We start from the raw sequence: 56,279 nt of genomic DNA on the forward strand, positions 1-56,279 counted from the left end.
TTCATCGCCCCGCAGACCATGTTCGCGGTGCCGACCGAGACATGCACCATCGCCGCCTGCGGCGTGCCGGTGATCAGGGCGTGGCCGTGGGCCATGGCGACGGCAAGGTTCTCATGCGGGCAGATCAGGGGCCGCGGCAGGTCGGGCGAGTCCTCGCCCGCGCGGCCGTAGGCCTCGACGATCGAGGGGAAGTCGGTGCCCGAGACCGAGTAGAGCGCGTCGACCCCGTAGCGCTTCATCGCGCGCAGATAGGCCTCCGCCGCCAGCATTCCCGTCCGCTCGGCCATCCTCGTCTCCCTGGATCGTGTCTTCGTCGGATCCGCGTCGAAGCGCGGGGTGGAAATGTGTCGCCCATGCCGGTGCAGTTGTCCAGACAAACAGGTGCCGGGTGAAATCAATTCGTCCCGCGGCCGTGGGCATGTGAGGGTCGGGGGGTCGACGTCGAGGGCGGAGCTTCCGGGGGGCGGCGGGGCCTTCCATGGCGCGGCGCCGGCGCCCGCGGGCCGCGTCGTTCGGCCCCGTTCCGGCCGGGGGCCTTGCGTAAACAGGGGTCTCCCCTCACAACACCGCCCCGGGAGGGCGCACATGCCGCGTTGGGTCTCCATGTTCTGGTCCGAGGTGCTCCGGCCGATGCTGCGGCGACCGCCGCGCCGGCAGGTGGCGGCGCTGTGCTGGCGCGACGGCGAGGCGGGGCCCGAGGTGCTGCTGATCTCGAGCCGCGGCACCGGGCGCTGGATCCTGCCCAAGGGCTGGCCGATGCGCGGCAAGGGCCTGGCCGCCGCCGCCCAGCAGGAGGCGTGGGAGGAGGCGGGCGTGATCTTCGAGACGGGGGCCCCCGTCTCGGCCGGGGTCTTCGCCAGCCGCAAGGTCTCGGACAGCGGCCTGGCGGAGCCGGCGGAGGTCGAGGTCTTCGCGGCCCGGGTGCGGGCGCTGGCGGACGAGTACCCCGAGCTCGGCCAGCGCACGCGCCGCTGGGCGAGCCCGGCCGAGGCGGCCGGGCTGGTCGAGGAGGAAGGGCTGGCCCGGATCCTGCGCGCGTTCGGCGCGGCGCAGGGAGACGGGCGGCCCGGCCCGGCGCGATAGGCCCCGCCGCCGGACGGGCGGCGAGATGAGCCCTGCCGCCGGTTGGCGGCGAGATGAGCCCCGCCGCCGGATGGGCGGCGAGACGAGCCCTTCCGCCGGACGGGCGGCGAGACGAGGGCGGCCGCCGGACGGGCGGCGCGGCGAGGAGAGGCCGAAAGGGCGCGCGTGGACGAGGAACCCGACAGCAACCAGTGGCGCACGCTGGACAAGGATCTGAAGCGGTTCGGTCGGCTGGAGCTGAGCGGGCAGCTGATCTCGCGTCCGCTGATCGCGCCGGGGGCGGCGCTGGTGTTCATCGCGCTGGCCTGCGCGGCGGCGGCGGCGGTGCTGACGCCCAGCGGCTCGTCCTGGACGCTGATCGCCGCCGCCGGCGTGGGCGCCTACATGGCGCTCAACATCGGGGCCAACGACGTGGCCAACAACGTGGGCCCGGCGGTCGGCGCGCGGGTGCTGACCATGGGCGGCGCCCTGCTGATCGCCGCCGCGTTCGAGAGCCTGGGCGCCGTGATCGCGGGCGGCGACGTGGTGGCCACGATCTCGGGCGGGATCGTGGGGCTGGAGGGGTTCGACCGCCCGCAGGTGTTCATGCACGCGATGATCGCGGCGATGATCGGGGCCGCGATCTGGGTGAACCTGTCGACCTGGCTGGGCGCGCCCGTGTCGACCACCCACGCCATCGTGGGGGGCGTGCTGGGCGCGGGCCTCGCGGGCGGGGGCCTCGGCGTGGTGAACTGGGCGGCGGTCGCGACCATCGCGCTGGGCTGGGTCGCCTCGCCGGTCATGGGGGGCGCAGTGGCCGCGGCGCTGCTGTGGTTCCTGCAGACCCGCATCAAGTCGGCCGAGGATCCGCTGGACGCGGGCCGGCGCTGGACGCCGGCGCTGGTGGCGATGATGGCGGGCGTCTTCGCGGCCTACCTGTCGCTGAAGGCGGTCTCGCATCTCGTGCCCGTTCGGGGCTGGCAGGCGCTGGCGGTCGGGCTGGGCGTGGGCCTCGCGACCTGGCTGGTCCTGCGCCCGCTGGTCGCGCGCCGCAGCGCGGGGATGGAGAACCGGCCCCGCTCGATGAAGGCGCTGTTCCGGCTGCCGCTGGCGGTCTCGGCCGCGCTGTTGTCCTTCGCGCACGGGGCCAACGACGTGGCGAACGTGGTGGGGCCGCTGGCGGCCATCGCGCGCGCGGCGCAGGAGGGGGCGGTCGACGGCTCGGTCGCGCCGCCGGCCTGGGTGATGGCGATCGGGGCGCTGGGGATCAGCCTGGGGTTGCTGCTGTTCGGCCCGCGGCTGGTGCGCATGGTGGGCGACGAGATCACCAAGCTGAGTCCGCCGCGCGCCTGGTGCGTGGCGATGTCGGCGGCCACGACGGTGATCCTCGCCTCCTGGATGGGGCTGCCGGTGAGCTCGACCCACGTGGCCATCGGCGGGGTCTTCGGCGTGGGCTTCCTGCGCGAGCACCAGGAGGCCCGCCGCGCGCGGGAGGCCGCGCAGGGCAAGCAGGCGCTGGGCCACCCGCCCGAGGAGCGCAGCCGCCGCAAGCTGGTGCGCCGCTCCCACTTCCTGACCATCCTGGCGGCCTGGGTGGTGACGGCGCCCGCGGCGGGGCTGATCTCGGCGGGGGTGCTGCTCGCCTCCGGCCCGCTGCTGCGCTGACCGGAGGCGGGCGGGGTCGTCCGGCCGCTCAGGGGCGCACGTAGGCCCAGCCGTCGGCCTGGAGCTCCACCAGGCGCACCACGCCCGAGGGGGTCAGGGTCGCCTCGTCGATCAGGGCGACGGGGCCGCCGGACTTCTTCTCCATCCCCCGCAGGGTGTTCTCGCAGGCCGAGAAGGTCAGCGAGTCCATCGACAGGGCCATCTGCGAGATGCGGTCCTTCACCGGGCTCGAATCCGCGCGGTACATGTTCAGGCCGGGGCCGTAGGCGACGACCTCGATCTGCACCGGGCGGTTCTGCGCGGCGTAGTGGGCGGAGAGGTTCTGGACGTTGTTCAGGACCATGTTCATCAGCTGGGGATCGTTCTCGTCGACGTGGAAGGCCACGCGGACGGGGTCCTGCGCCTGGGCGGCGGGGGGCGCGGCGAAGACGGCGAGGGCGAGGAGAAGGACGGCGAGCGCGAGACGCGGCGCGGACATGGGGACCTCCCTTTCTGTATATTCATGCATTCCTCTATGCGGAAATGCCGATGAAACCCTAGCCGAGACCTTTGCGGCCGCCAAGGATTCCGATGCGGGCGGGAGGCGCGAGGGTTGATCCCGGTCAAGGCGCGGGCGGGCGCGCGGGTGTGGGATGGGCGCGAAGGCAGGCGCCGCCGTCGCGGCCGCCGCCCCGATGCGCAAGGGAGGCAGGATGCACGATCACGGCGCGCCCCCGGATCCATACCAGGTGCTGGGCGTCGCGAAGACCGCGACCGAGAAGGAGATCCGCGCGGCCTGGCGCAAGCTCGCCAAGGCCACGCACCCCGACCTCAACCCCGGCGACGCCGAGGCGGAGGCCCGTTTCAAGCGCATCGGCGCCGCCTGGGATATCCTGGGCGACCCGCAGACGCGCGCCCGCTTTGACCGCGGCGAGATCGACGGCGCGGGCGCCGAGACCCCGCGCGAAGAGTACTGGCGCCATCACGCCGGCGGCCCGGGGGGCGAGCGCTACGACGCCTCGGGCGGCTACGACGATTTCGCGGACATGTCCGAGGTCTTCGCCGAGATGTTCCGCAGGCGGGGCCAGCAGGCCGGGGGCCAGGGCCCCCATGGCGGTCCCTACGGCGGTCCCCACGGGGAGGGGCGCGCGCGAAGCGGGCCGCGGATGCGCGGCGGCGACCTGCGGCTGGCGCTGGAGGTCGAGTTCCTCGACGCCGTCTACGGCGCGACCCGACGCCTGCGCCTGCCCGACGGCCAGGCCTTCGAGGTGACGATCCCGGCCGGCGTGCGCGAAGGGGAGGTGGTCCACCTGCCCGGCCAGGGCCTGCCCGGCTTCAACGGCGGGCCCAACGGCGACGCGCTGGTCGAGGTCTCGATCCGCCCGCATCCGGTGTTCTCGCGCGACGGCGACGACATCCTGCTGGAGCTGCCCATCACCCTCGACGAGGCGGTGCTGGGCGCGAAGGTGGAGGTGCCGACCGTCACCGGCAAGGTGACGATGACCCTGCCGGCGGGCACGTCCTCGGGCAAGACGCTGCGGCTGCGGGGCAAGGGGGTGAAGCCCGCGGGCCGCCCGGCGGGCGACCAGAAGGTGAGCGTGAAGATCGTGATGCCCGAGACGATCGACCCCGAGCTCGCCGAGTTCATGGGCCGCTGGAAGGCGTCCCACGCCTACGACCCGCGCGCCGAGCTGAGGAGGCGGACATGAGCATCGACGAGACCGAGGCCGCCGCCCGCGCGGGCGTGGCCGTCGCCCGGGTGCGGATCTGGGCGGCCGAGGGCTGGGTGCGCCCGGCGCAGGGGGCGCGGGGGCCGGTGTTCGACGCGCTCGACGTCGAGCGGCTGCGCCTGCTGACCCGGCTGAGCGACGAGCTGGAGATCGGGGAGGAGGCCCTGCCCGTGGTGCTGTCGCTGCTCGACCAGCTCCACGGCCTGCGCCGCGAGATGCGCCGGCTGGGCCGGGCGCTCGACCGCCTGCCGCCGGAGCTGCGCGCCCAGGTGGCCGCCGACTGCGCGGCCGAGGCGGAGGCCGAGGGCGAGGGCGGGCGGGACTGAGACCCGCCCCCCTGCCCCGCGTCGCCGCGCCGGAGGATCAGGCCGGCGCGCGCCCGGCCTCCGCCTCCGCGACCAGGCGTTTCACGTTCAGGAAGCTGTCGGGGGAGACCGACAGGCCGTCGATCCCCGCCTCGACCAGCAGGCGGGCGTAGGCGGGATCGTCGCTGGGGGCCTGGCCGCAGAAGCTGACCTCGACGCCCGCGGCGTGGGCCTTGGCGATCACGGTGCGGATCATCCAGGTCACCGCCGGGTCGCGGGCGTCGAAGAGCCCGGCGAGGCGGTCGGAGTCCCGGTCCACGCCCAGGGTCAGCTGGGTGAGGTCGTTGGAGCCGATGGAGAAGCCGTCGAAGCGGGTCGCGAAGTCCTCCGCCAGGATCACGTTCGAGGGGATCTCGCACATCATCCACACCTTCAGCCCCGCCCGGCCGCGCCGCAGGCCGTTCGCGGCCATCTCGGCCAGCACCCGGTCGGCCTCGGGGACCGTGCGGCAGAAGGGGATCATCACCACGACGTTGTCGAAGCCGATCTCCTCGCGCAGGAGGCGGATGGCGCGGCATTCGAGGGCGAAGCCCTCCCGGTAGTCGGCGGAGTAGTAGCGCGAGGCGCCGCGGAACCCGATCATCGGGTTCTCCTCCTCCGGCTCGAAGTCGGCGCCGCCGAGGAGGTGGGCGTATTCGTTGGTCTTGAAGTCGCTCATCCGGATCACGACCGGGCGCGGGTGCAGGACGGCCGCGATGCGCGCGAGGCCGCCGGCCAGCGTCTCGATGAAATAGTCGCGCGGATCGTCGAAGCCGCGCGTGAGCTCGGCGAGCTTCTCGCGGGTCTCCGGGTCGCTCACCTTCTCGGGGCGGCACAGCGCCATGGGGTGGACGCGCACGTGGTTGGAGATCACGAACTCCATGCGCGCGAGGCCCACGCCGTCGGCCGGCAGGCGCCACCAGCGGAAGGCGGCGGAGGGGTCGGCGAGGTTGAGCATCACGTGGCTGCGGGTCTTCGGCAGGTCCTCGACGCTCAGGTCGCGGGCCTCGAACTCGGCGACGCCCTCGTAGACGAAGCCCTGGTCGCCCTCGGCGCAGGAGACGGTGACGGGCTCCCCCTCCTGGAGGATCTCGGTGGCGTAGCCGGCGCCGACGACGGCGGGCAGGCCCAGCTCCCGGCTGACGATGGCGGCGTGGCTGGTGCGCCCGCCGTGGTCGGTGACGATGGCCGCGGCGCGCTTCATCACCGGCACCCAGTCGGGATCGGTGGTGGAGGTGACGAGGACCGAGCCGTCGCGGAAGCGCGCGATGTCGCGCGGATCGTCGATGCGCTGAACGGGGCCCGCGGCCACGCCCTCGCCCACGCCCAGGCCAGTCAGCAGGCGCGGCCCCTTGCGGCCGATCTTCCAGGTGCGCAGGGCGCCGGCGGCGGCGCGCGACTGCACCGTCTCGGGCCGGGCCTGCACGATGAAGAGCGCGCCGTCGCGCCCGTCGCGGGCCCATTCGATGTCCATCGGCACGCCGTAGTGAGCCTCGATGGTCACGGCGGTGCGCGCAAGCTCCAGCGCCTCGGCGTCCGAGAGGACGAAGCGGGCGCGGTCCCCGGGCGGAGTCGGGCCGGTCTGAGGCGTGCCATCGGGGCGCAGGCTCATGCGCCGCTCCTTCGCGCCGAGGCGGCGGGAGACGATGGGCGAGAGGTCCGCGCGGTCCAGCAGGGGCTTGAAGACCTGGTGCTCGTCAGGGGTGGAGGCGCCCTGCACGATGGTCTCGCCCAGGCCCCAGACCGCGTCGACCAGCACCACCCGGTCGAAGCCGGATTCGGTGTCCAGCGTGAACATCACGCCCGAGCCGCCCTCGTCCGCGCGCACCATGCGCTGCACCCCGACCGAGAGCGCGACCTCGACCCGGTCGAAGCCCTTCATGCGCCGGTAGGCGATGGCGCGGTCGGTGTAGAGGGAGGCGTAGCAGCGCCGGCAGGCGTCGAGCACCGCGGCCTCGCCGCAGACGTTGAGGAAGGTCTCCTGCTGGCCGGCGAAGGAGGCGTCGGGCAGGTCCTCGGCGGTGGCCGAGGAGCGCACGGCGACGGGGAGGTCGGGCACGCCCTCGCGCGCGCAGAGGTCGGCGTAGGCGGCGCGGATCGCCTCGGCGAGCGCGGGGGGCGGGTCGGCGGCGAGGAAGGCCGCGCGGATCGCGGCGCCGGTCCGCTCGAGCGTCTCCTCCCCCCGCTCCAGCTTGGCGAGGGCCTCGGCTGCGAGCCGGTCGAGGCCGTTGGTGCGAGTGAAGAGGCGGAAGGCGTCGGCGGTGGTGGCGAAGCCGCCGGGCACGCGCACCCCGGCCCCGCCGAGCGCGCCCAGCATCTCGCCCAGCGAGGCGTTCTTGCCCCCCACCCGGCCGACGTCGCGGCGCGAGAAGGTCTCCAGCGGTGCGGCGAGCGCGGGATCGGCGGTCATGGGTTCGGTCCTTGCGGAGGGAGGGGAGAGGGATCGCGCCGCCCCTCCGGTTCGGCGTCGGGGGCCGAGGGGGCCTCGGTCGAGGCGGCGACGGCCCCCGGGGTTTCGGCGGGGTCGGCGGGCGGCGGCGCGTCGAGAAGGGCGAGGAGGTCGGCCTCCTCCAGCGTCTCGTGGGCCAGCAGGGCTGCGGAGACGCGGTCGAGCTCGGCGCGGCGACGCTCCAGCACCGTGCGGGCGGTGGCGTAGGCGCGGGTCAGGATCTCGGTCACCGCTGCGTCGAGGCGCTCGGCCTGGGCCTGGCTGACGGGGGCGCGGCCCGAGGGCTCGCCCGGCAGGCCCAGCAGGTTGGGGGCGTCGGTCTCCCAGGCGACGGGGCCCAGCTCCTCGGCCATGGCATAGCGGGCGGCCATGGCGCGGGCGACGTCGGTGGCCTTGCCCAGGTCGTCGGCGGCGCCGGTGGAGCGGTGGCCGAAGACCACCTCCTCGGCCGCGCGCCCGCCCAGCAGGACCGCCAGCTTGCGCTCCAGCTCCGCGCGGGTCATCAGCCAGCGGTCCTCGGTCGGGCGCTGGATCGTGTAGCCAAGCGCGCCGACGCCCCGCGGAATGATCGAGATCTTGTGGACCCGGTCCGCTCCCGGCAACGACAGGGCGACCAGCGCGTGCCCCGTCTCGTGCACCGCGACGATGCCGCGCTCCTTCGGGCTCATCAGCCGGCTGCGCTTCTCGAGGCCCGCCACGATGCGCTCGATGGCGCGGGTGAAGTCGGACATCTCCACCGCCTGCGCCCGACGGCGGGTGGCGAGCAACGCGGCCTCGTTCACAAGGTTCGCGAGGTCCGCGCCGGTGAAGCCGGTGGTCAGGCCCGCGAGCGCGGCGGGATCCACGTCGGCCCCGAGCTTCGCCTTGCCCAGGTGGACCGTCAGGATCGCCTCGCGCCCGGTGCGGTCGGGGCGGTCGATCAGGATCTGGCGGTCGAAGCGGCCCGCGCGCAGGAGGGCGGGGTCGAGGATCTCGGGCCGGTTGGTGGCGGCCAGCAGCACCACGCCGGCGGAGGCGTCGAAGCCGTCGAGCTCGGTCAGCAGCTGGTTGAGGGTCTGCTCGCGCTCGTCATGGCCGCCGAAGGCGGGGCCGGCGCCGCGGGCGCGGCCGAGCGCGTCGAGCTCGTCGATGAAGATGATCGCGGGGGCCTTGGCGCGGGCCTGCTCGAAGAGGTCGCGCACCCGGGCGGCGCCGACGCCCACGAACATCTCGACGAACTCGGAGCCGGAGATGGAGAAGAACGGGCAGCCCGCCTCGCCGGCGACGGCGCGGGCGAGCAGCGTCTTTCCGGTGCCGGGCGGGCCCAGCAGCAGCACGCCCTTGGGGGCGCGGGCGCCGAGGACGGCATGCTCCTGCGGGGCGCGCAGGAACTCGACCAGCTCCTGCAGCTCCTCCTTCGCCTCGTCGACGCCGGCGACGTCGGCGAAGGTGACCGAGGTCTCGGTCTCGACGTAGACCTTGGCGCGGCTGCGGCCCACGGACATCAGCCCGCCCAGGCCCCCGCCCGCGCCGCCCCCCGCCGCCATGCGGCGCAGGACCAGCCACCACAGGCCCACGAAGATCGCCGCGGGCGCCACCCAGGAGACGAGCGCGGCGAGCCAGGAGGCGTCGGGGGCGGCGCGGTAGCTCGCCCCCGCGGCGTCGAGCTCCGCGGCGAACGCGTCGTCCACCCGGCGGGTGCGGAAGCCCGTGGCGCCGTCGCGCGGCGTGCGCCAGCTGCCGCGGATGTCGTCGCCCGCGACCACGAGGTCGGTCACCTCGCCCGCGGCGAGGGCGGCGCGGAAATCGCTGTAGGGGATCGGCTCGACCTCGCGGGAGCCGGCGACGAAGGCCTGCACCGCGACGACGAAGGCCAGCGCGAAGACGAGCTGGAGGACGAGGGTCGGGTTCCACCGGGTCAAGACGTCCGCTCCCACCGCGCCCGGCGCCGGGCGCTTTCGGCCGCGCCTCGGGTCGGGCGCGTTGGGGGCAGGATCGCGCCCCGGGCGGGCGGGCGCCTTGATGCGGGTCAAGTGCGCGGCGGGGGCGCGGAAGGCGGGGCGTCGGGCGCGCGCGATGACATGGGTCAAACCGATCGGGGCGCCGCGGTGGTAGTCTGGCGGCGTCTCGGCACAACGCATCCGGGAGGATCCGATGCACCCCGCCCCGCCCCTGGCGATCCCCGCCCTGCCCGCGACGCGGCGCGCGCGGCGATGAGCGCGCGCGCCGCCGCCGCTCCGGGCGTGGAGGCCGGGGCCTCGATCCTCTCGCCCGCGGGGCTCGACGCGCTGCTGGCGACTCTGGCGGCGGACGGGTTCCGGGTGATCGGCCCGACCCTGGGCGAGGGGGCGGTGGTCTACGACGACGTCGCCTCGACCGCCGATCTGCCGCGGGGCTGGGGCGACGACCAGGCGCCCGGCCGCTATCGCCTGGCGCCGCGGGGCGACGGGGCGCTGTTCGGCTACGCCGTGGGCCCGCAGTCGTGGAAGCGCTTCCTGCATCCGCCGCGGGAGCGTCTGTGGACCGCGACTTTGGGGCAGGAGGACGGGCGGGAGACGGCGGAGGTTCGCCCCGAGCCCCTGCCCGACGCCCGCTTCGCCTTCATCGGCGTGCGGGCCTGCGAGCTGGCCGCCATCGCCGTGCAGGACCGGGTGCTGACCGGGGGCGAGTTCGTCGATCCCCGCTACGCCGCGCGGCGCGAGGGGGCGTTCCTCGTCGCCGTGACCTGCGCCGATCCGGCCGCCACCTGCTTCTGCACCTCGATGGGCGGCGGGCCCGAGCCGCGGGGCGGCCACGACCTGGCGCTGACCGAGCTGGATCCGGCGGGCGACCACCGCTTCCTTGTCCGGGCGGCGTCGGAGGCGGGGCGCGCGATGCTGGCCCGCCTGCCCGCCCGTCCGGCGCGCGCGGACGAGATCGCGGCGGCCGAGCAGGTCGGCGTGCAGGCCGCCGCCCGCATGGGCCGCGCGATGCCCCCGGGCGATCCGCGCCTGCTGCTGGGCGACCCCGAGCATCCGCGGTGGGAGGCGGTGGCGGAGCGCTGCCTCTCCTGCGGGGCCTGCACGATGGTTTGCCCCACCTGCTTCTGCACCACCACCGAGGAGGTCGGCGACCTCGCCGGGCGGGAGACGGGGCGCGACCAACGCTGGGACAGCTGCTTCGCGACCGAGTTCTCCTTCCTGCACGGGGGGGCGGTGCGGACCTCGGGGCGGGCGCGCTATCGCCAGTGGCTGACCCACAAGCTGGCGACCTGGATCGACCAGTTCGGAATCTCGGGCTGCGTGGGCTGCGGACGCTGCATCGCCTGGTGCCCGGCGGGCATCGACCTGACCGAGGAGATGGCGGCCTTCGCCGCGACTCGGGAGGGCGCGGCCTGCGCCGAGACGCGGGAGGACGCAGGATGATGGAGGAACCGACGGCGGCCGAGCTCGCGGCGCATCCGCTGCTGGCGGGGCTGCCGGGGGAGATGCTGGACGAGATCGCGGCCTGCGCCGCCTGGGCGGAATTCGCCCCCGGCGCGGCGCTGCTGCGCGAGGGGGAGGCGGCCGACGTCGTCCACCTGCTCCAGAGCGGGCGCGCGGCGCTGTCGGTCGCCTCGCCCGGGCGGGCGCCGACGGTGTTCCAGACGGTGGGCGGGGGGGAGGTGGTCGGCGTCTCCTGGCTCGCCCCGCCCGCGCGTTGGCGCTGGGACGCGACGGCGACCGAGCCGGTGACGGCGATCGCGCTCGACGCCGCGCGGCTGCGGGCGCTGTGCGACGCGGACCCCGCGCTGGGCCATGCGCTGATGAAGCGGATGGTGCCGGTGCTGCTCTCCCGGCTGCACGCGGCGCGGATGCAGGCGCTGGACCTCTATGGCGATGCGGACTGAGCCGCGCCCCGCGGACCCCATGGCGCCCCGCGTCGCCCGGGTCCTGGCCCGGCGGCGGGAGGCGGCGGACGTCTGGACGCTGAAGGTCGAGGCGCCCGGTGGCGCCGCCCCGCCCCGCCCCGGCCAGTTCGCGATGCTGACCGCCTTCGGCGTGGGCGAGATCCCGGTCAGCTTCAGCGGCGATCCGGGCGACGCGGGGCGCTGGACGCATACGATCCGGGCGGTCGGCGCGGTCTCGGCCGCGCTGGCGGGGCTGCGGCGGGGACAGGTCCTGGGGCTGCGGGGGCCGTTCGGCTCGGGCTGGCCCATCGAGGCGGCGGAGGGTCGCGAGGCGCTGGTGGTTGCCGGGGGTCTCGGCCTCGCGCCCGTGCGGCCCGCGATCCTCGCCCTGCTGGCGCGGCCGCGGCGGGCGGCGCGCGTGGCGCTGGCGCTGGGCGCGCGCTCGCCCGCGCAGGCGCTGTTCGCGCGCGACCGCGCGGCCTGGGCCAGGCGGGGCGTGGAGGTGGAGACGACGGTCGACCACGCCGGGCCGGACTGGCGCGGGCACGTGGGGGCCGCGACCGCGCTGATCCCGCGGCTGGTCCGCGCGCCGGAGCGCACGCTCGCCTTCGTCTGCGGCCCGGAGATCATGATGCGCTTCGCCGCCGACGCCCTGCGCGAGGCGGGCGTGGCGGCCGACGCGATCCACCTGTCGATGGAGCGGAACATGAAATGCGCCGTGGGCCTGTGCGGCCATTGCCAGTTCGGGGGCGACCTGCTGTGCCGCGACGGGCCGGTGGCGCCGCTCTCGCGCCTCGGGCCGCGGCTGCGGGTGCGGGAGCTGTGAGATGAGCGGAACCTCCCCCCTGCCCGCCTCGCGGACCCGCCGGCGTCGTCGGCCGCGGGTGGCTGTGTGGAAGTTCGCCTCCTGCGACGGCTGCCAGCTGACGCTGCTGAACTGCGAGGACCGGCTGGCTGAGATCTTCGCCGCCCTCGACGTCGCCTGGTTCCCCGAGGCGATGCGGCGCGGCGCGGGGGGCGCGCCGCGGGGGAGGTTCGACCTGTCGCTGGTCGAGGGCTCGATCGCCACCGCGGCGGACGCCGCGCGCATCCGCGACGTGCGCGCCCGCTCACGCACCCTCGTCACGCTGGGGGCCTGCGCGACCGCGGGCGGCATCCAGGCGCTGCGCAACTTCGCCGAACCGGGAAGCTTCGCGCCGATGGTCTATCCGCAGCCGGAGCTTCTGGACGCGCTCGCGACCTCCACCCCCATCGCCGCGCATGTGGCGGTGGATTTCGAGCTGCACGGCTGCCCGATCTCGAAGGCGCAGCTGGTCGAGGCGATCTCGGCTTTCCTCGCCGGGCGGCGGCCGGGGCTGCCGGGGCACGCGGTCTGCGTGGACTGCAAGGCGCGGGGGACGACCTGCGTGACGGTGGCGCGCGGCACGCCCTGCCTGGGCCCGGTCACGCGTGCGGGCTGCGGGGCGATCTGCCCGGCCTACGGGCGCGGCTGCTACGGCTGCTTCGGCCCGGCGGAGGGGGCGAACGTCGGCGCGCTGAGAACCCAGCTCGCGGCCATGGGCCTGCCGCCGGCGGAGGTCGAGCGGCTGTTCCGGGGCGTGACCGCCTGGGCGCCCGAGTTCCGGGAGGCGGACGCGCCATGACCTCCCGCACGATCAAGGTCGACCTGCTGGCCCGGGTCGAGGGCGAGGGCGCCTTCAAGGTGGTGCTGCGCGACGGGGCCGTGCGCTCGGCCGAGCTCTCGATCTTCGAGCCGCCGCGGTTCTTCGAGGCGCTGCTGCGCGGGCGCGGCTTCGAGGAGGCGCACGACCTCACCTCGCGGATCTGCGGGATCTGCCCGGTCGCCTACCAGATGAGCGCCGTGCACGCGATGGAGCGGGCGCTGGGCCTGCGGGTGGAGGGGCCGCTGCGCGATCTGCGGCGGCTGCTCTATTGCGGGGAGTGGATCGGGAGTCACGCGCTGCACGTCCACCTGCTTCACGCCCCCGACTTCCTGGGCCTGGACGGGCCGGTGGAGATGGCCCGCGCCCACCCCGAGGCCTTCCGCCGGGGGCTGGCGCTGAAGGCCGCGGGCAACCGCATCGTGGCCCTGCTGGGCGGGCGCGAGGTGCATCCGGTCAACGTGCGCGTCGGCGGCTTCCACCGCGCCCCGAAGCGGCGGGAGCTGGCGGAGCTGGCCGACGATCTGAAGCGCGCCCGCGACGATGCGCTGGAAAGCGTGCGCTGGACCGCGGGCTTCGCCGCGCCGGAGCTGGAGCGGGACTTCCTGTTCGTGGCCCTGCGCCATCCCGGGGAATACCCGATGAACGAGGGGCGCATCGCCTCCTCCGGCGGGCTCGACATCGAGGCGGGCGCCTTTCACGAACGGTTCCGCGAAAGCCAGACGGCCCGCTCGACCGCGCTGCACTCGCGCACCGCCGAGGGGGAGGCCTACCTGGTCGGGCCGCTCGCGCGCTATGCGCTGAACGCGGCGCGCCTGCGGCCGGTGGCGCGGGAGGCGGCGCGCGAGGCGGGGCTGGGCGAGGTCTGCCGCAACCCGTTCCGCGCCATCGTGGTGCGCGCGGTCGAGACGCTGCATGCGGTCGACGAGGCCCTGAGGATCGTCGAGGACTATCGCGAGCCGGAGGTCTCGGCCCTGCCCCTGCCGCCGCTCGATCCCCTGGCCGGGCCCGTGGTCGGCGCGGCGGCGACCGAGGCGCCGCGGGGGCTGCTGCACCATCGCTACGAGGTCGGGGGCGACGGGCTGATCCGGGCGGCGACCATCGTGCCGCCGACCTCCCAGAACCAGGCGAGCATCGAGGCGGACCTGGTGCAGGTGGTGGAGGCGGCGCCGGACCTCGCGACCGAGGCGCTGCGCAGGCGCTGCGAGCAGGCGATCCGCAACCACGATCCCTGCATCTCCTGCGCCACGCATTTCCTGAGGCTCGACGTCGTGCGGGAGGGGTCGGATGGCTGAGGCGCCCGCCCCCGTCCGGGTGATCGGCCTGGGCGAGCCCCTGCGCGGGGACGACGGCGCGGGCCGCGCGGTCGCGGCCCGGCTGCGCGGGCGGCTGCCGGCCGGCGTCTCGCTGCACGAGGCGGCGGGCGAGGCGACGGGGCTGCTGGCGCTGCTGGCGGGGGCGCGGGCGGCGGTGCTGGCGGACGCCTGCCGCTCGGGCGCCCCGGCGGGCACGGTGCAGCGCCTCGATCCGGGCGAGGGGCCGCTGCCCGCCGCGGTCGGCTCGGTCTCGACCCACGGGCTGGGGCTCGCCGAGGCGCTGGAGATCGCGCGGGCGCTGGACGGGCTGCCGCCGGTCTGCCGGGTCTATGCGATCGAGGCGGGGGACGTCTCCGCCGGCGCCGGGCTCGGCGCGGAGGTCGCGCGGGCGGTCGACGCGGTCGCGGAGGCGATCCTCGAGGAGGTCGCCTCGCTCTTCGCGGACGGAGGTCGCCCGCCCCATGCATGACATCGCCCCCCAGACCGACGAACGCTCCCCGGGGCCGGCGGAGACGCCCCTCCACGCCCTGCCCATCGAGGCGGCGCTGGCGGCGCTGGATGCGCCCGCCGGGGGATTGAGCGAGGCGGAGGCGGCGCGGCGGCTGGCCCGGCACGGGCCCAACCGGCTGCCCGAGGCGCGCGGGCCCGGTCCGCTGCGGCGCTTCCTCGCCCAGTTCCAGAACGTGCTGATCTACGTGCTGCTGGCCTCGGCCGCGGTGACGGCGGCGTTGCAGCATTGGGTGGACGCGGGCGTGATCTTGGCGGTGGTGCTGGCCAACGCCGCCATCGGCTTCGTGCAGGAGGGCCGCGCCGAGCAGGCGATGGCGGCGATCCGGGTGATGCTGGCGCCGCGGGCCTCGGCGATCCGCGACGGACGGCGGCGGAGCCTGGACGCGGGCGAGCTGGTCCCCGGCGACCTGGTGCTGGTCGAGGCCGGCGACCGCATCCCCGCCGACCTGCGCCTGGTCGAGGCGCGGGACCTCAAGGTCGAGGAGGCGATCCTGACGGGCGAGTCCCTGCCCGTGCGCAAGTCCCCCGAGCCGGTCGCGCCCGACGCGCCGCTGGGGGACCGGACCTCGATGCTGTTCAGCGGCACGCTGGCGGCGACGGGGACCGGGCGCGGCGTGGTGACCGCCACGGGGGCCGACACCCAGATCGGGCGGATCAGCGGGATGCTCTCCTCGGTCGAGGAGCTGGCCACGCCGCTGCTGCGCCAGATGGACGTGTTCGCCCGCTGGCTGACCGCCGTCATCCTCGCGGTCGCGGCCTGCGTGCTCGCCTGGGGGCTGGCGGCGGGGCGGCTCTCGTTCGGGGAGCTGTTCATGGCGGTCGTCGGCCTCTCGGTCGCGGCGATCCCCGAGGGGCTGCCGGCGGTGCTGACCATCACGCTCGCGGTGGGGGTGCAGGCGATGGCCCGGCGCAACGCCATCGTGCGCCGCCTGCCCGCGATCGAGACGCTGGGCTCGGTCTCGGTGATCTGCGCGGACAAGACCGGGACGCTGACGCGCAACGAGATGGCGGCGGTCGCGGTGGTCTCGACCGGCGGCGCCGTCGAGGCCGAGGGCGAGGGCTATGCGCCGGAGGGCGCGATCCGGGGCGACGGCGCCGATCCCGCGACGCTGGAGGCGTTCGCCCGGGTGGCGGCGCTGTGCAACGACGCGGCGCTGCATGGGCCCGAGGATGCGGCCGGGGACGGCTCCGGGGACGGGGCGGAGCACGGCTGGCGCATCGAGGGCGACCCGATGGAGGGGGCGCTGCTGACGCTGGCCGCCCGCATCGCGGGCGAGGGGCCGGCGCCTTTCCGCCGCTGGCGGCGCACCGACGCGATCCCCTTCGACGCGGCGCATCGCTGGATGGCGACGCTCGACCATGACCACGAGGGGCGCGCGGCGATCCACGTGAAGGGCGCGCCCGAGGCGGTGCTGGCGCTGTGCGCCGACCAGCGCGCGCCGGACGGGGGGAGCGAGGCGCTGGACCCCGCCCGCTGGCACGCCGAGGTCGCCGCGATGGCCGCGAAGGGCCAGCGGGTGATCGCGGCGGCCGTGCGCGCCATGCCGCCCGAGCACGTGGTGCTCGACCGGCGCGACGTCGAGGGGCGGCTGACCCTGCTGGGCCTGATCGGCCTGGTGGACCCGCCCCGCGCCGCCGCGGCCGAGGCGGTGGCCGAGTGCCGGCGCGCGGGCATCCGGGTGAAGATGATCACCGGCGACCACGCCGCCACCGCCTGCGCCATCGCCGGGCGGATCGGGCTCGCCTCGCCCGACCGGGCGCTGACGGGGGCGGAGATCGACGCGATGGACGACGCGGCCCTGGCGCAGGCCGTGCTCGACGTCGACGTCTTCGCCCGCGCCTCCCCCGGCCACAAGCTGCGGCTGGTCGAGGCGATGCAGGCGCGCGGCCTGACCGTGGCGATGACCGGCGACGGGGTGAACGACGCGCCGGCGCTGAAGCGCGCGGACGTGGGCGTCGCGATGGGGCTGAAAGGCAGCGCGGCGGCAAGGGAGGCGGCGGAGATCGTGCTCGCCGACGACGACGTCGCCAGCATCGTCGCCGCGGTGCGCGAGGGGCGCACGGCCTACGACAACATCAAGAAGGTGATCGGCTGGTCGCTCCCCACCAGCGCGGGCGAGGCGATCACCATCGTCGCGGCGCTGTTCGCGGGGCTCGCCCTGCCGATCACGCCGGTGCAGATCCTGTGGGTGAACCTGATCACCGCCGTCACCCTGGGCCTGGCGCTGGCCTTCGAGCCGACCGAGCGCGGGACGATGTCCCGCCCGCCCCGCCCCCGCGACGCGCCCCTGCTGACGGGGGAGCTCTTGTGGCACGTGGCGCTGGTCTCGACCCTGTTCCTGGCGGCGGTCTTCGGGGTCTACGCCTGGGCGATCGAGGGCGGGCGCGACCCGGCGCTGGCGCGGACGCTGGCGATGAACACCCTGGTGGTGCTGGAGATCTTCCACCTGTTCTTCATCCGCAACATTCACGGCGCCTCGCTGACCTGGGCGGCGGCGCGGGGGACGCCGGTGGTCTGGGCCTGCGTGATCGCGGCGACGGCGGCGCAGCTCGCCCTCACCTACGCCCCGCCCCTCCAGGCGCTGTTCGGAACCCGCGCCGTGCCGCTTGCGGACGGCGCGCTGGTGCTGGCGACGGGCGTGGTCTTCTTCGTCCTGATCGAGACCGAGAAGCGCATCCGCCTCTCGCTCCGCCGTCGGCGGGCCGGCGCGCGCTGAGGGCGACCCTCGCGTGTTCCGCCACCGGATGGCCGGGATCGTCCGGCCGCCGATCGCCCGTCGCGTCCTGTCGGCGATGGCCGCGCGACGGGGGCGCCTGGGCGATCCGCGACCATGGCGATTTCGTGATCCGGCCCGCGCGCCCTTGCCCGCCCCCGGCCCGAGGACGTAACCGGCGCTGCACCCGCCCGGACCGGAGATCGCCGCCCATGGACCGCCCGCCCGCATGACCGCCTGGATCGCGCATCTCGTCCCCTCGCTGGGCGCGCTCGGCGTCTGGGCCTACTGGATCGTGGGGCTGGCGGCGCTGCTCGAGGCGTGGTTCGTCACCGGCGTGCTGGCGCCGGGGACGCTGGTGGTGGACGCGGGCGGCGCGCTGGCGCGGCTGGGGACGCTGAACCCGGTGGAGCTCGCCTGGTTCGTCGCCGTGGGCGCCGCGCTGGGCGGGGAGATGGGCTACTGGACCGGCCGGCGGCTGGGCAAGCGGCTGACCGGGCGCTGGGATCCCGCGCGCCTGGGCGCCTACCGCCGGGCCGAGGCGCTGTTCCGCCGCCACGGGGGCCTGGCGCTGGTGCTGGGGCGGTTCCTGGGCCCGGTCTCGGGCCTCGCGGCGCTCGCCGCGGCGCTGGCGGGGATGGAGCCGCGGCGCTTCCGGATCTGGAACGCGCTCAGCGCGCTGCCCTACGCGGCGGTGCATGTGGGGCTGGGCTATGCGCTGGGCGACGTGCTGGCGCGGGTCGGCCCGCAGATGGAGCGCGCGGCGATCCTCGCCGCGGTGGTGCTGGCGGCGCTGGCGCTGATCTGGGCGGTCTCGACCCAGCTGCGCCGCGGCCTGCCGCTGGCGCTGGCCGCGCTGGGCGCCGCGCGCGACGCGCTGCTGGCGAAGCCCTGGGCGCGACGGCTCGCGGCGGCGCATCCGGGGCTGACGGGGTTCCTCGCCCGCCGCGTGGCGACCGACCGGTTCGAGGGGCTGGCGCTAACCGCGCTCGCGGCCGTGGCGGTCTACGTGGTGGCGGCCTGGGCGGACTCGGCGCTCGACTTCCTGTTCGAGGCGCAGGTGGCCCAGACCGACCTGCGCCTGTCGCGGCTGATCCACGCCTTCTGGAACCCCCAGGCGCTGCACGCCTTCGGACTGGTCACGCAGCTGGGCCACTGGACGGTGGTCACGGCGATGCTGGCGGGGGCGACGGCGGCGCTGGCGATCGCGGGGCGGCGCGCCTCGCTGGCGCAGCTGTGGGTGGCGCTGGCGGGCGAGCTGATCACGGTGCGCCTGCTGAAGAACGCCTTCGACCGGCCGCGGCCGGAGCTGGGCTTCTTCGTCGAGACCTCGGGCAGCTTCCCCTCGGGCCACGCGACGCTGTCGGTGGCCTTCTGGGGGACGCTGTGCGTGATAGCCTGGCGCGAGCGGGCGCTGGGCCCGACGACGGCGCTGGTGCTGGGCGCGACGCTGGCCTTCCTGATCGGAGGCAGCCGGATCTACCTGATCGAGCACTATTTGTCCGACGTGGTGAACGGCTGGCTGGTGGGCACGCTGTGGCTGGTGATCGGGCTGGCGGTGGCCGAGCGGATGCGCGCGGCCGGCCCCGCGCCGCGCCCCTCGCGCCCGCGCCTGCGGGCCGCGGCGCTGGCGGCGGCGGCGGGGGTCGTCGCGGCGGGCGTGCTGGCGGCGCTGGCCGATCCCCCGCGCGCCGCCGCCCAGGCCGAGGCGCCGCCCGAGATCGTGGACCCGGTCGCGGCGGCGGGAACCGCGGACCTGCCGCTGGCCGTCGAGTCGCTGGGGGGCGAGGCGCGCGACCCGGTCGCGGCGGTGATCGCGGCGCCCGACCTCGGCCACGTGGTCGCCCGACTGCGCGCGGCGGGGTGGCGGGAGGCCGAGCAGCCCTCCCCCGCCTCCCTCCTGCGCGGCGCCTGGCACGACCTGACCGAGGCGACCTGGGCGGACGCGCCGCTGTTCCCCCGCTTCTGGCTGGGCCACCCCCAGGACGCGGGCCTGCGCAGCGCCGACGGCGCGGCCGAGCTGCGCCTGTGGGACAGCGGCGAGCGCACGCCCGAGGGGGCGCGCCTGATCCTCGCCGCCCCCTCGCCGCCGGGCCGCGACGCGCTGGCCCGGGACATGGCGACGCCGGCCGCGGGATCGGGCGGCGCGGCGGGGGCGGCGGAGGGCGCCGGGGCGACGGCGCCCTGCCCCGTCGGCATCGCGGTCGCGGACGGCGCGGCCTGCTATATTCCCGCCCCCTGAGCCCGCCCGCGCCGTCCCTCCGGCTTGCCAGCGGCGGGCGCGGCGGGTCATAGGGCGCTCAGGCGGGGCGCGAGGACCGGACCCGGAGGCGCGGACGCGCGAGGAGGAGACGCGGTGAGCGAGGCGAACATCGAAGAGGGAGGCGCGGACCCGGTCTCGTGGCTCGCGCGCCTGCGCATGGCGGCGCCCTACCTCGTCGCCCTGTTCCTGTTCGGCCTGGGGAGCTTCGCGCTCTACCGCCTGCTGGCCCCCGTCGACATCCACGAGGTGGCGATCCAGGTGCGCGAGACGCCCTGGCGGACCATCGCCGCGGCCCTTCTGGCGACGCTGGGGGGATACCTGTGCCTGGCGGCCTACGACTGGTCCGCGCTGCGCCACATCGGCAAGCCGCTGCCGGCGCCGGTCGCGATCTCGGGCGGGTTCCTGGCCTATGCCTTCGGCAACACCGTGGGGCTGTCGGCGATCTCGGGCGGGGCGGTGCGCTGGCGGCTCTATTCGGGGCTGGGGCTCGACGGCTACGACATCGCCGCGGTCTCGACCTTCACCGCCATGGCCTACGGGATCGCGGCGACGCTGATCGGGTTGACCGCGCTGGCGGTGCATCCGGCGGCGCTGGCCTCGGTGCTGCCGCTCGAGCCGGGGAGCGTGCGGCTGGGGGCGATCGCGGCGACGCTCGCGATCCTCGCGCCGCTGCTCTGGGCCTCGCTCAGCCGGCGGCGGCTGACGCTGGGGCGGTTCTCGCTGCAGGCGCCGACGCCGGGGCTGCTGGTGGCGCAGCTGCTGATCAGCCTGGGCGACATCGCCTTCTCGGCGCTGACGCTCTACCTGCTGCTCCCCGAGGGCGCGCCGGGGTTCCTCGCCTTCGTCGCCATCTTCGCCGCCGCCACCATGGCGGGCGTGCTGAGCCACGTGCCCGGCGGCGTGGGCGTGTTCGAGACGCTGATCGTCGCCGCCCTGCCCAAGGCCGCGGGCGTCGACGCGGTGGCGGCCGCGCTGCTGCTGTTCCGGCTGATCTACTACCTCGCCCCCTTCGCCGCCGCCCTGGTGCTGCTCTCGCTCTACGAGGCCTGGCGCGCCTTCGGCGGGCGGGCGAGCGCGGCGGGGCGCGCCTTCGCGGCGACCGAGCCCGCCTTCCGCGCCATCGAGCCCGCCGCCCCGTTCCTGCTGGCGGTGATGGTCTTCGGCTCGGGCATGTGGATGTCGCTCTCGGCCCTGCTGCCGCCGCTGGGCAAGGCGGGCGAGGCGGCGGAGGCGTTCTTCCCCCTCGCCTTCCAGGAGGGGTCGGCGCTGCTGACCTCGGCGCTGGGGGCCTTGATGACGGTGGTGTCGCTCGGCCTCGCGCGGCGCAGCCTGGGCGCGCTGTGGCTGACCATCGGGGCGATGATCGCGGGCGCGGTGGTGGCGCTGGCGCAGGGGGTGGAGCCCGAGCAGGCCGCGACCCTGGCGCTGGGGGTGGCGATCCTGCTGCCCTTCCGCCGGGCGTTCCGCCGCCGCTCGGTCCTCACCCACTCGGCGATGACGCCGGGCTGGGCCGCGCTGATGCTGGCGGCGGTGTTCTCGGTCGGCTTCGTGCTGTTCTTCACCCACAAGAGCACCCCCTACGCCCATGAGCTGTGGTGGCAGTTCGCCGAGGACGCCAACGCGCCCCGCGCCCTGCGCGCCGGCCTGCTGGTGAGCCTGGGCGTCAGCGCGGGGGCGCTGCTGCTGCTGCTGCGCGCCCCCCGCTTCCGCCCCACGCCCCCCGACGCCCATGCGCTGCAGACGGCGGCGCGCATCGCCCTGGCGGGCGAGCGGCCGGAGGCGGGCTTCGCCCTGACCGGGGACAAGTCGATCCTGCTCTCGGACGACGAAAGCGCCTTCGTGATGTTCGGCGTCTCGGGCGGATCCTGGCTCGCCTACGGCGGGCCGGTGGGCGAGGCCGAGGCGGCCGAGGAGGTGGCCTTCACCTTCGTCGACCGCGCCCGCCGCGCCGGCGCCCGGCCGGTGTTCTACGAGGTGGGGATGCAGGCGGTGCCGCTGATGCTCTCGCTCGGCCTCGCGCTGCACAAGATGGGGGAGGAGGCGGTGGTCGACCTCTCCCGCTTCTCGCTCGAGGGCTCGGCGCGCAAGAAGCTGCGCACGGCCCACGCGCGGGCGGGGCGCGACGGGCTGAGCCTGCGGATCGTCGAGCCGCCCCACGACGCGGCCCTGCTGGCGGAGCTCAAGCCCATCTCGGACGGCTGGCTGGTCGCGAAGGGGGCGCGGGAGAAGGGATTCTCGGTCGGCCGGTTCGACCCGGCCTGGCTGAACCGCTGGCCGCTGGCGCTGGTGTTCCACGGCGGCTCGCCGGTGGCCTTCGCGACGCTGATGGTCACCGCCTCGCGCCGCAGCGCCTGCATCGACCTGATGCGCCACGCCGACGCCGCGCCGCCGGGCACGATGGAGTTCCTGTTCACCGAGACCATGCTCCAGCTCAAGGCGCAGGGGTTCGAGCGGTTCTCGATGGGCATGGCGCCGCTGTCGGGCCTGACGCCCGAGCGCAGCGGGCGGCTGTGGGACCGGTTCGGGACCACGATCTACCGCCACGGCGGGGGCTTCTACAATTTCGAGGGGCTGCGCGCCTTCAAGGCGAAGTTCGACCCCGAGTGGCGCCCCCGCTACCTCGCCACCCCCTCGGGCCGCCCGCCGCTGCTGCCGCTGGCGGACGCGGCGCGGCTGATCTCGCGGAGCTGACGCAGGGGCCGGGCCGGCGCGGGGCGAGGGCCCGGCCGGAGGCGCGCGCACGCCCCCACGGAACGCCCGGCCGCCCTTGACGCCCCTTCGGGAAAACCCTATCCCCACGCTCGGATGGCGACGTGGCGGAGTGGTTACGCAGCGGATTGCAAATCCGTGTACACCGGTTCGATTCCGGTCGTCGCCTCCATCCCCCCTTCCTGACCGAACGCCGGCCCCTCGCGGGCCTGGTCCGCGCCTGAACCGGCCACGCCTCCGGCGCGCGGAGCGAGCGATTCCGGGGGCTTGAGCTCCATTCCGCAGGCCTCCCTCATTCGGACGATTGACTTGCGCTTCGCGCGGCGGCTCGCTTCCCGGGCGGGATGCGGATTGGAGCCCGGGGATTGGAGAGATTTCTGCACGCGATCGCGGCGCGGGCCGCCGAGGCGCCGGGGCGGGACGCCGCGGTGGACGTCGCGCGGGGCGCGGCGATCAGCCGGGGCGGGCTCGAGGCGGCCTCGGACCTGCTGGCCGAGGGTCTGGCGGCGCTGGACCTGCCGCGAGGCGCGACCGTGGCGCATATGGGCGGGCCGGGCACGCCCCGGATCGTCGCCTTCACCGCGGCCTGGAAGGCGGGCTTCGCCTTCGCGCCGCTCGATCCCGTTCTGCCCGACGCCCAGATCGCCGCGGTGGTCGAGGAGATCGGCGTGCGCGCGGCGATCCTGGACGACGCCGACGGGCGCGGGCGCTTCGGGGAGGGCATGCCCGTCCTCGTGCCGCCCGCGCCGGAGACGGTGCGCCCGGGCGAGGCCCCGCCCTTCGCGCGGCGGCCGCCGGACGCGGGGATGCGGGTGGCGGTGCGCTTCACCTCGGGCTCCTCCGGGCGGCCGAAGGCGGTGGAGCTGCACCATGAGGCGAACGAGGCGCTGTTCGACCTCTACGACACGCTCCAGCTCTGGACGCCGAAGGATCGGCCCTGCCTGACCGGCTCGTGGTGGATCCACACCTACCTGACCACGCTGATGGCCGGCGCGACGCTGACGGTCGCGGATTTCGCGCGGCTGGGGCCGGCGGGGCTGGCCGAGACGCTGGACGCGCGCCGCATCACCCACCTGCGCACCTTCACCGCGGCCTTCCGCGCGCTGGCCGCCGCCGGCGCGGGGCCCTTCGCGGACCTGCGCACGCTGATCCTGAGCGGCGAGGCGCTGACCGCCGAGGACGCCGCCGCCTTCGAGCGGATGACGCTCCCGGGGGCGGTGCTGCGCAACAGCTACGGCTCGAACGAGGCGCCGCTGATGACCACCCACGACCACCGGCACGGGGACGCGGTGGCGCCCACGGGGATGCCGCTGGGCCCGCCGGACCGGCCGGGGGTGGTGGCGGTGCTCGACCCCTCCGGCGCGCCCGCGGCGGTGGGGGAGATCGGCGAGATCGTCGCCCGCGGCCGCCACATCGCCCGCGGCTGGATCGGCCGGCCGCAGGAGACCGCCGCCGCCTTCGAGGAGACCGACGAGCCCGGCGTGCGCCGCTGGCGCACCGGCGACCTGGGCTGGTTCGACGCGGCGGGCGTCCTGCACGCGGCCGGGCGGATCGACGACCAGGTGAAGATCCGCGGCTACGCCGTGCGCCTGATCGAGGTGGAGCGGGCGCTGGTCGCCCTGCCCGGCGTGGCCGAGGCGGCGGCGAGCGCCTGGGAGGGCCCGGGCGGGGCGCGTCGGCTGGCCGCCCATGTGGTGCCGGAGGCGGGGGCGCGGCTCGACCCCTCCGCCCTGCGCGCGGCGCTGGCGCAGGCGCATCCGGGCTGGATGGTCCCGGGGCGGATCCGGGTGGTGGCGGAGCTGCCCCGCATCGGCGTCGCGCGCAAGCTGCACCGCGCGGCCCTGCCCGACCCGTTCGCCGAACCCGCCCACGACGGCGAGGGCGAGGGCGGCCCGCCCCGCGGCGAGGTCGAGACGCTGGTGGCCGAGGCCTGGCGGGAGGCGCTGGGCGCCGGCGGCTTCGGGCGGGAGGACGACTTCTTCGACATCGGCGGCGACTCGCTGCAGGCGATGGCCATGGCGCTGGGCTGCGAGCGGCGGCTGGGCGTGAGCCTGCCGCTCGAGTCGCTGGTGCTGGAGGGGGCGACGGTGGCGGGGCTCGCCCGGCGGCTGGAGGCGGCGCGCGCCGCCGGCGCGCGGCTGGCGGGGGCGCGGCGGGCGGCGCTGAACCGCACGGCGCCGGCGCGGGGACGGCCGCGGCTGCATGCGATGCACATGGGGCCCGGGGGCCTCGCGGACCTGATGCCGCTGGCGCAGGCGCTGGAGGGGCGGGCCGAGGTGATCGGCGTGCGCCCCCCGCCCCGGCGCGATCCGCCCGCGCGCATGGCGGCCTACGGGCGCGACGCGGCCGAGGCGGTGGCCGCGGACCTCGACCGGCGGAGCGAGAGCGCGGAGGCGGCGACGCTGCTGGGCTACAGCTTCGGCGCGATGGTGGCGGGCGAGGCCGCCGCGGCGCTGGTCGCGCGGGGCCTGCCCGCGCCGCGCCTGGCGCTGATCGACCCGCTCGCCCCCTGGACCGAGCCGCGGCTGGCGCTGCGGCGGGTGGCCGAGGCGGCGCGGGCGGGAGAGCTGCGCGCGGCCGGAGCGCTGGCTGGCCGCCTGATGGGCCTGCCGCGGGTCGGCGGACGCGAGGCGGCGACGACGGTGGCGATGGCGCTGTGCGCCCCGCCCGCCCTGCCCGCGGGGACCCGGACGCTGCTGGTCATCGCGGCCGACGATCCCTCGGCCGACCGGCGCGAGGCCGAGTGGCGGGCGCTGGCGGGGCCGCAGGTCGAGGCGCTGCGTCTGCCCGGCGACCACCTGGCGATGGCGGGCGCGGGGGCGGCGCCGGCGCTCGCGGCCGCGATCCTGCGCTTCCTGGCCGAGGACTGAAGCCGGAGCGCAACCGTGGCGCGCGGGCGCGGGCGCGATATGATGCCCCTCCAATGATAATCGAACGAGGGGAGGGAGAGGTCATGGACCTCGTGGTCACCGGCGGCGCCGGGTTCCTGGGGGCGCGCCTGGTCGCCTCGCTGCTGGCGGCGAAGGACGCGGGCGCGCCCCGCCCGGCCTTCGAGCGCATCGTGTCGCTGGACCTCGCGCCCTGCCCGACGCCGGACCCGCGGGTGGCATCGGTGATCGGGAGCGTGGACGACGAAGCGGCGCTGGCGGAGGTGATCGGGCCCGCCACGGGCGCGGTCTTCCACCTCGCCGCCGTGGTCAGCGGCCAGGCGGAGGCGGAGTTCGAGACGGGGATGCGCGTGAACCTCGACGGCACGCGCCGGCTGCTCGACGCCTGCCGCACGCGGGCGGATCGGCCGCTTTTCTTCTTCGCAAGCTCGCTGGCGGTGTTCGGGGCGGACTGCCCGCCGGTGGTGCCCGACGACCAAGTGCTGCGGCCGCGCTCGAGCTACGGCACCCAGAAGGCGATGGGGGAGCTGCTGGTCGCGGACGCCTCGCGCCGGGGCTTCGTGGACGGGATCGTGGGGCGGCTGCCGACGGTGGTGGTGCGCCCGGGGCGGCCCAACGCGGCCGCCTCGTCCTTCGCCAGCTCGATCCTGCGCGAGCCGATGGCGGGGGAGATGGCGGTCTGCCCGGTGGACCTGGACCTGCCGCTGTGGATCGGCTCTCCCGACGCGACCCTTCGCAACATCGTGGCGCTGGCGGCGCTGGAGCGGGGGCGGCTGGGCGACCGGGTCGAGGTGAACCTGCCCGGCATCGAGACCACGCCCCGCGCGATGCTGGCGGCGCTGACCGAGGCCTGCGGACCGGAGGCCGCGGCCCTGGTCGCGCACCGGCCCGACCCCGCCATCGAGGCGATCTTGGCGAGCTGGCCCAGCCGCTTCGACACCGCGCGGGCGGAGTCGCTGGGGCTGGTCGGCGACGCCGGCATCGGCGCCATCGTCGCCGCGCACCAGCGGGCGATGGGGCTCTAGGCGCGGGGCCCGTCGGCAGCGACTGCCGCGCGGCGGGCTGCCGGCCGGCTCAGCCGGGGCGTTCGACCGTCAACCACTCCGGCGCCTGGGGGATCGGGTCGCCGGGCGACCAGGTCCAGGCGTTCTCGCCGGCAGGGGCGAAGCCGGCCTCGGCGTAGACCTCGCGGCAGGGGCCGTTGACCAGGGTGGGCACGATGCGGGCCCGCACGCCCTGGCCGCGGCTCTCGGCCCAGCGCAGGGTCTCGGCCAGCAGCGCGGTCTCGGCGCCGTAGCCGAACACGCGGCATGAGAGCACGAAGGCTGGAACGTCGACCTGCCCCTGCGAGCCTTCGGCGGCCGCGTCGGCGGCCAGCACCGAGATCACGCCCATGTCGCCGAACTTGTCGGACATCGAGGCGACGAGGACCTTGTGCTCCCCGCTCTGCGCCCATTCGAGCATCTGGGCGTAGCTGACGCGGGCGGCGGTGGTGTTGAACTGGTTGGTGCGGTTGACGAGCTCGGTCGCGCGCTTGAGGTCGGCCTTGCCGGCCTCCCACACCTTCAGGGTCAGGCCCAGGGTGGCGAACATCGCGGCGCGGTCGGCGCCCTCGGCCTCCTCCTGGGCCTGGAGGGCGGCCTCTCGCTCGGCCCGGTCGCGATACATGCGGGTGCGGTCCATGTCGGGGTCGGGGTCCAGCAGCCGTTCCCACAGGGCGAAGGCGGCCCAGGTGCGCGGCTCGACCGGGTCGAAGGCGCGGACCTCGGGGTAGGTCTCGGTGACCAGCGCGCGTTCGTCGGCGCGGTCGTCGAGCATCACGAAGTCCTTCCGCTTCAGGTTCAGGTCCTTCTCCATCCGCGGGAAGGCCAGCGCCTTGGGCTGCCAGGAGATGTTGTGGTGCACGAAGTCGGCGTCGCCCAGGGTGGCGCCGTCCCAGCGGACGTTGGCGGGGTCGTTCTTCGACAGCGTCGCCAGCAGCACGCCCTTCTCGCGCAGGCGGCGCAGGACGGCCTGGCGGTCATGAAACTGGGTGACCGCGCCCTCGCCGATCTCCCCGTCCCAGAGCGTGTTGTCGAGATCGCAGGCGACCAGCTTCTTGCCCAGCAGATGGGCGACGGTCTCGAGCGCGAGCGCATAGTCCTCGGCAAGGCGCGCACCGAGGCGGGCGGGGTGCTGGAGGCCGTGGTGGTGGAGATAGGCGCCCAACTCCCCTTCGTCCGCACGCTCGAGCCAACGGGTCTCGTCGAGCTTGTGCAGGTGGGGAAATGTCTCGGCGTTCAGGGCGGCGAGGGTCGCGTCGACGCGGGCGTCGATCTCGGCGCGCAGGGCCCGGCGCAGGGGGGCGGTGACGAGGCGCTTCGCGGCCTCCTTCACCGTGCCCATGTGGCGGGGCACGACGGCCGAGTTGTGCACGAAGATCGGACCCGAGAAGGTCGTGGCGAGCGCGCGGGCCACCGTCTCCATCTCGCCGAACATGGCCGCCTTGGCCTCGTCGCGGGCACGGCCCGCGAGGACCGAGCGGCGCGCGTGCAGCAGCTGGGGCCAGGCGAGGCCGTTCTCGTAGGTGAAGGGGCTGTAGAAGATCGCGTGGAAGCTGCGGTCGCGCAGGCGGCGGATCGCCTTCGCAGCGCCGGCGGCGTCCTTGTCGGTGATGAAATGGGGGGCGATGCCCACCCCGGCTCGGGCCAGCGGCTCGGCCAGGAAGGAGACCACGTCGAGGTGCAGGCAGTCCCCGACCAGGAGCACGTCGAGCTGCCTGGCGGGCTTGCCGAAAAAGAGCGACGCGGCCTGCGCGAAGCCCTCGCGCACCGCGGCGCGGGCGGGCGCGGGCGCCTCGGCGAGGGCGGCCTCGAAGATGCGGGCGTCGCTTTCGAGCAGGGCGCGGATGGCGAGGTCGCGGGCGGCGGCGTCGTGGGCCGGGTCGTAGGCCATCTTGGCCCGCTCCCCGATGTAGAGGGCGCGGGAAGTGGCGTCCCCGCGCGCCAGCCAGCCGACGGCGTAGTCGACGAGGCTGATGTTCTCCCGTTCCGCAAGGTCGCGGCCGTCGTCGCCGGCGGCCTCAATCTCAGCCGCGAAACGGGGGACGAGGCGGGCGGTGGCCACCAGGTCCAGCGCCAGCCGGTCCCGCCGGGCGGTCAGGAGGGCGGGGTCGATCCCGCCGGCCGCGGCGCGGCCCGGGGCGTTTGCGGCGTGCGGGATGCCCGTCTGCGTCAAAACCTGCGCTCCCCGAACTTGCTGGTGCGCCGCGCGATCCCCCCGCGCGGCGCGTCGGGCGGAAAATAGCGTCGCCGACCCGCCGCGTCATGGCTTTTCATGTGGATGACCGGGGCTGCGTCGATGGGTCGGGGCGGGCGAGGCGCCCCACGCCCGGTTCGGCGCGGGGGCGCGAGGCCCCTGGCCACGCGCCCCTCCAGTCCACGCGTATCGCCGCGCGGCGGTCAGGAGAGGGCCTTGACCACCTCCTCGGCGCGGATGATGCCCAGGTCCTCGCCGTCCTTGCCGCGGACCTGGAGGGTGGGGCTGTCGGCGAGCCGCTCCAGCACCTCGCGGACCGGCATGTCGGGGCCGATCACGCCGCAGCCCTCGGGCGCATGGCCGGGCTGGGCGACGTCGGAGGCGCGCAGCACCCCCAGCGGGTTCATGTGGGCCACGAAATCCTCGACGTAGTCGTTCGCAGGCTCGCGGATGATCTGCTGCGGGGTGCCGCATTGCACGATGCGCCCGCCCTCCATGATCGCGATCCGGTCGCCGATCTTGAACGCCTCGTCGAGGTCGTGGCTGACGAAGATGATGGTGCGCTGGAGGTTGCGCTGAAGCTCCAGCAGCTCGTCCTGGAGACGGGTGCGGATCAGCGGATCGAGGGCCGAGAACGGCTCGTCCATCAGCAGGATCGGCGCCTCGGTCGCGAAGGCGCGGGCGAGGCCCACGCGCTGCTGCATGCCGCCCGAGAGCTCGGCCACCTTGCGCTCCGCCCAGTCGGTCAGGCCGACGAGGTCGAGCTGGGCGCGGGCCTTCGCCTCGCGCTCCTTCTCCGACATGCCGGCGAGCTCGAGGCCGAGGCCCACGTTGTCGACCACGTTGCGCCAGGGCAGCAGGCCGAACTGCTGGAAGACCATGGCGACGCGGCTCAGCCGGATCCGGCGCAGGGTCTTCGCGTCGCAGGTCGAGACGTCGGTCATCCCCTCGCCGTCGTTGACCAGCACCCGGCCGCGGCAGACCGGGTTGAGGCCGTTGACCGCGCGCAGGAGCGTGGACTTGCCCGAGCCCGAGAGGCCCATGAGCACGAGGATCTCGCCCTCGCCGACCTCGAGGCTGCAGTCGTGGACGCCCAGAACCTGGCCGGTCCGCTCCTGGATCTCGGCGCGGGTCTGGCCGCGGTCCATCAGGGGGAGGGCGGCGTCGGGGTCGCCGCCGAAGACGATGTTCACCGCGTCGAAGGTCACGGCGGCGGGGCGGGTCTGTCGCGTGGTCATGCTCGCCCCCGTCACTTGCGCTGGCCGATGCGCAGGATGCGGTCGAGCATGATCGCCACGACCACGATGATGAAGCCGCTCTCGAAGCCGAGGGCCGTGTTCACCTGGTTGAGCGCGCGCACCACCGGCACGCCGAGGCCGTCGGCGCCGACCAGGGCCGCCACGACGACCATCGAGAGCGAGAGCATGATGGTCTGGTTCAGGCCCGCCATGATCTGCGGCAGCGCATAGGGCAGCTCCACCTTCCACAGCTTCTGCGAGCCGGTGGCGCCGAAGGCCTCCGCCGCCTCGAGCAGCGGCTTGGGGGTGGAGACGACGCCCAGGTAGGTCAGGCGGATCGGGGCGGGGACCACGAAGATCACCGTGGCGATCAGGCCCGGCACCATGCCGATGCCGAAGAAGACGATGGCCGGGATCAGGTAGACGAAGGTGGGCAGCGTCTGCATCAGGTCCAGCACCGGCTGCATCCAGGCGTAGAGGCGCGGGCGGTGGGCTGCGGCGATGCCGATGGGCACGCCCACGGCCATGCACACGATGCACGACGAGACGACGAGCGACAGCGTCTCGGTCATCTCCTCCCAGTAGTCCTGGTTGAGGATGAAGAGGAAGCCCAGGAACACGCCCAGGCACAGCTTCCACGAGCGCTGCAGGAACCAGGTCAGGGCCACGAAGACCGCCACCACGAGGATCGCCGGCGGCTCCTGCAGGATCCACAGCAGCGCCTCGATCATCGCCGACATCACGTCCGCGAGCCCGTCGAAGAACCAGCCGCCGTGATCCTGCAGCCAGTCGAAGAACGCGCCGGCCACCTTGCCGACGGGTATCTTGTAGTCGCTCAGCCAGTCCAAGCTGGTCCCCTCTTCCCTCGAAAGCGTCGGCGGAGCGGCGCCCTGCCCGCCGCGACGCGCCTCCCCTGGGGACGCGGTCTAGCCTGCGGGCGGTGCGCGCGCACCGGTCTTTCTCCGATCTCCGGCGACCCTTGAGCCGGGGCGCCCGCCGGGATCGGGGCCTCTCCCCCGGCGCGCCGGGGAGGGCGGGCGGGAGGCGCGTCGGGGGAGAGGCCCCGCGCGCCGTCCCTGGATCTTCGGGCGCCGGTCGGACCGGCCCCCTCGCGGCGGGCCGGGCCCCGGGCGCCGCGCCGGCCTCCGCGTGCCTCCCCGGGCGCCCCCTCAGGCGCGCCGGGGCGCGGGGCTCACAGCCCCAGCTCGGCCTTCACCGCCGGCAGGCCGGGCTCGCCGTCCTTGGTGGTGACGCCCTCGAGCCAGGGCTCGATCACGCCGGGGTTGGCCTTCAGCCAGGCCGCGGTGGCGTCGTCGGCATCCTCGCCCTCGTCGAGGATCTTGCCCATGATCTCGTTCTCCATCGCCAGCGAGAACTTCATCTGCTTCAGGAGCTTGCCGACGTTGGGGCACTCCTCGACGTAGCCCTTGCGGGTGGTGGTGTAGACCTGGCCCTCGCCGCCGAAGAAGTCCTCGCCGCCGGTGAGGTACTTGAGCGAGAAGTTGGCGTTCATCGGGTGCGGCTCCCAGCCGAGGAAGACCACCGGCTCCTCCTTCTTGTAGGCGCGCGCGACCATGGCGAGCATGCCCTGCTCGGAGCTCTCGACGACCTCGAAGTCCTTGAGGTCGAACTTGTTCTCTTCGGTCAGGCTCACGAGGTAGACGTTGCCCTCGTTGCCCGGCTCGATGCCGTAGATCTTGTTGTCGAGCCCTTCGGCGAACTTGTGGATGTCCGCGTAGGTCTTCAGGCCCTGGTCGTAGAGGTAGGTGGGCACGGCGAGCGTGTACTTGGTGCCCTCGAGGTTCACCGCGATCTGCTCGATCTCGCCCTTGTCGAGATAGGGCTGGATGGCGCCGGTCTGGGCCGGGATCCAGTTGCCCAGGAACACGTCGACGTCGTCGCTTTCCAGCGAGGCGAAGGTCACCGGCACCGAGAGGACCTTCACGTCCACGTCGTAGCCCAGCCCCGTCAGCACGTGCTTGGCGATCGAGGTGGTGGTGGTGATGTCGGTCCAGCCGACGTCCGAGAAGGTGACCTCGTCGCAGTCGGCCCGCGCGGCCAGCGGCGCGCCGGCGACGGCGGCCAGCGCGATGGCGGCGCACGCACGGGTCAGGAAGGAAGAGGACTTCATCTGCATCTCCTGTCGGGTCGGGCCCGGCCCCGCGACGTCGCCCCGAGGGGTGCGCCGCGCGGCGGGGTTGCTTTTGATTGACGGCTCAATCAAAAAACAGATGGAGCCGGAAGTAAACGGTTGTGTTCGGACAAGGACCACGGAATGCCCCGGATCGGAATGGAAACCATCCGCCGCGAGACGCTGATCCGCGCCACGATCGCAGAGATCGGGCGCGTGGGATCGCTGGACGTGACCGTGGGCCGGATCGCCGCGCGCGCCGGCGTTTCGGCGGCGCTGGCGCATCATTACTTCGGCTCCAAGGACCAGATCTTCCTGGCCGCGATGCGCCATATCCTAAGGGAATTCGGCGCTTCGGTGCGCGAGCGGCAGCGCGCGGCGACCGGCCCCGCGGCGCGCATCCGGGCGCTGGTCGAGGCCTCGTTCTCGGGCGAGCAGTTCGACCGGGAATGCGTCGCCTCGTGGCTCGCGTTCTACGTGCTGGCCCAGACCGCGCCGGAGGCGGCGCGGCTGCTGCGGGTCTATGCGCGGCGGCTCGATTCGAACCTGGTCCATGACCTGCGGCCCCTGGTCGGCGAGGCCGAGGCGAGGCGAATCGCCCAGGGAATCGCCTCGATGATCGACGGGCTCTACATCCGCTGCGCCCTGCAGGACCGCGCCCCCGACGCCGAGGAGGCCAAGCGCCTGACGCTGGACTACCTCGACCTCTCCCTCGCGGCCTGCGCCGCCCGGACGCGTCCCGCGCCCGGCGGGGCCGGGGCCGCCCTGCCCGCTTCTTCGACGGCGCAGGGCGCGCCGTCCCCCCGCACCGCCAGCGACAGCCGGAGGCTTCCCGCCGAATGACGACCCCCGCCGCGACGCCCCGGCGTCCCAACATCCTGATCCTGATGGTCGACCAGCTGAACGGGACCCTGTTCCCCGACGGCCCGGCGGAGTGGCTGCACGCCCCCAACCTCAAGGCGCTGGCCGCGCGCTCGGTGCGCTTCGCGAACGCCTACACCGGCTCGCCGCTGTGCGCGCCGGGGCGGGCGAGCTTCATGTCGGGCCAGCTTCCGCGGCGCACCCGGGTCTACGACAACGCGGCCGAGTTCGCCTCCTCGATCCCCACCTACGCGCATCACCTGCGCCGGGCGGGCTACGCCACCACGCTGTCGGGCAAGATGCATTTCGTCGGCCCCGACCAGCTTCACGGCTTCGAGGAGAGGCTGACCACCGACGTCTACCCCGCCGACTTCGGCTGGACCCCCGACTATCGCAAGCCGGGCGAGCGGATCGACTGGTGGTATCACAACATGGGCTCGGTCACCGGCGCGGGCGTGGCCGAGATCACCAACCAACTCGAATACGACGACGAGGTCGCCTACCACGCGGTGCGCAAGGTCTATGACCTCGGCCGGCGCAAGGACGAGCGGCCGTGGATGCTGACCGTCAGCTTCACCCACCCGCACGACCCCTACGTGGCGCGCAAGAAATACTGGGACCTCTACGAGGACTGCGATCACCTCGCGCCCCCGGTCCCCGCGATCCCCTATGCCGAGCAGGACCCGCATTCGAAGCGGCTGTTCGACGCCAACGACTGGCGCAGCTTCGACATCACGGGGGAGGACGTCCGGCGGTCGCGGCGGGCCTATTTCGCCAACATCTCCTATCTCGACGACAAGATCGGCGAGATCCTCGAGGCGCTGCGCGGAACCCGGCAGGCGGAGGACACGATCGTCCTGTTCCTCTCCGACCACGGCGACATGCTGGGCGAGCGGGGGCTGTGGTTCAAGATGAGCTTCTTCGAGGGCTCGGCCCGGGTGCCGCTGATGATCGCGGCGCCCGATCTCGCGCCCCGGCGGGTGGAGACGCCGGTCTCGACCATCGACGTGACCCCGACGCTGGGGGCGCTCGCGGGGGTCGATATCTCCGAGATAGCGCCCTGGACCGACGGTGAAAACCTCGTCCCGCTGGCGCAGGGCGAGCCGCGGGAGGCGCCGGTGCGCATGGAGTATGCGGCCGAGGGTTCGAACGCGCCGCTGGTCGGCCTGCGGCAGGGCCGCTGGAAATACGTGCACTGCGAGCTGGACCCGCCGCAGCTCTTCGACCTCGAGGCCGATCCGCATGAGCTGACCAACCTCGCCGACGACCCCGCCCATGCCGAGACGGCGGCGGGCTTCGCGGCGCAGGTCGCCGCGCTGTGGGACCTGCCGGCCTTCGACGCCGAGGTGCGCGAGAGCCAGGCCCGGCGCTGGGTGGTCTACGAGGCGCTGCGCAACGGGGCCTATTACCCGTGGGATTTCCAGCCGCTCCAGAAGGCTTCGGAGCGCTACATGCGCAACCACATGGATCTGAACATTCTCGAGGAATCCCAGCGGTTTCCACGGGGAGAATGAGGCGCGCACGCAGGCCGCCTGCGGCCCGCGCGACAAGCGAGGAGAGCTTGCATGGCGACGATCAAGGTGCATGGGCGCGCCACGTCCTCGAACGTGCAGACGGTGATGTGGTGCGCGGCCGAGCTGGGGCTCGAGGTCGAGCGGACCGACGTGGGCGGCGCCTGGGGCGGCACCGACACGCCCGAGTATCGCGCGATGAACCCCAACGGCACGATCCCCGCGGTGGAGATCGACGGCGTTCCCCTGTTCGAGAGCGCCGCGATCGTCCGCTGCCTGGCCGCGATGCACGGGGACGAGGCGTTCTGGCCCCGCGATCCGCTGGCGCGCGCGACGCTCGACAAGTGGGCGGAGTGGGCGAAGGTCACCTACCAGCCGGTGTTCCTCTACCAGGTGTTCGTGCCGCTGGTGCGCCAGACGGCCGAGCAGCGCGACCCGGCGGCGCTGGAGAAAGGCGTCGCCGCGACCGCCCGCGTGCTGGGGATGCTGGACGCGCACCTGGCGACGTCGCCGTGGATCGGCGAGGCGTTCTCCTTCGCCGACGTGATCGCGGGGCACCTGCTCTATCGCCTCCACCGGCTGGAGGAGACCGGGGAGCTGACGATGCCCCCGCATCCCAACGTCAGCCGCTACTACGCGGACCTGACGGCCCGGCCGGCCTTCGCCGAGCACGTGATGATCTCCTTCGACAACCAGCGCCCGGGAGGATCGGGGCGATGAGCGGCACGCAGCGGCGCGGCGTCTCGATGGAGGCGGATTTCGTGGTGGTGGGCTCGGGCTCGGCCGGCTCGGCGCTGGCGGCCCGGCTGTCGGAGGACGGCGCGAACTCGGTGCTGGTGCTCGAGCACGGGGGCACCGACGCGGGGCCCTTCATCCAGATGCCCGCGGCGCTGAGCTATCCGATGAACATGCGCCGCTACGACTGGGGGTTCCTGAGCGAGCCGGAGCCGAAGCTGAACAACCGCCGCCTGGTGGTGCCGCGGGGCAAGGTCGTCGGCGGCTCCTCGTCGATCAACGGCATGGTCTACGTGCGCGGCCATGCCCGCGACTACGACCACTGGGCCGAACAGGGCGCGAGCGGCTGGGGCTACGCCGACGTGCTGCCCTACTTCAAGCGGATGGAGAGCTGGCACGACGGCGGCCATGGCGGCGACCCGGACTGGCGCGGCCGCTCCGGCCCCCTGCACGTCACCCGCGGCCCGCGGGAGAACCCGCTGTTCCACGCCTTCGTCGAGGCCGGCGTCCAGGCGGGATACGAACGGACCGACGACTACAACGGCGAGAAGCAGGAGGGCTTCGGCCCGATGGAGCAGACGGTCTGGAAGGGCCGTCGCTGGTCGGCGGCGAACGCCTATCTCAAGCCCGCCCTGAAGCGGGCGAACCTGGCGCTGCACCGCTGCCTCGCGCGGCGCATCGTCATCGAGGACGGGCGCGCGGTGGGCGTGGAGGTGGAGCGCGGCGGCGAGGTCTCGGTGATCCGCGCGCGGCGGGAGGTGGTGCTGGCGGCCTCCTCGATCAACTCGCCCAAGATGCTGATGCTCTCGGGGATCGGGCCGGGGGCGCAGCTCGCGGCCCACGGGATCCCCGTGGTCGCGGACCGGCCCGGCGTGGGCGCGAACCTGATGGACCACCTCGAGGTCTACATCCAACAGGCCTGCACCCAGCCGATCACGCTGTTCAAGCACTGGAACCTGTTCGGCAAGGCGCTGGCGGGGGCGGAGTGGTTGTTCCTCAAGACCGGTCTCGGCGCCTCGAACCAGTTCGAGAGCGCGGCCTTCGTGCGCTCCCGCGCGGGCGTCGACTACCCCGACGTGCAGTTCCACTTCCTGCCGATCGCGGTGCGCTACGACGGCCAGGCGGCGGCGGAGGGGCACGGCTTCCAGGCGCATGTGGGCCCGATGCGGGCGGAGTCGCGGGGCGCGGTGACGCTGCGCTCCGCCGACCCCAACGAGGCCCCGAAGATCGCCTTCAACTACATGTCGACCGAGCAGGACTGGATCGATTTCCGCCGCTGCATCCGCATCGCGCGCGAGATCTTCGCCCAGCCCGCCTTCGACGCCTTCCGCGGCAAGGAGATCCAGCCGGGCGCGCAGGTCCAGTCCGACGCGGAGATCGACGCCTTCATCGCCGAACATGCCGAAAGCGCCTACCACCCTTGCGGCACCTGCCGCATGGGGCGCGCGGACGACGCGACGGCGGTGGTGGATCCCGAGTGCCGGGTGATCGGGGTCGAGGGGCTGCGGGTCGCCGACAGCTCGATCTTTCCGCGGGTGACCAACGGCAACACCAACGCGCCCTCGATCCTGGTGGGCGAGAAGGCGGCGGACATGATCCTGGGCAAGCCCCCCCTGCCCGCCGAGAACGCCGAGCCCTGGATCAACCCGCGCTGGCAGGTCTCCGACCGCTGAGAGGCGCGGCGAGGGAAGAAAAGGGGCCGAGGGACGGGACGCAGGGACGCCGGACCGCCCTCGGCCCGCGCCGGCCGGAGGCTCGGCCGGCGGGGACCCGGATCGCTGAGGCGTGGATCCGGGACCGACGGGGTCAGGCGCGGCGGCGGGCGACGAGGCCTAGGCCGGCGAGCGCCGCCCCCAGCAGGCCGGCGGCCGCGGGCAGCGGCACCGCGGCGGCCTGCGCCTCGCCCACCAGCAGGTAGCCCTCGCCGAGCTCTCCCGGCAGCGCGTCGCCGTAGGTCCAGAAGGACGTCCCGGGCTGGTTGAAGTGGAACTGCCACTGGCCGGACGAGATCTGCAGGTAGGCGTCGGTCGCGTAGTCGCCGTCGTCGTAGCCGAGTTCCATGTAGGGCGAGAGATCGGCGGAGAGGTAGAGCGCGTCGGGCGTCGCCAGCAGCCCCCAGGCGAAGATGTAGGCGTCGCCCAGGGCCCCGTCCGCGTCGCTGAGCGTCACGCTCACGCCGCCGGTGCCGGCGAAGGTCAGCGACCAGGCGGTGATCGCGGCGTCGTCGATCTCGCCCAGCGTGCCGTCGGTGGTGATGGTCCCCGAGACGCTCGCCTGGTCGGCGCCGCCGTAGAGCGTCGGGATCCTCACCTCGTAGACGACGGTCGCGGCGGCGGGCGAGGCGAGCAGGCAGGACAGGGCGGCCGCCCCGAGCAGTGGTCGGATCATCCGGTGGTTCCCCCAGGGCCCGCGGGCGCGCGCTCGCCCCCACGGCGGAGCGTCGCGCCCTCGGGCGGCGCGCCGGCCGGGGCGGCGCGCGCGACGGCGCCGGGCCCCGGCCGGGGCGATTGGGCGGAGCCTACGATCCGGCCGCGGCCCGTGCAATTCGCAAGGCCTTGGCAAGTTTGGCATATCTGGCGCCGGCTGGAAGAGGCTGGAAGATCGCGGGCTCAGCGCCCGGTGCGGCTCCACCGCTCCAGCCGGCGGGCGGCGACGCCGAGCAGGACGTAGAGGAGCACCGCGCCCAGGGCGAGCACGAAGAGGGAGGCGAACATCAGGTCGGTCTTCGCCCGTCCGTTCGCCAGCAGCATCAGGTGGCCGAGGCCCTTGGAGGCGCCGACCCACTCCCCGATCACCGCGCCGATGGGGGCGTAGACTGCGGCGAGCCGCAGGCCGGAGGCGAGGTCGGGCAGCGCCGCGGGCAGGCGCAGGCGCCACAGCTCGCTCCACCGCGAGCCGCCCATCACCGCCGAGAGGTCGAGCAGCGCCGGATCGGTGCGCCGCAGGCCGTCGAGGAAGGCGGAGGTGACGGGGAAGTAGATGATCAGCACCGTCATCAGGATCTTCGAGCCGATGCCGTAGCCCAGCCACAGCGTCAGGATCGGGGCCAGCGCGAAGACCGGCACCGCCTGGCTGAACACCAGCGCCGGCAGCAGCACCCGGCGCGCGAGGGGCGAGAGCGCGAGATGGATCGCCGTCGCCGCCCCCAGGATCGCGCCCAGCGCGAGGCCGGCGAGCACCTCGATCAGCGTGTAGGCGCCGTGTTCGAGGATCAGGGCGCGGTTGTCCCACAGCGCCTGCGCCACCCGCAGGGGACTGGGCAGGATGAAGGGCGCGACCCCGGTCGACCACACCACCGCCTGCCAGATCGCCAGCAGCACCAGCGCGGCCGCGAGACCGCCGAGCGCGGAGCCCCCCCTCATGCCCCCTGCCCCCGAACGGCGTCGGCGGGCGCCAGCAGTCGGCGGGTCAGGCGGGCCTGCGCCTCCAGCACATCGGCGCCGGCGGGGTCCCGCAGGGGGGCGGTGGCGGGGGGCGCGGCCTCCTCGACCCCCGTCTCGGTCATCAGCAGGATGCGGTGGCCCAGGCGCGCGGCCTCGTGCGCATCATGGGTCACCAGCAGCACCGTGCGCCCGGCGAGCGCGCGGAAGGCCAGCGCCTGCATCTCGGCGCGGGTGCGCACGTCGAGCGCGCCGAAGGGCTCGTCGAGAAGGGCGACGGGGCGATCCTCCATCAGCAGGCGGGCGAGCGCCGCGCGCTGGCGCATGCCGCCCGAAAGCTCCGAGGGGGTCTTGGCGGCGTGATCGGCGAGGCCGACGGCCGCGATCATCTCCGCCGCCCGGGCCCGGTCGGGCGGGCGGCGGCGCAGGCGGGCGCCGAGGACCACGTTCTCGGCCACCGTCAGCCAGGGGAGCAGCAGGTCGGACTGCGCCATCCAGGCGACCCGGTCGCCCAGCGGCGCGCCCTGCTCGTCCCCCGCGGTCCCGTCGAAGGCGACGCCGGTCGGCAGGCCCGCCAGCAGGCGCAGGAGCGTGGACTTGCCCACGCCCGAGGGGCCCAGCAGGCAGGTCCACAGGCCCGCCGGCGCGGTCATCGAGAGGGGCGCGCCCCCGCCCCCCGCCCCGGTCGGGTCGAGGTCGAGACGACCCGAGAGGCGAAGACCGGGGGGGCGCATTCACTCGGCCGGCTGGGCGGTGACGTCGATGGCGAAGCGGGAGACGGGCCAGGCCTCGTCCACCAGCCCGGCCTCGGCCAGCCACGCCTCGAACGCGGCCCAGCGGCCGGCGGAGAAGGCGGCGGGGCGCAGGGCGAAGCGGGGGACGGTGTCGACCCAGGCCTTCTCGTTCAGCTCGTCCTGGAGCTCGGTCGAGGTCCCGGCGAAGATCTCCCAGCTTTCCTGCGGGTGGTTGACGATGAACTGGGTGCCCCGCTCGACGGCGTGGAGGAACTTCGCGATCGTCTCGCGGTTCATGGTCTCGGGATTGGCGAGGAAGATCAGCTCGTCATAGGCGGGCAGCCCCTCCTCCTCGAGGTAGAAGCATTTGCCGGGGCGGCCCTCGATCTCCATCTGGTTGAGTTCGAAATTGCGGAAGGCGCCGATGACGGCGTCGACCTGGCCGGACATCACCGCGGGGGAAAGGGACCAGTTGACGTTGATCAGCTCGACGTCGTCGAGCGTGAGCCCGGCTTTGCCGAGGACGGCGGTCAGCAGCGCCTCCTCGACGCCCGCGACCGAGTAGCCGATCTTGCGGCCCTTGAGGTCGGCGACGGTCTGGACGGGGCCGTCGGCCATCACCAGCAGGCAGTTGAGGGGCGTGGCGACCAGCGTGCCGACGCGGATCAGCGGCAGGCCCTCGTGCACCTGGAGGTGCAGCTGGGGCTGGTAGCCCACCGCGATGTCGGCGCGCCCGGCGGCGGCCATCTTGGGAGGGTCGGCGGGGTCCGCGGGGGCGACGATCTCGACCTCCAGCCCCTCCTCGGCGAACCAGCCCTTCTCCTGCGCCACGACGATGGGGCCGTGGTCGGGGTTCACGAACCAGTCGAGCACCAGGGTCAGCTTCTCCTGCGCGGCGGCCGGCAGGGCGGTCGCGCCGGCCAGCGTCAGGGCGGCGAGGGCGGCGGAAAGGGCGGAGGATCGGAGCATGTCGGGCCTCGTCCAGGCGCCGCGGGATGCGGCGCGGTTGCAGGTCCGGGACCCTGGCGACGGAGGAGGCGGGTCGACGCGCCTCTCCCCTGGGGAGGGCCGTGCGCGCCGCATCCGTTTCCCTTCGCCGGCATGACCCGGATCAGGTTCGACGGGTTGATGCGCACACGCACCTCTCAGCCCCTGGTCTTGGGACGCCCCGACGGATGGGCCGAGCTAACGCGGGCGGACGGGGCCTGTCAACGACGGGGATCAGGAACCGGACCGGGCGGCAAGACGCGGAAGCGCAAGGACCTGCCCCGCTGCTGCAGCGCAGCAATTGAGATCATGATTTCATAATGTTTTACAGACACATCCGGGCGGCCGATTCCGAATCAGGGGCGAATCGGGCGCCCCGAACGGGCCATGCCGCGGGGCGCGGCGGGGGCGATTCGCGGGCGGATCCGGCCGCCCTGCCCCGCATATGCGAAGGGCCGCTCCGTGCCCGGAGCGGCCCCTTTCGCGGTCTCGGCGTCGTCGCGCCCGCCTCCCGTCTCCCTGCGGACGGGGCGCGCGTCAGTCGTCGCGATACACCTTCTCGCGCCGCTCGTGCATCTCCTGCGCCGCGAGGCTCAGGGTGGCGATGGGGCGGGCGTCGAGACGTTTGAGGCTGATCGGATCGCCGGTGACCTGGCAGTAGCCGTAGGATCCGTCCTCGATCCGGCGCAGGGCCGAGTCGATCTTCGAGATCAGCTTGCGCTGCCGGTCCCGGGTGCGCAGCTCGAGGCTGCGGTCGGTCTCGGCGGAAGCGCGGTCGGCCAGGTCGGGAACGGACTGGCCGCTTTCCTGCAGGCCTTCCAGCGTGCTGCGGCTTTCGGCCAGGATGCTTTCTTTCCAGTCGGTCAGTTTGCGGCGGAAGTATTCCCGCTGCCGAGGGTTCATGAAAGGTTCATCCTCGGACGGAAAATACTCGGCCTCAAGCACGATTTCGGACTTCATCGCCAGGCACCTCGATGCTCGTCTTGCCACCCCGCGGCGACCCATCCGGAGCCGGCGGCCTCCTGGCCTGAACGCGCCGAGCGTTCGCCGGAGGGCCTGTCGCGCCGCGCCCCTTGCGTCGCCGCGGGTTCGTATAGACCCCGGTCACGATTAAGTCACGCGAAAGGTTCGTTACCGACACGCCCGGCCGTAAATGCCCATATCTTCGGCGCCGCACCGCATCATTCCGCACAGTATGTCGGCGCCCCAGACTGTTGGCGGAAGCCGACGCGGACGAGTCGTCGCCGCCCCGCGCCTCGCCCTTGCCCATACCCGCCCGTATGTGCCACCAATTTCGTGAGGCGTCCCGACCGCCAGACGGAACGCTCCGGTCAGGAGCGGCGCAGGCGCAGGGACGCGGGAGAAACGCACCGGGGAGCGGCGAAAGCCCATGAAGTTCGAAGGCACGCGCGACTACGTCGCCACCGAGGACCTGAAGATCGCGGTGAACGCCGCCATCACGCTGGAGCGTCCGCTCCTGGTCAAGGGAGAGCCGGGGACCGGCAAGACCGAGCTGGCGCGCCAGGTCGCCTCGGCGCTCGACCTGCCGATCATCGAGTGGAACATCAAGTCCACCACCAAGGCCCAGCAGGGCCTTTACGAGTACGACGCGGTCAGCCGCCTGCGCGACTCCCAGCTCGGCGACGAGCGGGTGCGCGACGTGCGCAACTACATCAAGCAGGGCAAGCTCTGGGAGGCGTTCGACGCCGAGCAGAAGGTGGTGCTGCTGATCGACGAGATCGACAAGGCCGACATCGAGTTCCCCAACGACCTCCTCCAGGAGCTCGACCGGATGGAATTCTACGTCTACGAGACCGGCGAGCTGGTGCGCGCCAAGGTCCGCCCGATCGTGCTGATCACCTCGAACAACGAGAAGGAGCTGCCCGACGCCTTCCTGCGCCGCTGCTTCTTCCACTACATCCAGTTCCCCGACGCCGAGACCATGTCGGAGATCGTCAAGGTCCACTTCCCCGACATCAAGCAGAGCCTGCTGCGCGGCGCGCTGACCCAGTTCTACGACATCCGCGACACGCCCGGCCTGAAGAAGAAGCCCTCGACCTCCGAGGTGCTGGACTGGCTGAAGCTGCTGATGGCCGACGACCTGGACGCGGCCGACCTGCGCCAGTCGCCCACCGACGCCCTGCCCCGCCTGCACGGCGCGCTGCTGAAGAACGAGCAGGACGTGCACCTGTTCGAGCGGCTGGCCTTCATGGCGCGGCGCGAGCGCTGAGCGCCGCGCGCGGGGCCTGAGCGCCCCGGCCCCCGGGATCGCCCCCTTTCAGCCCCCCGGCGCGGCCGCGCCGGGGGGCTTCGTTTCGACCGGGCGCCGCGGCGGACCGGGCGCCTGCCGGAGCCTCCCGCCCGTGGCGCGCGGCGGGCGCGGCGCCGGGCTCGGCACGGCCGCCGGCGGAGCGCCTCCCCCCGGCGGCGTCCTGACCGCTTGCCCCGCGTCGCGGGCGGCGCCACAAGATCGCGCATGAGCATCGTGATCCGCCCCCTGACGACGGCCGACGAGGCCGAATGGCGCCGCCTGTGGAAACTGTATCTCGAGTTCTACGAGACCACGGTTCCCGAGGAGGTCTACGCCTCCGCCTTCGCCCGGAACCTTTCGGACGAGCACCCCGACATGAACGCCCTGGTGGCGGAACGGCCGGACGGTCAGGGCCTGATGGGCCTGGTCCACTACATCTTCCATCGCCACAACTGGCGGCTTGAGGACGTGGTCTACCTCCAGGACCTGTTCGTGGACCCCGACGTGCGCGGCGGCGGCGTGGGCCGGGCGCTGATCCAGGCGGTCTACGACCGGGCGGACGCGGCCGGGACCCCGGCGGTCTACTGGCTGACGCAGGAATGGAACTACAAGGGGCGGATGCTCTACGACCAGATGGCGACCAAGTCGCCCTTCATACAGTACCGACGGTGAGCCGCGCATGCCTCTGCTGATCGCTTTCGTCCTGTTCTTCGCCTGGGGCTGGTGGCGCGCCCGCAAGGCCGGCGGCGGCGTCGCCGACCGGGTGCGCTACGGCCTGATCCACGGCCTGGCGGTGGCGCTGGTCCTCTACGCCGTCGCCACGCTGGGCGACTGGCAGGGGCTGACCAATTGAGCCGGCTGGCGAGGCTCGCGGGCCTGGCGGCCGCGCTGGGGGCGACGACGCTCCTGGCGGGGTGCGAATACGCCGAGCAGTGGCGCCTGAAGCAGTCGGAGGAGGCCGCCTTCTCGCGCGAGATCGCGGCGGTCGACCGGGAGAACTGGTGCGGCCTCTACAACCCCGAAGTGGACGTCCAATACGTGGGCCCGCCCGCGCAGGGGGCCGAGGCGCCGGTGTTCTACACGTTCGAGCTGATGGGCCTGCCCGACTTCCGGGCCCTGGGCTACGACGCGATGATCTCGAAGCGGATCTGGCACGCCGAGGACTCGACCCATGAGGTCCTGATGCTGGTCGCGGCCGAGAGCGGGACCGACCACCTCACGATCCTGCAGCGCGCCGCCGACCGCACGCCGGTGAAGACCGACGCCTCGGCCCGCGCCTTCCTGGAGTGCCTGGTCGGGCCGTGACGCCATCCAGCTGGCCCGCGCGCCACGGCGCGCGGGCCGGCTAGAGGCGGTCACGCCGCCGTCACGTCTCCTGCGGCAGGGTGAGTCCCGACCGGCCGGGCCGCGCCCGGCGCCACGATGGAGACGCCCATGCCCGCCCTCGCCCTCGCTTCCCGTCGGCCCTTCGCTCCGGCCGCCCTGCGCGCCGCGCGCGACGCCGCCCTGGTCGGCGTGGCGCTGACGCTGCTGACCCTGCCCGCGCTCGCCCAGGACGCGCCGACGAAGAACGAGGGCCTGTCGGGCAAGCTGCTGCACGAGATGCCGTTGGCGCCCGAGTTCCAGGAGACCGGGACCCGCATCCTGCGCGCCCGGTTCCTGCGGGTGGAGGCCGGCGGCGTGGTGGCGCGCCATTCCCACGCCGATCGCCCCTCGATCGAATACGTCCTGTCGGGCGAGGCGGTGGAGCATCTCGACGACGGCACGACCACGGTCTACCGCGCCGGCGACGCGATCCCGGCGGACCACTCCAAGACCCACTGGTGGACGATCGGCGACCAGCCGGTGGAGATCCTGGCGGTCGACATCTACGTGCCGCAGGCGAACTGAGGCTCAGACCCGGGACGCAGGGCGCCGGCCCCTGCCCGTCCGCTCGACGCGAGGCCCCGCCGCCCGCCCCGGGCGCGCCCCCCGCCGCGCGCCGCGGGCGCGACCCCCGCCACGGGCGCGCGGCCCGACGCGGCGCCTCCTCCGGCTTCCGCGCGCGCCTGCCGGCGGTCGGCGGATTCCCTGTCGCGATCTACGCGTCCCCCCTTCCCCGCGGGGGGGCATACTTGCTAGTATGCCGCCATGTTCACCGATCTCTTTCTGGGCCTCCGCGAGGCCAAGGTGCCGGTCAGCCTGCGCGAGTATCTCACGCTGCTGGAGGCCATGGACAAGCGTCTGGTGCAGTACGACGTGGAGGGGTTCTACTACCTCGCCCGCTCGGCGCTGGTGAAGGACGAGCGGAACATCGACAAGTTCGACCGCGTCTTCTCCGAAGTGTTCAAGGGGCTCGAGGCCGTCTCAGGCGCGCCCGAGGGCGCCGAGGCCATCCAGCTCCCCGAGGAGTGGCTCCGCAAGATGGCGGAGAAGCACCTCTCGAAGGAGGAGATGGCCGAGATCGAGGCGCTCGGCGGCTTCGAGAAGCTGATGGAGACCCTTCGCGAGCGGCTGAACGAGCAGAACGGCCGCCACCAGGGCGGCAACAAGTGGATCGGCACCGCCGGCACCTCCCCCTTCGGCGCCTACGGCTACAACCCCGAGGGCGTGCGCATCGGCCAGAAGGAATCGCGCCACCGACGCGCGGTGAAGGTCTGGGACCGGCGAGAATTCAAGGATTTCGACGACTCGATCGAGCTGGGCACGCGCAACATCAAGGTCGCCCTCAAGCGCCTGCGCCGCTGGGCCCGCGACGGCGCGGACGAGGAGCTGGACCTCGACGGCACCATCCGCTCGACCGCCGAGCACGGCTATCTCGACGTGAAGACCCGGCCCGAGCGGCGCAACGCCGTGAAGGTGGTGCTGTTCCTCGACGTCGGCGGCTCGATGGACGACCACATCAAGGTGATGGAGGAGCTGTTCTCCGCCGCCACCTCCGAGCTGAAGCACATGGAGCACTACTACTTCCACAACTGCCTCTACGAGGGCGTGTGGAAGGAGAACAAGCGCCGCTGGTCGGACAAGATCCCGACCCATGACGTGCTGAACAAGTTCCCCAAGGACTGGAAGTGCATCTTCGTGGGCGACGCCTCGATGTCCCCTTACGAGATCGCCTACCCCGGCGGCGCCTCGGAGCACTGGAACGAGGAGGCGGGCGAAGTCTGGCTGCGGCGGGCGATCGACAAGTGGCCCTCCAACATCTGGATCAACCCGGTGCCCGAGAGGCAGTGGCGCTACACCCACTCGATCGGGATGATCCAGGAGATCTTCGCCGGCCGCATGCACCCGATGACGCTCGAGGGGCTGTCGGCGGCGATGAAGGAACTCAGCAAGTAACCTCCGGGACGGGGGCGCCGCGGCGGCCCGCGCGCGGGTCGCGAAGGCGCGCCCGCGGCGCGGGGCGGGCGTCGGCGCCTTGGGGACGGTTTCTCCAAGGGCGAGGGCGCGTGGGCTGCAAGGGCGCGGGCGCTTCCGGAACCCACCAGAGAACAAGGCCCGCGCCTGTTCTCCGGATCCGTCCATCGCTGAAGATGCCTGAGCGACTCGGCGGGCGGGGTCAAGGACAAGCCCCCTTCGGGGGTCGCTGCGCGATCCCTGACCCCGCCCGCCGAGTCGCTCTGAACGGCATCAGCGATGGACGGCTCCGGAGAACAGGCGCTGCCGCGGGGGCTTGGGGCGGGCGGCGCGGGCGCCCGGTAGGCGAGGCTTGCTCAAAAGGGCGACGCTTCGCGGGCGCGCAGGCGCTGACAGGACGGGCGGGAGCGCCTATCTAGCACGGATGCTGAAGTTCCTGCCCTTCCTCCTCGTCATCGGCTACGCCCTGATCGCCTGGCGCTGGTCCGCCTGGCGGCTGAAGCGGGAGCTCGCCGAGCGGGCGCGCCCGCTGGATCATCCCGAGATCGAGGCCGCAGTGCGCCGCCTGGGCCGCGCGCTGGAGATCCCGCACCTCCAGGCGCATGTCTACGACGTGCCGGTCTTCAACGGGCTGGCCGCGCCCGACGGGCGGGTGTTCGTCACCGCAGGCGTGCTGGACCAGCACCGGCTGGGGCGGGTGAGCACGGACGAGGTCGCCTCGATCGTGGCGCATGAGCTGGGCCACGTGGGGCTGGGGCACTCGCGCCGCCGGATGATCGACTGGACCGGGCAGAACGCGATCCGCTGGGCGGCGGTGGCGATCCTGGGCCGGTTCATCCCCTTCATCGGCCCCTGGATCGGCGCGATGCTGGCGAGCCTGCTGGCCGCGCGCCTGTCGCGGCAGGACGAATACGAGGCCGACGCCTTCGCCGCCGCGCTGATGCGCAAGGCGGGCCTCTCGCGGGACGCCCAGGCGAGCCTGCTGCGCAAGCTGGAGCGGATGAACCCCGGCTCCGGCGGCGTCGCCTGGCTGATGAGCCACCCGCCCTCCGAAAAGCGCGCCCGCGCCATCGAGGCGCTTCAGGCCGACTGGGACGCCCGCGGCGCCCCCGACCCCGCCCTCCGCAACGGCTGACGGCGCGCCGCCCGCCCCACGCGCCCCGGCGCGACGCCGGCCACGGCCGCAAAGCGCCTGTTCTCCGGAGCCGTCTCTCGCGGATGCCGGAAAGAGCGACTCGTCCCCGCCGGTCAGGGATCGCGAAGCGACCCCGCGCTTGCGCGGGGCTTGTCCTTGACCGGCGGGGACGAGTCGCTCAGGCATCCCTCAGCGAGAGACGGCTGCGGAGAACAGGCGCGGCCCTGTTCTTTGGTGAGTCAGGAGCCCGCCGGAGGCTCCAGTCCTCCGCAATCCCGGCGCGCCCGCCTGCAACAGGCCCAAGCCCGCCCGCAGGGCGCCCGTAGACCGCGCGCGCCGCCTCGCGGCGCGCCTCCGCCCCTCGCAGCAGGCGGCTTCAGTAGCCCGGGTAGCGCGCCGGGCGGCGTTCCTCGGCCGCGTCGATGGTGCGGATCGTCCATTCCACCGCGTTGCGCATCGCCCGTCCCAGCGCCTCGTCGAAGGCGTTGGCGACGGCGAGCATGCCGGGCTCGGTCGCCTCGACCGCCGCGGGGAAGGCCTGGGAGCCGATGATCAGGCCCTGCGGCTCCTGGATGATCTTGATGTTCAGGCGCACGCGGGCCAGCACCGGCTTGGAGTCCGGCCCCTCGACCGGGGCGCCCTGCTGGAGTTCGCCCTGGAACTCGCGCAGGTCGGTGATGACGGTGAAGTCGTTGCGCAGGCCCACCGAGCTCTGGCTCACGGCGGCGACCTTGCCGGTGTTCTCGAAGCTCTCGACCATCAGGCGCTGCACCACCAGGGGGGCGCGGTCGACCCAGCGGGCGCCGGAGAAGTACTTCACCTGCAGCGGGTTGGGCTTGATGGCGATGCGGTCGGTGTTGACCGAGGCGTCGGCCGTCGGCGCCTCGACCACGATCTGGGCGCCGACCTCGGGCAGGTCGGACGCGAAGGTGCTTTTCGGCGACAGCGAGTAGAGGTCGGGCGCGGTGGCGACGCCGCCGATGCTGGCCAGCTCGGCGCAGCCGGTCAGGCCGAGGCAGGCCGCGGTCGCGAGGACCAGGCCCCGGCGGGCGCGGAAGGCGGCGGTCGGGCTCATCGGGAGATCTCCGAGGACTGGGTTCCGAGAATGAAGCGGGCGGGGTCGCGCTCGACCCGGTTCGAGATCCGCTCGAGGTTCGAGATCAGGCGGCGGCCTTCCTCGACGAAGCGCACGATCTGCGGAAGGCCCGTGCGCAGGAAGTCGTCGACCTGGTACTGGTTGCGCGACAGGGTCGAGTTCAGCGAGCCCATCAGCTGGTTGGCCGAGCCCGCGGCCCCCTTCACGTCGCCGGTGATCGCCTCGAAGTCAGACGACATCTTGGCGACCGTGTCCTCGAGCGTGCCGACCGCGACGCGCACGTCGGCGATGGTGTCGGCGATGTCGCCCTCGACCAGGCCGTTGACGCTGTCGAAGGTGGCCTGGGCCGAGGTCAGCGCCGTGTCCGCCTTGCCCATGGCCGAGGTGATCGAGCCCAGCGTGGCGTTGGCGTTGGCGAAGGTGGCGGACGCGGTCGCCAGCGCCTGCTCGGCCTGGAGCACCAACGGGTCGAGCTTGCCCGCGGCGCCCGAGAAGTCGTTCGCCACCCGCTGGATCGCCTGGTTGGCGGTGGTCGCGGCGGCGCGCACCTCGGCCACCACGGCGGGCACGTCGGACTGGATGATGCCGTTGATCGTCTCGATCGCCGCGCGGGCGTCGGTGGCGGCGAGGCGCGCCTCGGCCACCAGCGCGGCGCCGTCGCCGCGGGCAAGCTGGTCGATCCCGTCCGAGGTCTGCTGGATCGAGGCCATGGTCGCCGTCGCCTGGTCGATGGCGACGGAGGCCTTGGCCATCACCTCCTGGGTCGAGTCGAGGCGGGACTGGGTGGTCTCGATCAGCTTCTCGGCGTCCTCTGCGATCACGGCGATGCGCTGGTCGAGGTTGATCGTGGTCTGGCGCGCGGTCTCGGCCAGCGGGCCGAGCTGCTCCTTCATCAGCGTGTCGGCGGAGGCGAGCGCGGTGCGCGCCTCGGCCACCATCGCCGCGCCGTCGCCCTGGGCGAGCGCGTTGACGGTGTTCGAGGTGTCCTCGAGCGAGGCCATCAGACGGTCGGCGTTGGCCATCGTGGTCTTGAGGTTCGCCAGCGTCTCCTCGGCCTCGCGCAGGCGCAGGGCGGCCTCGGCGCCGGCCTCGGCGAACCGGTCGAGGGTCTCGGCCGCGCGCCCGCCCAGCGCGGTGGTGGTGGTCTGGAGCGCGAGGGCCGCCTCCGACACCCGGTCCACGGCCTCGGGCACGCGGGTCTGCATCAGGGCGTCGGCGGTCTCGATGGTGCGGCCGACCTGGTCCTGGAGGCCGCGCACGGCGTCCTCGGCGGCCTTCAGCGTGGTTTCGCCCTGGGTCAGCAGGCCGGGGATGCGGTCCTTCATCAGGAGGTCGGCGGAGGCGAAGGCCTCGCCCGCCGTGTCGATGGTGGTGGTGGCCGCGTCGATGGTGGCCTTGGACTTGTCGATGGCCTCGGTCGCGGTGCGCAGGGTCTCGTCCGCCGTGTCGGCCAGCGCCTCGAGCCGGTCGGTGAAGTCGGTCAGCTTCTGGGCGGCCGAGCCCACGTCGGCCGAGAGCGTGTCGACGCTGCTGAGGGTCGAGTTCAGCTTGCTCGACGCGTCGGAGACGTTGGCGAGGATGTCGCGCACCGCCTGCTGGTTCTCGTCGTTGACGAAGCCCTTCACGTCCTCGAGCAGGTCGATGGCCTGGTTGAGCAGCGCGGGGGCGCCGTCGAACAGCGACTGGAAGGCGGAGGGCTTGGACTGGATCGTCGGCCGCCCCGGCTGGTTTCTCAGCAACGGCGCCTCGGCCGTGCCGCCCGAGAGCGAGACGTAGCTGACGCCGGTGACGCCCGCCATCTCGAGCGTCGCCTCGGTGTCGGTCTTGATCGGGGTGGTGGCGTCGATCTCGACCACCACGCGCACCTTCGAGGGATCGTCCTGGTCGAGCCCGAGGCTGACCACCTGCCCCACCGGCAGGCCGTTGAAGCGCACGTCGCCGGCCTCGTTCAGGCCCGACACGCTCTCGAACAGGATGTCGTAATAGGCGTAGCTGCGGTCCACCTGCACCTTGGCGAGCCACAGCAGGAACCCCAGCGCTCCGATCAGTCCGGCCAGCGCGAAGGCGCCGATCAGGACGTAGTTCGCCCGCGTCTCCATGCGCGTCTCCCTATCCCGTCAGGTCCCCTGCGCGGCGCGCGCGCGGGGCCCGTGGAAATACTCGTGAACCCAGGGGTGATCGACGCTCAGCATGTCCTTCATGCTGCCGGTCACCAGCACCTTCTTCTCGGCCAGCACCGCGATGCGGTCGCAGATCGCGTGCAGGCTGTCGAGGTCGTGGGTCACCATGAACACCGTCAGCCCCAGGCTTTCCTGGAGCTGCTTTATCAGGTCGTCGAACGCGGCCGCGCCGATCGGGTCGAGGCCCGCGGTCGGCTCGTCGAGGAAAACGATCTCCGGCTCCAGCGCCAGGGCGCGGGCGAGGCCGGCGCGCTTGCGCATGCCGCCCGAGAGCTCGGAGGGGAACTTCGATCCCGCGAAGCCCGGCAGGCCGACGAGGCGGACCTTGAGGTTGCCCAGCGCGCGCATCAGGGCGGGCGAGAGCTTGAGGTGCTCGCGCATCGGCGCCTCGATGTTCTCCAGCACCGTGAGGGAGGAGAACAGGGCGCCGTCCTGGAAGAGGACGCCCCACCGCTTCTCGACCTCCCGCCGCTCCTTGTCCGAGAGGGTCAGGACGTCCTGGCCGAAGACCTCGATCTTGCCGGCCTTGGGGCGGTTGAGGCCGACGATGGTGCGCAGCAGCACCGACTTGCCGGTGCCCGAGCCGCCGACGATGCCCAGCACCTCGCCGCGGTAGACGTCGAGGTCGAGGTTTTCGTGCACCACCTGGCGGCCGAACTGGTTGACCAGCCCGCGGACCCGGATCACCGCCTCGCGCTCGGAGGCGGGGGCGGCGTGCAGCGCGTCGGGGGAGCCGTCCATCACACGCCCATCTCCGAGAAGAAGATCGAGAACACGGCGTCGATGACGATGACGAGGAAGATCGCCATGACCACGGCCTGGGTGGTGCGCTGGCCGACGCTCTCGGCCGAGCCGCCGACCAGCATGCCCTGCCAGCAGCCCACCACGGCGATGACGACGGCGAAGAACGGCGCCTTCACCATGCCCACGATCACGTGCCAGACGCCCGTCGTCTCGTAGAGGCGCGTGATGAACATGCCGGGGCTGACGCCGAGGTCCACCCAGGCCATCAGCCCGCCGCCGATCAGGCCCGCCATGTTGGAAATGAAGCCGAGCACGGGCAGCATGATCAGCAGCGCCAGCGTGCGCGGCACCACCAGCACGTCGATGGGGTCGAGCCCCAGCGTGCGCATGGCGTCGATCTCCTCGCGGATCTTCATCGAGCCGATGGAGGCCGCGAAGGCGGAGCCGGAGCGGCCCGCGACGATGATCGAGGTCAGCAGGATGCCGAGCTCGCGCAGCAGCGAGATGGCGATCAGGTTCACCACGAACACTTCCGCGCCGAACTGCTGGAGCTGGCTCGCGCCCTGGAAGCCCAGCACGATGCCGATCAGGAAGCTCATCAGCGCCACGATGGGGAAGGCGTTGAAGCCCGCCTCCTGCATGTGGTGGAAGAGCGCGGCCTTGCGCAGAGTCCAGGGGCGCAGGATCCCGGCGACGAGGCGCGTCAGCGTCAGGCCCAGGAAGCCCAGCAGCGAAACCGCGGTGTCCTTCACGCCCACCACCGAGGCGCCGATTCCCTCGAGCCAGGCGACGAAGCCGCGGCGGCCGTCGTCGGCGGCGTCCTTCTCGGGGAGGGAGCGGGCGACCGTCTCGATCAGGGCGGCGCGGGCGGGATCGCCGGGGGCGATCTCGACGCTCGCGCCCTCGGCCTCGAGCCGGGCCTTGAGCTGGAGGATCAGCCAGGCCCCCGCGGTGTCGAGCGCCTCGACCTCGGTCAGGTCCAGCGTGACGGGCTTGCCTGAGGGGGGGCGCAGGTCCGCCGCGGCCTTCTCCAGCGCCATCAGCCCGGCCACCACCAGCCGGCCGCCGAAGCGGGCGACGGCGCGGTCGGGTCCGTCCTCGACGGCGAGCGCCGGGGGCGCGGAGAGGGTGGGCGTAGCGGCCATGAGCCGACCCTCGCGGCTGTCGGTCGGAAGCGCAAGGGGCCACGGGTCGCGGCGGGCGCGCATGGCGGGCGATCCCGCTCCGTGGGGCCCGCGGCGCAGGCGCGGCCCCCGGCCCGGCGCCCCCCGCGGCGGCACGCAGGCGGCGGGTTCGGGGGCGTCCGGCGACGGTCGCGGGCCGGCGCGCGGGGCCCCGGCGCGGCCCCGGCGGCCGGCGGCGAGCGGCCCCGGCGGTCGCGGGGGGCTGCGCGCATCGCCGCCCGCCCTTGCCGGAGGCTCGGGCGCGCCCCTATGTTGCCGCCGACGCCCCCGGCGGTCCGCGCCGGCCCTCCCCGTTTGCCCGAGAGGCTTTCCGCATGTCGCTTTTCACGCCCCAGGACGCGCTGGTGGCGACCATGGTCACCACTTCCGCCGCCGACGCGCGCATGAGCTCGAACGAGCTGCTGTCGATCGACTCCATGGTCCGCGCCCTGCCCGCCTTCGCCGGCTACGACGCCGACCGGCTGGCCTGGGTCACGCGCACCGTCCTGGACCTGCTGTCCGAGGAGGACGGGCTGGACGCGATCATCGGCCTGGTGAAGGAGGCGCTGCCGCTTCGCTACAACGAGACGGCCTATGCGCTGGCCTGCGACGTGGCCGCCGCCGACGGCTCGGTGAGGCTGACCGAGCTGCGCTGGCTGGAGATGCTGCGCCACGACCTGGGCGTGGGGCGCCTGGCGGCCGCGGCCATCGAGCGCGGGGCCCGCGCCCGCCACGCCCGCATCCCCGCCACGGCGGAGGAGGCGGCGGACTGATCCGACGCCCGGGCCGGTTCAGCCCGGGCCGTTCTAAGACGAGATCCGCGCGCCGGAGGGGAAACCCTCCGGCGCGCGTCGTTCAGGGGGAGGCCCGCGTCGACCGAGGCCCGCGTCGGCCGAGGCCCGGGTCAGTAGCCGCCGGCCCAGGCGCGGACCATGCGCCGCTCCATCTCCCGCGCGCGGCCCAGCCAGCCGCGCGACTTGGCGCCGTCGCCGGTGTCGGCCAGCGTCTCGCGCCGGTCGAGATCCTCGGAGAAGATCGCGAAGGCGAGCCGGCGGCCCGAGGCGGCGGTGATGTAGCCCGCGAGCCCGCGCACGAAATACATCGTGCCGGTCTTGGCATGGGCCGAGACGCCGGCGGGCAGCTTCGCCTCGCCCTTCGCGGGGCCGAGGTTCACCTCCTTGAGCAGCGCCTCCAGCTCCCCCGGCCGCACCCGGCCGGCGGGGTCGCGGTCGGCCGCGCGCAGGAAGGCGACCATGGCCGCGGGGGTGACGCGGCTGTCTTCCGAGAGGCCGGAGTGGTTCATCAGCGCGATCGCGCCGGGGTCCGAGCCCTTGGCGCCCGACGTCGCGGGCGCGGCCGCGGCCGCGGCCGGCGGGGTCGCCCAGGCGCCGGGGCGCAGGGCGCCGCGGCTGGCGAGCATCGTCGCCGCGATCCCGGCCGAGAGCGCGGGGCCCGAGGCGGCCTCGGCCGTCGCGCCGCCCTGCCCGTCGCTCTTCGGGCGCACGCTCAGCGCGGTCTTGGGCGCGGGCGGCGTCGGCGGCGGCGGGGCCGAGGCGCCGGCCCCGCGCAGGGCGCGGGCGCTGGCCCACTGGTCCATGCGCCGCGCGCTCGCCTCCAGGTCGCCGGGCACCGGGCCGCGGGCGGCGCTGGCGGCGAGGCCCACGGCCTCGGCGGTGAGGTTGGTGGAGTATTTCAGCATCCCGCGCAGGATCTCCGACAGCGGGTCGGAGCGGCGGAAGGCCAGCGTCACCGCGGTGGAGGGCGCGCGGCCCGGCTCGGCGGCCGGCAGGGTCACGCCGCGCTGCTCGGCGAGCGCCCGGAACACGTCGGCCGCATAGGCCGCGGGCCGGCGCACCGGCAGCCAGCGCTGGCCCTTGCGGTTCAGGGCGCGGTCGAGGACCGTCCAGCGCTCCAGCGCGCCCTCGTCGCGCCGCTCGAAGATGCCGTCGGCGGTGTCCCCGGCGGCGATGGCCACCCCGCGCGGCGTGGCGCGGGCGCGCACGCCATGGGCCTCGAGCGCGAGGCCCAAGTCGGCGCCCGTGCGCTCCCACATGAACAGGACGCGGTTGAAGTCGAGGTTCAGCGCCCCGACCGAGGGGTTGTAGGTCACGTCCTCGGGCTGGGCGGGGTCGATGCGGGCGGTGAGCGGCAGGGCGCTGTCGTCGACGAGGAACCGCCCGGTCGCGCCGCGGAAGCCGCGGGCGGACGCCTGGGCGACCAGTTCGTCGAGCGCGTCGGTGTCGAGCTCGGGGTCCCCGCCCCCCACCAGCGCCACGTCGCCCCGCACCCGTCCGTCGGGCCCGGGGGCGGCGGCGGCGGTGAGGCGCGTCTCGAAGCGATGCTCGGCCCCCAGCGTCTCGAGCGCGTAGAGCGCGGTGAAGACCTTGGCGACGGAGGCGGGGGGGAACAGCCGCTCGGCGGCGCGGCTCTCGAGGATCTCGCCGGAGTCGAGGTCCATCAGCGCGTAGCCGACGTGGCCGCTGACGTTGATCGCCTCGGCCACCGGGCCGGCGAGGTCGCGCCTGCGCGGCTCGGCGACCGCCTGTCCGGGCATCGGCTTGGCGCCGGGGGCGTGGGTCGCCGGGCGCGCCATGGGCAGGGGCGCGCGGCTGGGCGCCTCCGCCTGCGCCGGGGGGACGGCGAGGCCCGCGCACAGCAGCGCGAACGCGCCCGCCGCGGCGAGGCGTCGCCAAATGCCTGGGGCCGCCGGTCGGCGCGAGGGCCGCCCAGCGCGAGGTCCGCGGACGCATGCCGCCATCTGAGTCGTCTTCCTTGCCTGTCCCCACCCGCTCCGCGCTTCTTGTTCGGCGTCGGCGTCGGGCTGCTCCGTCTCAGAGCCGACTCTGCCTCAGGCGCGCGCCGTGCTCAACGGTCCCGTGCGGGCGGCGGCCCGTCCCGCCGCGCTGCGGGCCACTCTCCCGCCTCGCGGATGCGGGTGGAGGAGAGGTCGGACATCGCGCCGGTCAGCAGCGTCCAGGCGGGGGGCCTGGCCAGCGCCAGCCCGTGCGCCGCCCCGGCGCTGCGGCGGGCGAAGGCGAAGCGGCGCGCGGCGGGCGAGAGGCCGGCGCGCAGCTGGGAGCCGGGACGGGCGAGCACCGCGATGGGCGTGGTCGTCGCGATCTCCTGCCAGCGGTCCCAGCGGTGGAACTGGGCGAGGTTGTCGGCCCCCATCAGCCACACGAAGCGCACCTGGGGATAGCGCGCGCGCAGCCGCTTGAGCGTGTCGGCGGTGTAGCGCGCGCCCAGCCGCGCCTCGACGTCGGTGACCTCGACGCGGGGATGGTCCATCAGCCGGCGGCAGGCCTCGAGCCGCGTCTCCAGCGCCGCGGGACCGCGGGCCTTGAGCGGGTTGCCCGGCGAGACCAGCCACCACACCCGGTCGAGGCCCAGACGGCGCAGGGCCCAGCGGGTGATGTGGACGTGCCCGGCGTGGGGCGGATCGAAGGAGCCGCCCAGCAGCCCCACCCGCAATCCCGGCTCGGCCCTCGGAAATCCCTGCACGCGCGCTCCGTCCCCTGCCCCTCGCCGCCGGGGGCCGCCCGCGCGGGGAGGCTCGGCGGGCCGGCCTCGCGCCGGTCGCCCCGCCTGTTTCCGGCCCCCCGGCCGGCAAGTCAACGCGGGCGCGGCGTCAGGCGCGCGCGAGGGGGCGGGCGACGCGCCGGTGCGACGCGCCTGCGCGGCGGACATCTTGCGCCGAGGCGATCCCTGACCTAGGTCAGAGACCTTGCCGACGCCGCCCTGCCCGGGCCGGTCCGCTTCCTGCCCGCGATTTTCCCGAGACCTCCCATGACCGACGCCTTCGACCGCGCCCAGGCGCTGTGCCGCATCCGCCGCTTCAACCGCGCGGTGGTCGCCGAGATCGGCGCGCTCGACGCCTCCTTCCTCGGCCGCGGGCGGCCGCTGGGGGAGGCGCGGATGATCCACGCGATCGGGCGCGGCGACCCGGAGGCGGGGCGCGAGGTGGCCGAGATCCGCGCCGAGCTGCGCCTGGATTCGGGCCTCGCCTCGCGCCTGCTGCGCTCGCTCGAGGCGCAGGGGCTGGCGGAGGTGCGCCGCCACCCCGACGACGGCCGCCGCCGGGTGGCGCGCCTGACCGCGGCCGGTCGCGCCGAGAACACCGCCTACGACCGCCTGTCGGACCGCCGCGCCGGCGCCCTGATCGAGCGGCACGGCCGGCGCGGCGGCGCGGCCCTGCTCGAGGCGATGGACCGGGTGGCCTGCGCGCTGGGCGCCGACCGCATCGCGATCAAGCGGGTGGACCCGGCCTCCGACGCCGCGCTCTCCTGCCTCGAGCGCTATTACGACGAGCTGGCGCGGCGTTTCCCCAAGGGGTTCGAGGTCTCGCTGTCGCGCGATCCCCAGGCGGGCGACATGCGCCCGCCGCGGGGCGCGTTCCTCGTCGCCTCGCTGGAGGGGATGCCGC

General features: G+C 74.1%; 47 protein-coding genes, 1 tRNA gene and 1 riboswitch (2 of these 49 only partly in view). Of the genes, 29 read left to right on the top strand and 19 right to left on the bottom strand.

All coding sequences use genetic code 11. The features are described 5' to 3' along the window. A protein-coding gene (locus P2H44_RS04560) for a thiamine pyrophosphate-requiring protein (RefSeq protein WP_275762259.1) crosses the window boundary here: on the bottom strand, nt 1-287 show its start. 1,411 nt of this gene lie to the left of the window's left edge; only the first 287 of its 1,698 coding nucleotides appear in the window; it begins with the start codon at nt 285-287; its stop codon lies beyond the left edge, outside the window. A 298-nt stretch (nt 288-585) separates the two neighbouring features. Between P2H44_RS04560 and P2H44_RS04565 the strand changes: the two genes are divergently transcribed. After that, complete coding sequence (locus P2H44_RS04565) at nt 586-1,083, top strand: NUDIX hydrolase (protein WP_275762260.1); 498 nt, start codon at nt 586-588, stop codon at nt 1,081-1,083. Between the two features lie 165 nt (nt 1,084-1,248). After that, nucleotides 1,249-2,727 carry an inorganic phosphate transporter gene (locus tag P2H44_RS04570; protein ID WP_275762261.1) on the top strand — a complete coding sequence of 493 codons (1,479 nt, stop codon included), beginning with the start codon at nt 1,249-1,251 and terminating at the stop codon, nt 2,725-2,727. A 28-nt stretch (nt 2,728-2,755) separates the two neighbouring features. On the opposite strand, the gene P2H44_RS04575 is transcribed toward P2H44_RS04570, so the two are convergent. Continuing rightward, on the bottom strand, nt 2,756-3,205 hold the full coding sequence (locus P2H44_RS04575; RefSeq protein ID WP_275762262.1) for a DsrE family protein: 450 nt from the start codon (nt 3,203-3,205) through the stop codon (nt 2,756-2,758). A gap of 214 nt (nt 3,206-3,419) precedes the next feature. On the opposite strand from P2H44_RS04575, the gene P2H44_RS04580 reads away from it, so the two are divergent. Further along, on the top strand, nt 3,420-4,415 hold the full coding sequence (locus P2H44_RS04580) for a J domain-containing protein (RefSeq protein ID WP_275762263.1): 996 nt from the start codon (nt 3,420-3,422) through the stop codon (nt 4,413-4,415). Further along, nucleotides 4,412-4,762: a chaperone modulator CbpM gene (locus P2H44_RS04585; RefSeq protein WP_275762264.1), complete on the top strand. Its 351-nt coding sequence runs from the start codon at nt 4,412-4,414 to the stop codon at nt 4,760-4,762. Before P2H44_RS04580 ends, P2H44_RS04585 begins: the two co-directional genes overlap by 4 nt. A 37-nt stretch (nt 4,763-4,799) precedes the next feature. Here P2H44_RS04585 and ppsA read toward each other — a convergent pair whose 3' ends face one another. Next, a complete protein-coding gene (gene ppsA / locus P2H44_RS04590) occupies nt 4,800-7,190 on the bottom strand; it encodes a phosphoenolpyruvate synthase (protein WP_275762265.1) in 2,391 nt (796 codons plus the stop codon). Next, nucleotides 7,187-9,130 carry an ATP-dependent zinc metalloprotease FtsH gene (gene ftsH, locus P2H44_RS04595; RefSeq protein ID WP_275762266.1) on the bottom strand — a complete coding sequence of 648 codons (1,944 nt, stop codon included), beginning with the start codon at nt 9,128-9,130 and terminating at the stop codon, nt 7,187-7,189. The genes ppsA and ftsH overlap by 4 nt, the downstream gene beginning before the upstream one ends. Nucleotides 9,131-9,421: 291 nt before the next feature. Between ftsH and P2H44_RS04600 the strand changes: the two genes are divergently transcribed. From P2H44_RS04600 to denD, 12 genes are all read left to right on the top strand, one after another. Next, the gene (locus P2H44_RS04600) at nt 9,422-10,612 is read left to right on the top strand and encodes a 4Fe-4S dicluster domain-containing protein (protein WP_275762267.1); all 1,191 of its coding nucleotides are present in this window, start codon (nt 9,422-9,424) and stop codon (nt 10,610-10,612) included. Beyond that, nucleotides 10,609-11,076, top strand: coding sequence for a cyclic nucleotide-binding domain-containing protein (locus tag P2H44_RS04605; protein ID WP_275762268.1), 468 nt, complete (start codon nt 10,609-10,611; stop codon nt 11,074-11,076). Before P2H44_RS04600 ends, P2H44_RS04605 begins: the two co-directional genes overlap by 4 nt. A 19-nt stretch (nt 11,077-11,095) precedes the next feature. Continuing rightward, nucleotides 11,096-11,902 carry an FAD/NAD(P)-binding protein gene (locus tag P2H44_RS04610; RefSeq protein WP_275762269.1) on the top strand — a complete coding sequence of 269 codons (807 nt, stop codon included), beginning with the start codon at nt 11,096-11,098 and terminating at the stop codon, nt 11,900-11,902. A 1-nt stretch (nt 11,903) separates the two neighbouring features. Continuing rightward, nucleotides 11,904-12,719 carry an NADH-quinone oxidoreductase subunit B family protein gene (locus tag P2H44_RS04615; protein WP_275762270.1) on the top strand — a complete coding sequence of 272 codons (816 nt, stop codon included), beginning with the start codon at nt 11,904-11,906 and terminating at the stop codon, nt 12,717-12,719. Next, on the top strand, nt 12,716-14,032 hold the full coding sequence (locus P2H44_RS04620) for a Ni/Fe hydrogenase subunit alpha (RefSeq protein ID WP_275762271.1): 1,317 nt from the start codon (nt 12,716-12,718) through the stop codon (nt 14,030-14,032). Before P2H44_RS04615 ends, P2H44_RS04620 begins: the two co-directional genes overlap by 4 nt. Continuing rightward, entirely contained in the window at nt 14,025-14,522 is a 498-nt protein-coding gene (locus tag P2H44_RS04625) for a hydrogenase maturation protease (protein WP_275762272.1), read from the top strand. The genes P2H44_RS04620 and P2H44_RS04625 overlap by 8 nt, the downstream gene beginning before the upstream one ends. Further along, on the top strand, nt 14,515-17,280 hold the full coding sequence (locus tag P2H44_RS04630; RefSeq protein ID WP_275762273.1) for an HAD-IC family P-type ATPase: 2,766 nt from the start codon (nt 14,515-14,517) through the stop codon (nt 17,278-17,280). Before P2H44_RS04625 ends, P2H44_RS04630 begins: the two co-directional genes overlap by 8 nt. 226 nt (nt 17,281-17,506) lie before the next feature. Then, nucleotides 17,507-19,519, top strand: coding sequence for a bifunctional DedA family/phosphatase PAP2 family protein (locus P2H44_RS04635; protein WP_275762275.1), 2,013 nt, complete (start codon nt 17,507-17,509; stop codon nt 19,517-19,519). A 114-nt stretch (nt 19,520-19,633) separates the two neighbouring features. Beyond that, complete coding sequence (gene mprF, locus P2H44_RS04640; protein ID WP_275762276.1) at nt 19,634-22,231, top strand: bifunctional lysylphosphatidylglycerol flippase/synthetase MprF; 2,598 nt, start codon at nt 19,634-19,636, stop codon at nt 22,229-22,231. A gap of 116 nt (nt 22,232-22,347) precedes the next feature. Beyond that, nucleotides 22,348-22,421 (top strand) — tRNA-Cys (locus tag P2H44_RS04645). 193 nt (nt 22,422-22,614) lie between these two features. Next, nucleotides 22,615-25,119 (top strand): non-ribosomal peptide synthetase, encoded by a 2,505-nt coding sequence (locus P2H44_RS04650; RefSeq protein ID WP_275762277.1) that lies wholly within the window; start codon nt 22,615-22,617, stop codon nt 25,117-25,119. An 83-nt stretch (nt 25,120-25,202) separates the two neighbouring features. Continuing rightward, nucleotides 25,203-26,162 (top strand): D-erythronate dehydrogenase, encoded by a 960-nt coding sequence (denD, locus tag P2H44_RS04655; protein ID WP_275762279.1) that lies wholly within the window; start codon nt 25,203-25,205, stop codon nt 26,160-26,162. 49 nt (nt 26,163-26,211) lie between these two features. Here the strand turns inward: denD and P2H44_RS04660 are convergent, their stop codons facing one another. From P2H44_RS04660 to choX, 4 genes are all read right to left on the bottom strand, one after another. Then, nucleotides 26,212-28,353: an HAD-IIIC family phosphatase gene (locus P2H44_RS04660; protein ID WP_275762280.1), complete on the bottom strand. Its 2,142-nt coding sequence runs from the start codon at nt 28,351-28,353 to the stop codon at nt 26,212-26,214. 224 nt (nt 28,354-28,577) lie between these two features. Next, entirely contained in the window at nt 28,578-29,612 is a 1,035-nt protein-coding gene (gene choV, locus P2H44_RS04665; RefSeq protein WP_275762282.1) for a choline ABC transporter ATP-binding protein, read from the bottom strand. An 11-nt stretch (nt 29,613-29,623) separates the two neighbouring features. Further along, entirely contained in the window at nt 29,624-30,460 is an 837-nt protein-coding gene (gene choW, locus P2H44_RS04670) for a choline ABC transporter permease subunit (protein ID WP_275762283.1), read from the bottom strand. 344 nt (nt 30,461-30,804) lie between these two features. Beyond that, nucleotides 30,805-31,743 (bottom strand): choline ABC transporter substrate-binding protein, encoded by a 939-nt coding sequence (gene choX / locus P2H44_RS04675; RefSeq protein WP_275762284.1) that lies wholly within the window; start codon nt 31,741-31,743, stop codon nt 30,805-30,807. 144 nt (nt 31,744-31,887) lie between these two features. Between choX and betI the strand changes: the two genes are divergently transcribed. Genes betI through betA form a run of 4 tightly spaced genes read left to right on the top strand, consistent with a single transcriptional unit; the run spans nt 31,888 to nt 36,523 of the window. Further along, a complete protein-coding gene (betI, locus tag P2H44_RS04680) occupies nt 31,888-32,586 on the top strand; it encodes a transcriptional regulator BetI (protein WP_275762285.1) in 699 nt (232 codons plus the stop codon). Next, on the top strand, nt 32,583-34,118 hold the full coding sequence (betC, locus tag P2H44_RS04685; protein ID WP_275762286.1) for a choline-sulfatase: 1,536 nt from the start codon (nt 32,583-32,585) through the stop codon (nt 34,116-34,118). The genes betI and betC overlap by 4 nt, the downstream gene beginning before the upstream one ends. 51 nt (nt 34,119-34,169) lie before the next feature. Next, a complete protein-coding gene (locus tag P2H44_RS04690) occupies nt 34,170-34,835 on the top strand; it encodes a glutathione S-transferase family protein (RefSeq protein WP_275762287.1) in 666 nt (221 codons plus the stop codon). A 26-nt stretch (nt 34,836-34,861) separates the two neighbouring features. Then, on the top strand, nt 34,862-36,523 hold the full coding sequence (betA, locus tag P2H44_RS04695; RefSeq protein ID WP_275762881.1) for a choline dehydrogenase: 1,662 nt from the start codon (nt 34,862-34,864) through the stop codon (nt 36,521-36,523). 133 nt (nt 36,524-36,656) lie between these two features. On the opposite strand, the gene P2H44_RS04700 is transcribed toward betA, so the two are convergent. The 5 genes from P2H44_RS04700 to dksA all read right to left on the bottom strand — a co-directional run bounded on the left by P2H44_RS04700 (nt 36,657) and on the right by dksA (nt 40,911). After that, nucleotides 36,657-37,238, bottom strand: coding sequence for a VPLPA-CTERM sorting domain-containing protein (locus tag P2H44_RS04700; protein ID WP_275762288.1), 582 nt, complete (start codon nt 37,236-37,238; stop codon nt 36,657-36,659). Nucleotides 37,239-37,459: 221 nt separating this feature from the next. Then, the gene (locus P2H44_RS04705) at nt 37,460-38,212 is read right to left on the bottom strand and encodes an ABC transporter permease (protein WP_275762289.1); all 753 of its coding nucleotides are present in this window, start codon (nt 38,210-38,212) and stop codon (nt 37,460-37,462) included. After that, a complete protein-coding gene (locus P2H44_RS04710; protein ID WP_275762290.1) occupies nt 38,209-38,964 on the bottom strand; it encodes an ABC transporter ATP-binding protein in 756 nt (251 codons plus the stop codon). The genes P2H44_RS04705 and P2H44_RS04710 overlap by 4 nt, the downstream gene beginning before the upstream one ends. Next, entirely contained in the window at nt 38,965-39,933 is a 969-nt protein-coding gene (locus P2H44_RS04715) for an ABC transporter substrate-binding protein (protein WP_275762291.1), read from the bottom strand. Between the two features lie 101 nt (nt 39,934-40,034). Next, nucleotides 40,035-40,145: riboswitch (TPP riboswitch) on the bottom strand. 343 nt (nt 40,146-40,488) lie between these two features. Beyond that, nucleotides 40,489-40,911: an RNA polymerase-binding protein DksA gene (gene dksA / locus P2H44_RS04720; RefSeq protein ID WP_275762292.1), complete on the bottom strand. Its 423-nt coding sequence runs from the start codon at nt 40,909-40,911 to the stop codon at nt 40,489-40,491. Nucleotides 40,912-41,341: 430 nt separating this feature from the next. Between dksA and P2H44_RS04725 the strand changes: the two genes are divergently transcribed. From P2H44_RS04725 to P2H44_RS04755, 7 genes are all read left to right on the top strand, one after another. Then, the gene (locus P2H44_RS04725; protein WP_275762293.1) at nt 41,342-42,181 is read left to right on the top strand and encodes an AAA family ATPase; all 840 of its coding nucleotides are present in this window, start codon (nt 41,342-41,344) and stop codon (nt 42,179-42,181) included. Between the two features lie 246 nt (nt 42,182-42,427). Next, the gene (locus tag P2H44_RS04730; RefSeq protein WP_275762294.1) at nt 42,428-42,874 is read left to right on the top strand and encodes a GNAT family N-acetyltransferase; all 447 of its coding nucleotides are present in this window, start codon (nt 42,428-42,430) and stop codon (nt 42,872-42,874) included. Nucleotides 42,875-42,881: 7 nt separating this feature from the next. Next, a complete protein-coding gene (locus P2H44_RS04735) occupies nt 42,882-43,055 on the top strand; it encodes a hypothetical protein (protein WP_275762295.1) in 174 nt (57 codons plus the stop codon). Beyond that, on the top strand, nt 43,052-43,507 hold the full coding sequence (locus P2H44_RS04740) for a hypothetical protein (protein WP_275762296.1): 456 nt from the start codon (nt 43,052-43,054) through the stop codon (nt 43,505-43,507). Before P2H44_RS04735 ends, P2H44_RS04740 begins: the two co-directional genes overlap by 4 nt. 129 nt (nt 43,508-43,636) lie before the next feature. Beyond that, nucleotides 43,637-44,092, top strand: coding sequence for a cupin domain-containing protein (locus P2H44_RS04745; RefSeq protein ID WP_275762297.1), 456 nt, complete (start codon nt 43,637-43,639; stop codon nt 44,090-44,092). Between the two features lie 240 nt (nt 44,093-44,332). Then, on the top strand, nt 44,333-45,520 hold the full coding sequence (locus P2H44_RS04750; RefSeq protein ID WP_275762298.1) for a vWA domain-containing protein: 1,188 nt from the start codon (nt 44,333-44,335) through the stop codon (nt 45,518-45,520). Between the two features lie 442 nt (nt 45,521-45,962). Continuing rightward, nucleotides 45,963-46,673, top strand: coding sequence for a M48 family metallopeptidase (locus P2H44_RS04755; protein ID WP_275762299.1), 711 nt, complete (start codon nt 45,963-45,965; stop codon nt 46,671-46,673). Nucleotides 46,674-47,049: 376 nt separating this feature from the next. Here the strand turns inward: P2H44_RS04755 and P2H44_RS04760 are convergent, their stop codons facing one another. Genes P2H44_RS04760 through P2H44_RS04775 form a run of 4 tightly spaced genes read right to left on the bottom strand, consistent with a single transcriptional unit; the run spans nt 47,050 to nt 51,838 of the window. Continuing rightward, nucleotides 47,050-47,748: an ABC-type transport auxiliary lipoprotein family protein gene (locus tag P2H44_RS04760; RefSeq protein WP_275762300.1), complete on the bottom strand. Its 699-nt coding sequence runs from the start codon at nt 47,746-47,748 to the stop codon at nt 47,050-47,052. Continuing rightward, nucleotides 47,745-49,868 carry an MCE family protein gene (locus P2H44_RS04765; protein WP_275762301.1) on the bottom strand — a complete coding sequence of 708 codons (2,124 nt, stop codon included), beginning with the start codon at nt 49,866-49,868 and terminating at the stop codon, nt 47,745-47,747. Before P2H44_RS04765 ends, P2H44_RS04760 begins: the two co-directional genes overlap by 4 nt. Nucleotides 49,869-49,886: 18 nt before the next feature. Further along, nucleotides 49,887-50,690: an ABC transporter ATP-binding protein gene (locus P2H44_RS04770; protein ID WP_275762302.1), complete on the bottom strand. Its 804-nt coding sequence runs from the start codon at nt 50,688-50,690 to the stop codon at nt 49,887-49,889. Then, nucleotides 50,690-51,838 carry an MlaE family lipid ABC transporter permease subunit gene (locus P2H44_RS04775; RefSeq protein WP_275762303.1) on the bottom strand — a complete coding sequence of 383 codons (1,149 nt, stop codon included), beginning with the start codon at nt 51,836-51,838 and terminating at the stop codon, nt 50,690-50,692. Before P2H44_RS04775 ends, P2H44_RS04770 begins: the two co-directional genes overlap by 1 nt. Nucleotides 51,839-52,191: 353 nt before the next feature. Between P2H44_RS04775 and P2H44_RS04780 the strand changes: the two genes are divergently transcribed. Further along, complete coding sequence (locus tag P2H44_RS04780) at nt 52,192-52,629, top strand: tellurite resistance TerB family protein (RefSeq protein ID WP_275762304.1); 438 nt, start codon at nt 52,192-52,194, stop codon at nt 52,627-52,629. 131 nt (nt 52,630-52,760) lie between these two features. Here P2H44_RS04780 and P2H44_RS04785 read toward each other — a convergent pair whose 3' ends face one another. Both P2H44_RS04785 and P2H44_RS04790 read right to left on the bottom strand, forming a co-directional pair. Continuing rightward, a complete protein-coding gene (locus tag P2H44_RS04785) occupies nt 52,761-54,410 on the bottom strand; it encodes a D-alanyl-D-alanine carboxypeptidase/D-alanyl-D-alanine-endopeptidase (RefSeq protein WP_275762305.1) in 1,650 nt (549 codons plus the stop codon). Between the two features lie 311 nt (nt 54,411-54,721). After that, on the bottom strand, nt 54,722-55,357 hold the full coding sequence (locus P2H44_RS04790) for a nicotinate-nucleotide adenylyltransferase (protein ID WP_275762306.1): 636 nt from the start codon (nt 55,355-55,357) through the stop codon (nt 54,722-54,724). Nucleotides 55,358-55,642: 285 nt separating this feature from the next. Between P2H44_RS04790 and P2H44_RS04795 the strand changes: the two genes are divergently transcribed. After that, nucleotides 55,643-56,279: the 5' portion of a bifunctional helix-turn-helix transcriptional regulator/GNAT family N-acetyltransferase gene (locus tag P2H44_RS04795; RefSeq protein ID WP_275762307.1), read on the top strand. 320 nt of this gene lie beyond the right edge of the window; only the first 637 of its 957 coding nucleotides appear in the window; its start codon is at nt 55,643-55,645; the stop codon falls past the right edge of the window.

Origin of the sequence: Albimonas marina, assembly GCF_029223255.1 — a bacterium.
GTDB lineage: Bacteria > Pseudomonadota > Alphaproteobacteria > Rhodobacterales > Rhodobacteraceae > Albimonas.

Coding starts and splice junctions, on each gene's coding strand:
- P2H44_RS04565 (WP_275762260.1), top strand. CDS start 586: ATGCCGCGTTGGGTCTCCATGTTCTGGTCCGAGGTGCTCCGGCCGATG.
- P2H44_RS04575 (WP_275762262.1), bottom strand. CDS start 3,205: ATGTCCGCGCCGCGTCTCGCGCTCGCCGTCCTTCTCCTCGCCCTCGCC.
- P2H44_RS04580 (WP_275762263.1), top strand. CDS start 3,420: ATGCACGATCACGGCGCGCCCCCGGATCCATACCAGGTGCTGGGCGTC.
- P2H44_RS04585 (WP_275762264.1), top strand. CDS start 4,412: ATGAGCATCGACGAGACCGAGGCCGCCGCCCGCGCGGGCGTGGCCGTC.
- ppsA (WP_275762265.1), bottom strand. CDS start 7,190: ATGACCGCCGATCCCGCGCTCGCCGCACCGCTGGAGACCTTCTCGCGC.
- P2H44_RS04600 (WP_275762267.1), top strand. CDS start 9,422: ATGAGCGCGCGCGCCGCCGCCGCTCCGGGCGTGGAGGCCGGGGCCTCG.
- P2H44_RS04605 (WP_275762268.1), top strand. CDS start 10,609: ATGATGGAGGAACCGACGGCGGCCGAGCTCGCGGCGCATCCGCTGCTG.
- P2H44_RS04610 (WP_275762269.1), top strand. CDS start 11,096: ATGGCGCCCCGCGTCGCCCGGGTCCTGGCCCGGCGGCGGGAGGCGGCG.
- P2H44_RS04615 (WP_275762270.1), top strand. CDS start 11,904: ATGAGCGGAACCTCCCCCCTGCCCGCCTCGCGGACCCGCCGGCGTCGT.
- P2H44_RS04620 (WP_275762271.1), top strand. CDS start 12,716: ATGACCTCCCGCACGATCAAGGTCGACCTGCTGGCCCGGGTCGAGGGC.
- P2H44_RS04625 (WP_275762272.1), top strand. CDS start 14,025: ATGGCTGAGGCGCCCGCCCCCGTCCGGGTGATCGGCCTGGGCGAGCCC.
- P2H44_RS04630 (WP_275762273.1), top strand. CDS start 14,515: ATGCATGACATCGCCCCCCAGACCGACGAACGCTCCCCGGGGCCGGCG.
- P2H44_RS04635 (WP_275762275.1), top strand. CDS start 17,507: ATGACCGCCTGGATCGCGCATCTCGTCCCCTCGCTGGGCGCGCTCGGC.
- denD (WP_275762279.1), top strand. CDS start 25,203: ATGGACCTCGTGGTCACCGGCGGCGCCGGGTTCCTGGGGGCGCGCCTG.
- choV (WP_275762282.1), bottom strand. CDS start 29,612: ATGACCACGCGACAGACCCGCCCCGCCGCCGTGACCTTCGACGCGGTG.
- choX (WP_275762284.1), bottom strand. CDS start 31,743: ATGAAGTCCTCTTCCTTCCTGACCCGTGCGTGCGCCGCCATCGCGCTG.
- betI (WP_275762285.1), top strand. CDS start 31,888: ATGCCCCGGATCGGAATGGAAACCATCCGCCGCGAGACGCTGATCCGC.
- betC (WP_275762286.1), top strand. CDS start 32,583: ATGACGACCCCCGCCGCGACGCCCCGGCGTCCCAACATCCTGATCCTG.
- P2H44_RS04690 (WP_275762287.1), top strand. CDS start 34,170: ATGGCGACGATCAAGGTGCATGGGCGCGCCACGTCCTCGAACGTGCAG.
- betA (WP_275762881.1), top strand. CDS start 34,862: ATGGAGGCGGATTTCGTGGTGGTGGGCTCGGGCTCGGCCGGCTCGGCG.
- P2H44_RS04700 (WP_275762288.1), bottom strand. CDS start 37,238: ATGATCCGACCACTGCTCGGGGCGGCCGCCCTGTCCTGCCTGCTCGCC.
- P2H44_RS04705 (WP_275762289.1), bottom strand. CDS start 38,212: ATGAGGGGGGGCTCCGCGCTCGGCGGTCTCGCGGCCGCGCTGGTGCTG.
- P2H44_RS04710 (WP_275762290.1), bottom strand. CDS start 38,964: ATGCGCCCCCCCGGTCTTCGCCTCTCGGGTCGTCTCGACCTCGACCCG.
- P2H44_RS04715 (WP_275762291.1), bottom strand. CDS start 39,933: ATGCTCCGATCCTCCGCCCTTTCCGCCGCCCTCGCCGCCCTGACGCTG.
- dksA (WP_275762292.1), bottom strand. CDS start 40,911: ATGAAGTCCGAAATCGTGCTTGAGGCCGAGTATTTTCCGTCCGAGGAT.
- P2H44_RS04725 (WP_275762293.1), top strand. CDS start 41,342: ATGAAGTTCGAAGGCACGCGCGACTACGTCGCCACCGAGGACCTGAAG.
- P2H44_RS04730 (WP_275762294.1), top strand. CDS start 42,428: ATGAGCATCGTGATCCGCCCCCTGACGACGGCCGACGAGGCCGAATGG.
- P2H44_RS04735 (WP_275762295.1), top strand. CDS start 42,882: ATGCCTCTGCTGATCGCTTTCGTCCTGTTCTTCGCCTGGGGCTGGTGG.
- P2H44_RS04745 (WP_275762297.1), top strand. CDS start 43,637: ATGCCCGCCCTCGCCCTCGCTTCCCGTCGGCCCTTCGCTCCGGCCGCC.
- P2H44_RS04750 (WP_275762298.1), top strand. CDS start 44,333: ATGTTCACCGATCTCTTTCTGGGCCTCCGCGAGGCCAAGGTGCCGGTC.
- P2H44_RS04755 (WP_275762299.1), top strand. CDS start 45,963: ATGCTGAAGTTCCTGCCCTTCCTCCTCGTCATCGGCTACGCCCTGATC.
- P2H44_RS04760 (WP_275762300.1), bottom strand. CDS start 47,748: ATGAGCCCGACCGCCGCCTTCCGCGCCCGCCGGGGCCTGGTCCTCGCG.
- P2H44_RS04765 (WP_275762301.1), bottom strand. CDS start 49,868: ATGGAGACGCGGGCGAACTACGTCCTGATCGGCGCCTTCGCGCTGGCC.
- P2H44_RS04770 (WP_275762302.1), bottom strand. CDS start 50,690: ATGGACGGCTCCCCCGACGCGCTGCACGCCGCCCCCGCCTCCGAGCGC.
- P2H44_RS04775 (WP_275762303.1), bottom strand. CDS start 51,838: ATGGCCGCTACGCCCACCCTCTCCGCGCCCCCGGCGCTCGCCGTCGAG.
- P2H44_RS04780 (WP_275762304.1), top strand. CDS start 52,192: ATGTCGCTTTTCACGCCCCAGGACGCGCTGGTGGCGACCATGGTCACC.
- P2H44_RS04785 (WP_275762305.1), bottom strand. CDS start 54,410: ATGCCCGGACAGGCGGTCGCCGAGCCGCGCAGGCGCGACCTCGCCGGC.